Below are 57,671 nucleotides of genomic sequence, written 5' to 3' on the forward strand. Positions count from 1 at the left end.
GGGCTATCGCGCGTCGCTGTCGGCGATGGTGTCGTCGCCCTGGGCGTTTGTCTATCTCGTGCTGATCTTCCTGCTGCTCGCGCTGCCGGGCGCCGCCGCGCGCGCCGAGCGGCCGTTCCATCCGCTGCCGCAGTGGCTGCGCCAGGCGCTGCGGGTGTTCGCGCTGATCGGTTTCCTGTTTGCCGTCTGGTCGATCGGCGCGTTCGCGTGGGCGGCCGGCTGGCGTCGTGCGCTGCACGCGGTGACGGCGACCAATGGCTGGCTGATCGCCGCGCCGGCGCTGTATGCGGCGATCGTGTGGATGTGCCGGCCGCGGCCGCTGTGGCGGACCAACGTGGCCGCGCGCCGTTTCGCGGTCGGCCGCTACGCGATCTCGCTCGATACGCTCACCCGTACCGCGATCGTCTGGATGGAGAGCCGCAAGGTCGGCCAGTACGATGCGCGCGAACTCTCCGTGCGCTGGCCCGGCCGGGTTGCGGCGGCAGCGGGCGAGCAGGGTGTGCAGCTGGCCGCCGTGCCGCCGCGTCGCGGCAGCCTGTTCCGGCGGCCGAAGGTCGAGCTGCTGTGGGATTCGCCGGCGGCCGTCGGCCATAACCGGCAGATCGTGATGCGCGCGCCGCTCGTGACCGAGGGCGACCGCGTCGCGGTGCTCGCGCTTGACGCGGCGCTCAAGCAGATCGTCTGACAACGCCTGCGCGGCGCGCGGGCAGGTTTTTCCCGCCCGGCGCCCGCCGATGCGCGGGCGAACCGGCGCATTGCCTTCGAGCCGGGCGAACCCGCCGCCCGGTTCGTCCCGCGCTCAGCGCACGAGGCAGGGGCGCTTGTTGTTGAACGTCCAACCCGGAATCAGATACTGCATCGCCGCCGCATCGTCGCGCGCGCCGAGCCCGTGCTGCTTGTACAGCTCGTGCGCGACCGCGACCGCATCCATGTCGATGTCGAGGCCGAGGCCCGGCCGCTTCGGCACTTCCACGAGCCCGTTCTCGATCTTCAGCGGTTCGCGCGTGAGCCGTTCGCCGTCCTGCCAGATCCAGTGCGTGTCGATCGCGGTGACTTGCCCGGGCGCCGCGGCCGCGACGTGCGTGAACATCGCGAGCGACACGTCGAAGTGGTTGTTCGAATGCGAACCCCACGTGAGGCCCCAGTCGCGGCACATCTGCGCGACGCGCACCGAGCCCTGCATCGTCCAGAAGTGCGGGTCGGCGAGCGGGATGTCGACGGCGTGCAGCTGCACCGCGTGGCCCATCTGGCGCCAGTCGGTCGCGATCATGTTGGTGGCCGTCGGCAGCCCGGTCGAGCGGCGGAATTCGGCCATCACCTCGCGGCCCGAGTAGCCGTTCTCCGCGCCGCACGGATCTTCCGCATAGGCGAGCACGTGGTGCAGGTCGCGGCACAGCCGCACGGCCTCGTCGAGCGACCACGCGCCGTTCGGATCGAGCGTCACGCGCGCTTCGGGGAAACGCTCGGCCAGCGCCGTCACGGCTTCGACCTCGCGCGCGCCTTCGAACACGCCGCCCTTCAGCTTGAAGTCGTTGAATCCGTAGCGCGCGTGCGCGGCTTCGGCGAGGCGCACGACCGCCTCGGGCGTCAGCGCGGCCTCGTCGCGCACGCGGGTCCAGTCGTCGGTCGCGCCGCGGCCGTCGCGATAGGGCAGCGCGGTCTTGCTGCGATCGCCGACGTAGAACAGGTAGCCGAGCATCTCGACGCGCTCGCGCTGCTGTCCTTCGCCGAGCAGCGCGGCCACGGGTACGCCGAGATGCTGGCCGAGCAGGTCGAGCAGCGCGGCCTCGAGCGCGGTGACCGCGTGGATCGTGGTGCGCAGGTCGAAGGTCTGCAGGCCGCGGCCGCTCACGTCGCGATCGGCAAAGGTGCGCCGTACGTCGTTGAGCACCGCGTGGTAGTTGCCGACCGGCTGGCCGACGACGAGCGCGCGCGCATCTTCGAGCGTGCGGCGGATGCTTTCGCCGCCCGGCACTTCGCCGACGCCGGTCCGGCCCGCGCTGTCCTTCAGGATCACGAGGTTGCGGGTGAAGAACGGACCGTGCGCGCCGCTCAGGTTGAGCAGCATGCTGTCGTGGCCGGCGACCGGAATGGCTTGCAGCTCGACGATGCGCGGCGTGTCATGGGAAGGCGAGGCAGTGACGGCGTTCATGGCGGCGATGGCGAAAGAGTGGGCGATGCCGTGCGGCAAAATCTTTGCCGTGCGCGGCGGGAGGTGCGATCATTCGACAACCGACGTGCGCGGCGCGCAAGCCCCGCATGTCGACAGCAACCCGAACGGGCGGGAGCGACCAGTTCGATGCCGATATCGCGCGGAAGCGCGAAGGTCGGTCGATCGCGAACCACGGGACCGAGTAGCGCCGATGTGGCAGCCTCGGTCAACAGGAGATCCGTGCCGCGATCATCAGTCGTCGGATGACTTGTGACGCAGTATAATGAATCATCGGCGTTCGCTCAAACCCCGCGTAAACCCTCGGCTCACATTACGATCATTCAAAAAGGAACCGGCCTCATGTCCGTGCCCACGCTTCCCGCTGCGCCGCGCCGTCGCGCACGCAGCCTTGCACAAGATGTCGTCGACGCGCTGACCGCGCAGATCGAAAACGGCACGCTGCGTCCCGGTGACAAGCTGCCGACCGAAACCGAAGTCATGGCGGCTCAGGGCGTCAGCCGCACGGTCGTGCGCGAAGCGATCTCGCGGATGCAGGCGAGCCACCTCATCGAGACGCGCCACGGCATCGGCAGCTTCGTGCTCGAACCGTCGCGCCGCCAGGCGCTCGGCATCGATCCCGCGACCATCATGACGCTGCGCGACGTGCTCGCGGTGCTCGAGCTGCGCATCAGCCTTGAAAGCGAATGCGCGAGCCTCGCCGCGCAGCGCGCGAACGACACCGACCTCGCCGCGCTGCGGCGTGCGCTCGATGCGATCGCGTCGGGGGCGGGCGGCGGACGCGACACGGCGCAGCTCGACTTCAACTTCCACCTGCAGATCGCGCAGTCCACCGGCAACCGCTACTTCGTCGACATCATGACGCAGCTCGGCGCGTCGATCATCCCGCGCACGCGCGTGAATTCGGCACGCTTCGCCGGCGACGACCTCGAGCGCTATGTCGGCCGGCTCAATCACGAGCACGAGGACATTTACGAGGCGATCGCGCGTCACGATCCGGAAGCCGCGCGCGCCGCGATGCGCACTCACCTGACCAACAGTCGCGAGCGGTTGCGCCGCGCGCACGAGGCGGCCGAGGCGGAACGCGACACGCAGGCGAGCTGACGGAGGCCGGCTGCACGGCCCGCGCGTCGCGACGGGCCGTCGCCTCAACATCAGACATCGTATGAGATCGACCCGAGCGCGCGCCGATCGTTTCGCGGGCGCAGCACCTTCGCCTGTTCCCGCGTCGTGTGAAGGCGGGCCGGGCGGCGTTCCCGCCGCCGCCCGTCGCGCCTAGGCGGCCTGGCTACCCAGGTCGCCCATCCGGTTCGATCAGCCTCCCTTCGTCACGATCGTCTTCCACGCGCCGTTCTTCACCTGATACAGCGTCGACATCCCGCTCTTCAGCGAACCGTCGTTCGCGAACGAGATCCGGCCGGTGATGCCCTCGAAGTCGATCTTCTTCAGCGCCGGACGGTAGACCTTCGGATCGGTCGAGTTGGCTGCCTGCATCGCCTTGATCGCGGCCCAGGTCGCGTCGTAGCCGAACTGCGCGTACGACAGCACGTCGACGCCGAAGCGCTTCTTGAACCGCTGCTCGAAATCCTTGCCCTGCGGCAGCTCGTCGAGCGGACGCCCGTATTCCCACGCCATCGCGCCTTCCGCGGCCGGGCCGGCGATCTTGATGAACTCGTTGTCCTTCACGCCGCCGCCGCCGACGAACTTCGCGTTCAGCCCGAGCTGGCGCATCTGCTTGACGAAGTTCGCGGCGAGCGAATCGAGACCGCCGAAGAAGATCAGGTCGGGGTTCTTGCCCTTCAGGCTCGTGATCTGCGCACGGAAATCGACCGCCTGGTTGCTGGTGAACTCGCGGCCGATGATGTTGCCGCCGGCCGCCTTCACGGCCTTCTCGAACTCGTCCGCCTCGCCCTGGCCGAACGCGGTGCGATCGTCGATGATCGCGATGCGCTTCGCCTTGGTCACGTCGACCGCATACTTGCCCGCGTTGCCGGCGTTCTGGCCGTCGGTCGCGATCACCATGAACATGTTCGCGAGCCCGCGCGACGTGAGCGTCGGGTTGGTCGCGGCCGGATCGATCACCGGGATGCCGGCCTTGTCGTAGACGACCGACGCCGGGATCGTCGTCCCGGAGTTGAAGTGGCCGACCACCACCGACACGTTCTGGTCGATCAGCGCCTGCGCGGCCTGCACGCCGATGCGCGGGTCGGCCTGGTCGTCCTGCACGACGAGGTTGAAGTGCGCGGGTTTGCCGGCGATCTGTATCTTCTGCGCGGCGGCGTCGTCGAGCGCGAGCTGCACGCCGTTCTGGAGATCCTTGCCGTAGCCGGCGTTCACGCCGGTGAGCGGCGCGGCGAAGCCGACCTTCACGTCGGTCGCGTCGGCGGCCCGGGCGGCTTGTTGCGAGAGGAGGGCAAAGGCGGATACGACCGACACCGACAGCAGGGAATGACGGAATTTCATGTTCGTTCCTCTTGTTCTACACCAGCGGGTGGATACCGCACGCAGCCGGCGGGCCGGACGCGTGCGACGGGTGGGCGGTTCGACCGCTTCTCGGAATCGGGCGGGGAGGTCGGCATGTTGATGATTCCCGGAAGAATCTCCCGTCAGGCTCGGCGAGGAGCCCCGATCGTCTCGATATATAGGTCGCCGATATGCACGGGTCTTGGCAATTTGCCGCGCATTCGATGCGGATTTGCGCACAGCTTCCGCGCGTGCGCGGGCGGCCGGTATCGGGAGTTTCCCGTCACGAGCGGACGGGAGGCAGGATGGGCGGCGCGGCCCCGGCGGGGCCGCGCCGCGTTCGACGTCGTCAGTCGGACAGGGCGTCCGATGCGGCTTCGGCGTCGTCGTGCGACGCGTTCGTGCGGATGGCCGGGTCGCTCGTGCTCGGGCGGCCGGTCTCGACGTGGCCAGCGAAGCGGCGCAGGAAGCCGAGCGGACGGCCGTCGCTGACGGTCAGGTCGTACCAGCCGTGACTGCCGCGCAGATCCCAGTAGTCGTCGACGTGCGCGCCCGGCGCGAGGTCGAACGTGCGCGCGCGGCCGTGGCCGTATGCGTTCGTCACCTTGAGCTGCACGGCCTTGTGGCCGCGGTTCATCAGGCGCAGCGTGATGTTGCCGTTCGCGACGTCGTAGCCGTAGATCACCTCGGGGTTCACGCTCGCGCTGCCGACGCCGGTCGCGAACGGGCCGCGGAAATGGCAGTAGAAGCCGTTCGGGCCGTACACGTCGAGGTCGTACAGGCCGAGCGATGCCGCGGCGCTCCACGTGTCGGCGACCCGCTTGCCGGCTTCGACCGTGTACGCCCACGGGCCGTCGACGCGGTTGCGCGACTGCACCTGGAATGCCGCGCCCGCGCGGCCGGTGTTCGCGAAGGTCAGCCGGAACAGGCCGTTCGTGGCTTCGACGCGGCCGTGCACGAACAGCTCGTACGGCAGCGCGCGCGCCGGACGCAGCCCGGCCTCCTGTTTCGGCAGCTTCTGCAGCACCGGCGGCACCGGGATGTAGTCGGGGTGGCGCACGCGGTCGGGCGGCGCATAGCCGCTCGTGTCGGGCAGCGTCGGCCATGCGGTGTCGGCGGTCGCGAATTCGAACGCCGACGTCAGGTCGCCGCACACCGCACGGCGCCACGGCGACACGTTGGCGGCCGTCACCGGATACTGCGCGCCGAAGCGCGCTTCGATGAATTGCAGCAGCGACGTGTGATCGAAGGTCTGCGAGCAGACCCAGCCGCCCTTGGTCCACGGCGACACGACCAGCATCGGCACGCGCGGCCCGAGCCCGTACGGGCCGGCCATGTGCGACGCGTCGCCGGCGAACACCTCGTTGGTCGTCGCGACCGTCGACAGCCCGTTGTCGCGCGACTGCGGCGCGAACGGCGGCGGCACGTGGTCGAAGAAGCCGTCGTTCTCGTCGTAGGTGATGAAGAGGGCGGTCTTGCTCCACACGTCCGGGTTCGACACGAGCACCTTCAGCACCTGCTCGATGTACCACGCGCCGTAGTTGGCCGGCCAGTTCGGGTGTTCCGAGTACGCTTCCGGCGCGCAGATCCACGACACCTGCGGCAGCGTGCCGTTCTTCACGTCCTGCTGCAGCACGTCGAACAGCGTACCGCCGGCGCTGATGTTGGTGCCGGTGCGCGCCTTGTCGTACAGCGGCGTGCCGGGCAGCGCGCTGCGGTACTGGTTGAAGTAGAGCAGCGCGTTGTCGCCGTAGTTGCCGATGTACGGGTTCTGCGTCCAGCCCCACGAGCCGTTCGCGTCGAGCCCGGTGCCGACGTCCTGGTAGATCTTCCACGACACGCCGGCCTGCTCGAGCACTTCCGGATAGGTCGTCCAGCCGTAGCCCTTTTCCTCGTTGCCGAGCACCGGGCCGCCGCCCGTGCCGTCGTTGCCGACGTAGCCCGTCCACATGTAGTAGCGGTTCGGGTCGGTCGAACTCGGGATCGCGCAGTGATACGCGTCGCAGATCGTGAATGCGTCGGCGAGCTGGTAGTGGAACGGGATGTCGTCGCGCTTCAGGTACGCCATCGTCGTGGTGCCCTTGTTCGGGACCCACTGGTCGTAGCGGCCCTTGTTCCACGCGGCGTGCATGTCCTGCCAGCCGTGCGGCAGGTCCTGCAGGAACTGCAGGCCGAGCTTGTCCGCGCCCGGGTGAAACGGCAGCAGCTCGGCCGGGCCGACCGGCTGATGGAACACCGACTTGCCGTTCGCGAGGCGCAGCGGGCGGGGATCGTCGAAGCCGCGCACGCCGCGCATCGTGCCGAAGTAGTGGTCGAACGAACGGTTCTCCTGCATCAGGATCACGATGTGTTCGATATCGCGGATGGTGCCGGTACGGCGGTTCGCCGGAATCGCAAGCGCATCGCGGATCACGGGCGGAAACAGGTTCAGCGCGGCGGCGCCGGCAGTGCCGGCGGCGACGCGCAGGAAGTCACGACGGTTCGATCGGGTCATGGTCGTTATCGTGGGTCAAGGAGGGGAGCCGATTGGCGGGACATGCGGGAAAAATTCGGCGCGTCCGGGCGCAGGATGCGGCTGCGCCCGTCGTGCCGTCGCGAGCATAGCGAGAAATCGGTGTCATTCATGTGAAGTCCGGAAACGTTTGCACGCACGGACCGCACAGAACCCGACCGGCATGGCGCCGGCGAGCGAACTGCGGGGGAGAGGCGAGGGCGGCAGCGCGCGCGGCACGCCGGAGAAGCGGGGGACACCGGGGATGCCGGGGGATTCGACGAGATTCGCAGGATTCGCGGCCGATGCGGGCGCATCACGCGTCGGTCACCCACGCGCCGAACCATTCGCTCGGGCGCGCGATTTCGTCCTGCGCGGCGACGAGTTCGAGCTCGTAGCGGCGCGCGTCGTAGGTCGCCTTCACGACCGCGTGCACGGCCGCGAGCGTGTGCTCGAACGCGGCGCGCACCGAGTCGCCGCGCAGCCGGCGCGCGACGAAAATGGCGCTGGTGAGATCGCCGACGCCGACCGGATGGCGCGGAAACGCATACAGCGGGCGCTGGCCGATCCACGCTTCGGTTTCGGTGACGGCGAGCATGTTGAAGCGGTCGGCCGGGCTGTTGCGATCGTGCAGGTGCTTGACGAGGACGATCTTCGGGCCGCGGCGGATCAGCGCGCGGCACGCGTCGACGGCTTCGGCGACGGTCTCGATGCGCCGCCCGGCGAGCTTCTGCAGCTCGGTGTGGTTCGGCGACATGCCGTCCGCGAGCGCCGGCATCTCCTGGACGATGAATTCCTCGACGCCGGGCTCGGGCCGTACGCCGCCCGTCTGGCCCATCGCCGGATCGCAGAAGTACCACGCGTTCGGGTTCATCGCCTTCACCGTGCGCACGATCTCGACCGTCGCGCGCGCCTGCGGCGGCGAGCCGACGAAGCCGGACAGCACCGCGTCGCAGCGCTTGAGCGCGCCGATCGCGGCGACGCCGTCGACGAGCTGCTCCATCTTCGCGGCGTCGATCGCGCTGCCGGCCCAGTGGCCGTACTGCATGTGATTCGACAGCTGGACGGTGTTGAGCGGCCAGACGTTGACGCCGAGGCGCTGCATCGGAAACACGGCCGCGCTGTTGCCGGCGTGTCCGTAGATCACGTGCGACTGAATGCTGAGGACGTTTTTCATGAGTGTTCGCCTGCAGGCGTTTCAGGGTCACGACACACGATACCCGAGTTCGTCGCGCGCGCGGAAGTCGCACGGCCATCGAGTGTTGCGCGCCGCCGTCAGCCCGACCGCGTAGAATCGCGGGGCGCGAAGCCGCCCGGTTGCGCGCGTGCAATTCCCCTTACCGTGATCGCCATGCTCTCGATTTGCAAGATGTTGTCCCTCGCGCGCGCCGCCGTGCTCGGCGCCGGCGTTGCCGCGGCATGCGCGACCTCGGCCGCGGCCGCCGCGCCGGCGCCGGCCGGCAACGACGGGCCCGCGTACGGCCCCCGCCTGGAAGGCTTCGCCTATCCGGAGCCGGTGCATCGCTACGCGTTCGTGTCGCAGCGCGAAACCCTCGAGATGATGTACATGGACGTGCAGCCGGCGCACCCGAACGGCCGCACGGTCGTGCTACTGCATGGGAAGAACTTCTGCGCGGCGACCTGGGAGGACACGATCGGCGTGCTGAGCCGCGCCGGCTATCGTGTGGTCGCGCCGGACCAGATCGGCTTCTGCAAGTCGTCGAAGCCCGAACGCTACCAGTACAGCTTCCAGCAGCTCGCGCGCAACACGCATGCGCTGCTCGAGTCGATCGGCGTGAAATCGGCGACGATCGTCGGCCATTCGACGGGCGGGATGCTCGCGATGCGCTATGCGCTGATGTATCCGAAGGCGACCGACCAGCTCGTGCTGGTGAACCCGATCGGCCTCGAGGACTGGAAGGCGCTCGGCGTGCCGCCGCTGCCGGTCGACTACTGGTATGCGCGCGAACAGAAGACGAATGCCGACGGCATCCGCCGCTACGAGCAGGCGACCTACTACGCAGGCAAGTGGTCGCCCGCCTACGAGCGCTGGGTGCAGATGCTCGCCGGCATGTATCGCGGCCCGGGCCGCGACGCGGTCGCGTGGAACTCGGCGCTGATCTACGACATGATCCTCACCCAGCCGGTGGTCTACGAACTCGGTGCGATCCGCGTGCCGACGCTGCTGCTGATCGGCGACAAGGACACGACCGCGATCGGCAAGGAGGTGGCGCCGCCCGACGTGCACGCGAAGCTCGGCCATTACCCGGAACTCGCGAAGCGTACGCAGGCGGCGATCCCCGGCGCGCAGCTCGTCGAATTCCCGTCGCTCGGCCACGCGCCGCAGATCCAGGATCCGGACGCGTTCCACAAGGCGCTGCTCGACGGGCTGGACGCGGTGCACCCGTAGTGACGTGACGGCGGGTGCCCGCGCCCGCCCGGTCAGCGGGTTTCGTTCGCCAGTTCGTCGCGGATCTGCGCCGCCAGCTCGAACGAGCGCACCCGCGCGGCGTGATCGTAGATCTGCGCGGTGATGATCACCTCGTCCGCACCCGTCTGTGCAATCCGGTCGCGGAGCTTATCGCGCACCGTGTCGCGCGAGCCGACGGCCGCGAACGACAGCGCGTGCGCGACGTTCGCGAGTTCGAATTCACTCGCCTCGAGCGCGTCGACGGGCGGCGGCAGCTTGCCCGGCGTGCCGCGGCGCAGGTTGATGAACTGCTGCTGCAGCGACGTGAAGAGGCGCCGCGCCTCGTCGTCGGTATCGGCCGCGAACACGTTGATGCCGACCATCGCATGCGGCTTCGGCCACGCGGCCGACGGCCGGTACTGCGCGCGATAGAGTTCGAGCGCGCGCATCAGGTAGTCCGGCGCGAAGTGCGACGCGAACGCGAATGGCAGCCCGAGCATCGCGGCGAGCTGCGCGCTGAACAGACTCGAACCCAGCAGCCACACGGGCACGTCCAGCCCCGCACCGGGCACCGCGCGCACGCGCTGGCCGGGCGCCGGTTCCGCGAAGTAGCGCTGCAGCTCGGCGACGTCGTCCGGAAACGAGTCGGCGCTGCCGATCAGGTCGCGGCGCAGCGCGCGCGACGTGGTCTGGTCGGTGCCCGGCGCACGGCCGAGCCCGAGATCGATGCGCCCCGGATACAGCGACGCGAGCGTGCCGAACTGTTCGGCGATCACGAGGGGCGCATGATTTGGCAGCATGATCCCGCCCGAGCCGACGCGGATCGTCTTCGTCGCGCCCGCGACATGACCGATCACGACGGCCGTCGCCGCGCTCGCGATACCGGGCATGTTGTGATGTTCGGCGAGCCAGTAGCGCCGGTAACCGAGGCGCTCCGCGTGCTGCGCGAGATCGACGGTGTTGCGGAAAGCCTGCGCGGCGTCCGCGCCGGCGGGAATGGGGGCGAGATCGAGTACGGAAAACGGAATCATCGGTGGCCTTCTAAAGGGAGGGGCGCGGTGATGCGCATGCGCAACAGATGTCGACGATTTTGCCAAAGGGTTCCGGAACGCGCTGGCGACGCACGGATACCCATGCGCCTTTCAGGGGTGCAAGGTTGCATAGGACGGGAGGTCGTCATCGTTGCATAAATCAATTCAATCCCCAAATAATGACCAAACTTTACGGGGATTGAGCATGTCTTCGCATCGACGTACAAATTTCCACGAAACGTCTGATTTTCAACACTGCAATACGCCTGCAAAGTGCTTACGCTAGCGTGAACGCAGTGGCACCAGAATGGTTTGCCGGCCGCACAGCTTTGCCGAAATCGCACAAGTCCGTTTCGCGTGCCGTCACGCGCGGGCCGGCTTGCACTGCTAAAATCCGGCGCCTGTCCATGTTGTGCCGATGTTCGCCATTCGAATCTTCCCCGCATCCCGTCCGGGCATTGCGCGGAAATGTGCTACGCGAAGCCGGTGCCGGTCGCATTCGGGGAATGGGCCGAGCCTCGCCATTACAGACGCTGCTGGAACAAGGAGTCGGGTCGTGCCCGCGTTCGTTGCTGTCGGAATACCCAATCGCGTTCAATCAGATTCAATCGATCGGCAGGGCGCCCGCGTCGCCGGGGAGGCTCGCGCATGACGCCGATCGTCACGCTGCTCGACTGGCTCCTGCTCGTGTTCACGCTGGCCGCAGCCGGCTACGCGCTCGCCGCGGCCTTCGCGCCGCGCCCGCGCACGCCGCGCACCGCGGCGCGCGACGGCTTCGCGCCCGTCAGCGTGCTCAAGCCGCTGTGCGGCGCGGAGCCGCACCTGTACGAGAACCTCGCGACGTTCTGCGAGCAGCGCCATCCGCGCCATGAAGTGCTGTTTGGCGTCGCGTCGGCGGCCGATCCGGCCGTCGCCGTCGTCGAGCGCTTGCGCGCCGACTATCCGGAGTGCGACATCACGCTCGTGATCGACGCGCGCGTGCACGGCAAGAACCTGAAGGTCAGCAACCTGATCAATCTGGCCGAACGCGCGAAGTACGGCCGCATCGTGATCGCGGACAGCGACATCGCGGTGAAGCCGGACTATCTGGAACGCGTGACGGCGCCGCTCGCCGACGCGTCCGTCGGGGTCGTCACGTGTCTGTATCATGCGCGCAGCGTCGGCGGGTTCTGGACGCGGATCGGCGCGCAGTTCGTCGATGCGTGGTTCGCGCCGTCCGTGCGGATCGCGCACCTCGGCCGCTCGAGCCGCTTCGGCTTCGGCGCGACGCTCGCGCTGACGCGCGACACGCTCGACCGGATCGGCGGCTTGCTCGCGCTGAAGGACGAGCTGGCCGACGATTTCTGGCTCGCCGAGCTGCCGCGCCGCCTCGGGCGACGCACCGTGCTGTCCGAGGTCGAGGTCGCGACCGACGTGATCGAGCCGTCGTTCGGGCCGCTCTGGCACCGCGAGACGCGCTGGCTGCGCACGATCCGTTCGCTGAACCCGGCCGGTTTCACGTTCCTGTTCATCACGTTTACCGCGCCGTGGCTCGCGATCGGCGCGGCGCTCGCGCTGCGTCTCGATGGCACCTTCGCCGGCACGCTGGCGGGCGGCGCGGCCGTCGTGGGCACGTTCGGGCGGCTGGTGCTGCATGCGCGCGGCGCGGACGGCTGGCGCGCGTTCTGGCGCGATCTGCCGCTCGTCGCGGTGCGCGACACGCTGCTCACGCTCGAATGGCTTGCGGCCGCGTTCGGCACGCACGTCGTGTGGCGCGGCGCGCGGATGACGGTCGTCGGCGGCGAGCGCGCGACGGCGGCGGTGGAAGGCGGGGACGGCCGTTAAGGCACGTTGCCCGAGGGAGCGGCCGTGCGCGCGTTCCCGATCGAATTCGGCCGGACGGCCGGGACGCGTCGCGCGGCCACGCCGCGCGACGCGACATGACAGAGCGGCGGGCGCCGGCACGGCGGCCCGCGGGTTATTGACTGAATCGTTGAAACGAATCGAACTATGCAGGCTACCGGAGCAATCATGAAAACGCTGTTCTTGCAGGCCCCTTCGTATGACGGCTTCGACGGCGGAGCCGGCTCGCGCTATCAGGCGAAGCGCGAAATCCGTTCCTTCTGGTACCCGACGTGGCTCGCGCAGCCGGCCGCGCTCGTGCCGGGCAGCCGCGTCGTCGACGCACCGGCCGACGGGCTGTCGGTCGACGAGACGTTGAAAATCGCCAACGACTACGACCTCGTGATCATCCACACGAGCACGCCGTCGTTCCCGACCGACGCGATGTTCGCGCAGGACCTGAAGAAGATGAAGCCGTCGATGCTGGTCGGCATGGTGGGCGCGAAGGTGATGGTCGATCCGCACAACTCGCTCACGGCGAGCGACGCAATCGACTTCGTGTGCCGCGAGGAATTCGACTTCACCTGCAAGGAAATCGCCGAAGGCCGGCCGTTCTCGCAGATCAAGGGCTTGAGCTGGCGCGCGAAGGACGGCTCGATCGAGCACAACGAAGCGCGTCCGATCCTCGAGAACATGGACGAGCTGCCGTTCGTCGCGCCCGTCTACAAGCGCGACCTGAAGATCGACAACTACTTCATCGGCTACCTCAACTATCCGTACGTATCGATCTACACGGGCCGCGGCTGCAAGTCGCGCTGCACGTTCTGCCTGTGGCCGCAGACGGTCAGCGGCCATCGCTACCGCACGCGCTCGGTCGAGAACGTGCTCGCGGAAGCAAAGTGGATCCGCGACAACATGCCGGAAGTGAAGGAACTGATGTTCGACGACGACACCTTCACCGACGACCTGCCGCGCGCCGAAGCCATCGCCATCGGTCTGGGCAAGCTCGGCATGACGTGGTCGTGCAACGCGAAGGCGAACGTGCCGTACAAGACGCTGAAGGTCATGAAGGAGAACGGCCTGCGCCTGCTGCTGGTCGGCTTCGAATCCGGCGACGACCAGATCCTCGTGAACATCAAGAAGGGCGTGCGCACCGATTTCGCGCGCCGCTTCAGCGCGGACTGCAAGAAGCTCGGCATCAAGATCCACGGCACCTTCATCCTCGGCCTGCCCGGCGAGACGCAGGAAACCATCAAGAAGACGATCGAGTACGCGAAGGAAATCAATCCGCACACGATCCAGGTGTCGCTCGCCGCGCCGTATCCGGGCACGACGCTGTACAAGCAGGCCGTCGAGAACGGCTGGATGGAAGAGAACAAGACCATCAACCTGGTGAGCAAGGAAGGCGTGCAGCTCGCGGCGATCGGCTATGCGCACCTGTCGCGCGACGAGATCTATCACCAGCTCGAGCAGTTCTATCGCCAGTTCTATTTCCGTCCGTCGAAGATCTGGGAGATCGTCCGCGAGATGCTGACGAGCTGGGACATGATGAAGCGCCGTCTGCGCGAAGGCGTCGAGTTCTTCCGCTTCCTGCGCGCGCACGAGGCCTGATTCGTGACGACGCAGCGGGCGGTGCGGGCGCTGATCTTCACCGCGGACGACTTCGGGCTGCATCCGCGCGTCAACGCGGCGGTCGAGCGCGCGCATCGCGACGGCGTGCTGAACGCCGCGAGCCTGATGGTCGGTGCGCCCGCGGCGCAGGATGCGATCGAACGCGCGCGGCGGCTGCCGTCGCTCGCGGTCGGCCTGCATCTCGTCCTCGCGGACGGGCCGGCCATGCTGCCCGCGCATGAGATTCCCGCACTCGTCGGCCCCGACGGGCGATTCGGCGACGCGATGGCCAAGGACGGCTGCAGATTCTTCTTCCTGCCGCACGTGCGTGCGCAACTGCGCCGCGAGATCCGCGCGCAGTTCGACGCGTTCGCGGCGAGCGGCCTGCCGCTCGATCACGTGAACGCGCACAAGCATTTCCACCTGCATCCGACCGTGCTGTCGCTGATCATCGAGATCGGCCGCGACTACGGACTGCGCGCGGTGCGGCTGCCGTATGAAACGAGCGCGCCCGCGCTGCTCAAGCCGTGGATCGCGCTCGTGCGAGCCCGGCTCGATCGCGCGGGGCTCGCGCACAACGACTACGTGGTCGGGATCGAGCATACGGGCGCGATGGACGAGGGCGTGCTGCTCGACACGCTCGCCGCGCTGCCGCCCGGTGTCGGCGAGATCTACTGTCATCCGGCCGAGGCCGGCGACGGCCCGATCACGCCGACGATGGCCGATTACCGCCCGGTCGACGAACTCGACGCGCTGCTGTCGCCGCGCGTCGCGTCCGCGCTGAAGGCGGCCGGTGTCGCGACCGGCGGGTTTGCGGACGTGTTCGGCCAGCTTGCGGGGCGCAGCGGCACGCGCGCGTCGCGCGTAGCGGGGGCACGCTCGTCATGACCCGGTGGATCAAATGGCTCGGCTGGCCGGTCGGCATCGGAATCCTGCTCGCGCTGGGGCTGCACGAAGGCATCGGCGACGTGTCGCGGATGCTCGAGCGCGCCGGCTTCGCGCTGCTATGGCTCGTGCCGTTCCACGCGCTGCCGCTGCTGCTCGACGCGTATGCGTGGCACCAGCTGCTCGACCGGCGCGCGTCGCTGCCGTTTTTGTGGTGGATCGCGACCGTGCGCGAAGCCGTGAACCGGCTGCTGCCCGTGGTCGGGATCGGCGGCGAGCTGGTCGGGATCCGGATCGCGCGCTGGCAGGTGCCCGACGCGAGCCGCGTGACTGCGTCGGTGATCGTCGAGGTGCTGGTGACGATCGTCGTCCAGTATGCGTTCGCGGCGCTCGGCCTCGTGCTGCTGCTCGCGACCACGCACGACATGGGCGGCGGCACGATCGGCCTTGCGCTGCTGCTGACGCTGCCGTTGCCGGTGCTCGGCGTCGTGCTGATGCGGCGCGGCGGCATCTTCCACGCGATCGAGCGGTTCGCGGGGCATCTGCTCGGCGATTCGCACCGGTTGCTGCAGGGCGTCGACGGCCGCCGGCTCGATGCCGACATCGACGCGCTGATGTCGCGCACGGCGCTGTTGTTCAGTGCGTTCTTCTGGCAGCTGGCCGGCTACGTGCTCGGCGCGCTCGAAATCTACTGGGCGCTCGCGCTGCTCGGGCATCCGGTCTCGATCGGCGGCGCGATCGCGATCGAGGCGATGACGCAGGCCGTGCGGCATGCGGCGTTCATGGTGCCGGGCGGCCTGGGCGTGCAGGAGGCGACCGTCGTGCTGCTCGCGCAGATGTTCGGCGTCGATCGCGAGACGGCGCTGTCGCTCGCGCTGGTCAAGCGCGGCCGCGAGGTGCTGTTCGGCTGTCTGGCGCTCGGTTCGTGGCAGCTTGCCGAACTCGTGCGCACGCGCCGCCACATCCGTGCGGTGCCGGCCGGGTCGGATGATGCACGGCCCGCGCGCCGCGCGGCCGACGCGCACACCGAAACGACGCATTGAACGCGAGACGGGCCGCGCGAGCCGTCTCGCGCTTTTGGCGTTGCGCGGGTATCCTTGGCGCGTGTTTTCTCGACGCGCAATTCTTCCGATGATTTTTCGTTTCCGGCTGCTCCCCGTCACGATGCTGGCCGCCGCGCTGGCGCTCACCGGCTGCGACGACAAGCAAGGCAATCTCGACGTGCAACGCATCAGGGACTTTTTCACCGCAATCAAGCCGGCGCCGCTGCTGCTCAAGGGGCTCAAGGTTGGCGTATCGACCGAGGCCGACGTGCGCGGCACGATGGGCAAGCCCGACACCGAGCGCACCTTCACTGACGGCTCGAAGCGTCTCGAATATCCGCGCGGCCCGATGGGCAATCAGACCTGGTTCGTCGATCTCGACGCGAGCGGCCACTACGCGGGCGCGACGCAGGTGCTGACCGCCGAGAACTTCGCGAAGGTGCGCCCCGGCATGGACGAGGACGAGGTGCGGCGCCTGCTCGGCAAGCCGGGCGACATCGCGCAATATCCGCTGAAGCCCGAGACGGTGTGGAGCTGGCGCTGGCTCGAGGATGGCGTGAACACCGACGCGTTCTTCAACGTCCATTTCGGCCCGGACGGGCTCGTCTATACGACTTCGCGCTCCGATATCCTGAAGGGGCGCTGAACCTGCGTCCCGGCGCTGGCGCTATATCGAAAAAGCGACCGGAAAATTGCAAAAAGCCCGCTTCCCTGCGTGTCATTCGACTGTCAGGAAGCGGGTTTTTTCCTTTTGAAACAGGGGCGTAGGCCGGCCCTGCAAATGATCGAGGGAATTGTTGCAATGCAACAGTCTCGCGCACGGTGATTTGAGGCAATCATTTTCGCTTGCGACTATCCGCGTCAGCCCGGCGCGACAGAGGTTTGCGTGCCGGTGTTCATTCAACACTGGAGACGCGCGTGTTCCTTTACGGCTTTGGTCCCGTCCTCTGGGCCGGCACCGTGCAGACCATCGAGCTGTCGGTGCTGTCGCTCGCTGCCGCGGTGGCGCTGGGACTGATCGGCGCGGTGGCGAAGCTGTCGCACAACCGGGTGCTGCGAGCGATCGCGACCGGTTATACGACACTGATCCGCTCGGTACCCGATCTCGTCCTGATGCTGCTGTTGTTCTACAGCATTCAGATCTGGCTGAACCAGTTCACCGACCTCGTCGGCTGGGAGCAGATCGATATCGATCCGTTCGTCGCCGGCGTGCTGACGCTCGGCTTCATCTACGGTGCGTACTTCACCGAGACGTTTCGCGGCGCGTTCCTGTCGGTGCCGCGCGGCCAGCTCGAGGCCGGCGCGGCGTACGGGATGAGCGGGATGCGCGTGTTCGTGCGGATCATGTTTCCGCAGATGATGCGCTTCGCGCTGCCGGGCATCGGCAACAACTGGCAGGTGCTCGTGAAGGCGACCGCGCTGGTGTCGATCATCGGCCTCGCGGATGTCGTGAAGGCCGCGCAGGACGCCGGCAAGAGCACGTTCAACATGTTCTTCTTCATCCTCATCGCGGCGCTGATCTACCTCGCGATCACGACCGTCTCCAACCTCGTGCTGATCCAGCTCGAGAAGCGTTATTCCATGGGCGTGCGCCACGCAGAACTATGATCGAGATCCTCCAGGAATTCGGCCGGGCGTTCCTTTACTGGGACGGCCAGCGCCTCTCCGGCCTTGCGGTGACGCTGTGGTTGCTCGTCGCGTCGATTTCGCTCGGCTTCGTATGCGCGGTGCCGCTTGCGGTCGCGCGCGTGTCGAAGAACAAGTGGCTGTCGATGCCGGTGCGGTTCTACACGTACGTGTTCCGCGGCACGCCGCTCTACGTGCAGCTGCTGCTGATGTACACGGGCATGTACAGCCTCGAGTTCGTGCGTTCGCACTCGCTGCTCGACGCGTTCTTCAGGAGCGGCTTCAACTGCGCGATTCTCGCGTTCGCGCTGAACACCTGCGCGTACACGACCGAGATCTTCGCGGGCGCGATTCGTGCGATTCCGCACGGCGAGGTCGAGGCGGCGCGTGCGTACGGGATGACGCCGTTCACGATGTACCGTCGGGTGATCCTGCCGTCGGCGCTGCGCCGCGCGCTGCCGCTGTACAGCAACGAGGTGATCCTGATGCTGCACGCGACCACCGTGGCGTTCACGGCGACCGTGCCCGACATCCTGAAGGTCGCGCGCGACGCCAATTCCGCGACCTACATGGCGTTCCAGTCGTTCGGGATCGCCGCGCTGATCTATCTTGCGGTATCGTTCGCACTCGTCGCGGCATTTCGCCGGGCGGAGCGCCACTGGCTCGCGTATCTCGCGGCCGGCCGTCATTGATTTCACTTCGAGGAGAGCCAGTTGGCCGAGATCACTCAAACGAGCGCGTCCGCTTCCACCAAGCTTGCCGCGGTCGACATTCACAAGCGCTACGGCGATAACGAGGTGCTCAAGGGCGTGTCGCTGAACGCGAAGGCCGGCGACGTCATCAGCATCATCGGCGCGAGCGGTTCGGGCAAGAGCACATTCCTGCGCTGCATCAATTTTCTCGAGCGGCCGAATGCGGGGCAGATCGTCGTCGACGGCGAGACCGTGCGCACGAAGCCCGACCGCGCGGGCGCGCTCGAGGTCGCCGATCACAAGCAGTTGCAGCGCATCCGCACGAAGCTCGCGATGGTGTTCCAGCACTTCAATCTGTGGGCGCACATGAACGTGCTCGAGAACGTGATGGAAGCGCCGGTGCACGTGCTCGGCATTTCGAAGCGGGAAGCCGAGGAGCGAGCGCGCGCGTACCTGGAGAAGGTCGGGCTGGCGCCGCGTGTCGAGAAGCAGTATCCGTCGCATCTGTCGGGTGGCCAGCAGCAGCGTGTCGCGATCGCGCGTGCGCTTGCGATGCATCCGGACGTGATGCTGTTCGACGAGCCGACGTCGGCGCTCGATCCGGAGCTCGTCGGTGAAGTGCTGAAGGTGATGCAGAAGCTGGCCGAGGAAGGCCGCACGATGATCGTCGTCACGCACGAGATGGGTTTTGCGCGCAACGTGTCGAACCACGTGATGTTCCTGCATCAGGGGCGGACCGAGGAAGAGGGCGATCCGAAGGAGGTGCTGGTGCGTCCGCAGAGCGAGCGTCTGAAGCAGTTCCTGTCGGGCAGCCTCAAGTAACGCGACGGGCGGGTTTTCATACGTGGTACCGGTGACTCGTCCCGCAGGCGCCACCCGCACGACGCAGGTGGCGATCGTTGCACTGCCGCCCGTGTCGATGTCGGGTGTGGGGCCGATCGTCGATGCGTTGAATCTCGCGAACGAGATCGACGGGCGCTTGCTGTATCGCTGGCAGGTGTGTTCGTGGGACGGGCGGCCCGTGCCGCTCGCCGGCGGCGCGCAGTGGCATGCCGATGCGGCGTTCAACGATGCGGTCGCGTGCGACTGGCTGATCGTCGTGTCGGAGCGGTTTCAGCAGTTCGCCGACTACCGGTTGTTTCTCGCGAGTCTCGCGCGCATTGGGCAGCGTACGCCGGTCGTCACGGGGATTCACCACGGCGTGTGGTGGCTCGCGATGGCCGGGCAGCTTTCCGGGTATCGCGTGAGCGTGAACTGGGAGACGTATCAGCAGTTCGCCGAGCAGTTCGAGCGGTCGATCGTCACGCAGCAGATCTTCGAGATCGATCGCGATCGGGCGACCTGTGCCGGTGGGCAGGCTACTGTCGATTTCATGCTGGCGATGATCGGCCGCGAACATGGGGCGGATCTCGCGGAGCGGATTGCCGATGCGCTCGGCGCCGGCACGCTGCGCAGCGGCGAGGAGCGGCAGCGGATTCCTTTCGTTACCGCGCCGGGCGAGCGGCATCCTCGGCTCAACGATGCGTTGCTTTTGATGGAGGCCAATGTCGAGGATCCGCTTACTACCGATGAGATCGCCGGGCTTGTCGGCGTTTCGCGGCGGCAACTCGAGCGGCTCTTTCGGCAGTATCTCGGGGCCATGCCCTCCAAGTATTACCTCAATCTTCGACTGCTCAAGGCGCGCACTCAACTGCAGCGGACCAGCAAGTCGGTGGTGCAAGTCAGTCTCGCCTGTGGGTTCTCTTCTGCGGCGCATTTTTCTAATGCCTATCGGGAGCGGTTTGGGGTTACGCCTCGGGAAGATCGGCGGGCATGGCTCGAGAAGCAGACTGGGGGCGGGAGTGAGCCTCGGGGGGGCGCTCTTGTCGAGCGGGGGAAGGATTGAGGTTCGGGTTTTTTGGTGGTGCGCGTAGGTTTTCGTGAAGCACCTGCAATCGTGTCGGTCCATTAGCGTCGCCCCTGCGCGGGGCGGCGGTTACTTTTCTTTGTCTTGCCAAAGAAAAGTAACCAAAAGAAAGGCGCTCAGATAACGCATGACTTCCCGGTGCCATAGCCAGCAGAGTGGCCCTCGCCTAAGTGTCGGCGCCAGTTGGGAACCCGGAGTGGTTCGAGCAAGCGGTCTGACACCTCTCACCACCCCGCAGAGTGGTATACCGCCCGCTAGCTCCGTCCTCGCTTCGCTCGGCCGATAGGTCCACTTCCTCCTTCTCAGCGCAATCGGGATTGGTTCACGCAATCGTCGCGCAGACCACATGCATGCAATTAATGAAATCCCCGTTGCTCCAGGGCGGACATGGATTGATTGGGGGACCTGATTAGTGGGGCGGGTGCGGAATGCGCAGGCGTGTAAATTGCGGTGAAATACCTTGCAGCCGAGCGAAGCGAGGATGGAGCTAGCGGGCGGTATACCGCTCCGCGGGGTGATGGTGGGTGTCAGAACTATTGCTCGAACCACTCCGGGTTCTTTACTGGCGCGGACACTTAGGCGAGTGCCACTCTGGTGGCCATGGCACCGGGAAGTCATGCGTTATCTGAGCGCCTTTCTTTTGGTTACTTTTCTTTGGCAAGACAAAGAAAAGTAACCGCCGCCCCGCGCAGGGGCGACGCTAATAGACCGACACGATTGCAGGTGCTTCACGAAAACGCGGGCGGACCACCAAACACAGATGCACCGAACGAAGGCACCCCCACCGTAGAAGAGTCAAAATAAAGCGAGCTATCCGCTTCCGATAGAACCCGTCGCAAATCCGCAAGACGCTTGCGTCACCCTTACCTAAACTTGATCCTGTTGAACCCTCTTACGAAACCGAAAGGAACGACCATGACGACCTCGACCGTGACCCGCCAGACATTCGACGAAGTGATGGTGCCGGTATTCTCCCCTGCGCCGTTCGTGCCGGACCGTGCAGAGGGCTCCCGCGTGTGGGACACGGCCGGCCGCGAATACGTGGATTTCGCGTGCGGCATTGCAGTGACGTCGCTGGGTCACGGCCACCCGGAACTGCTGAAGGTCCTCGACGAACAAGGCCGCAAGCTCTGGCACATCGGCAACGGCTACACGAACGAACCGGTGCTGCGCCTCGCGAAACGCCTCGAATCGCTGACCTTCGCCGACCGCGCATTCTTCGCGAACTCGGGCGCGGAAGCGAACGAAGCCGCACTGAAGCTCGCGCGTCGCGTCGCCTTCGACCGCCACGGCGCCGACAAGTACGAAATCGTGTCGTTCGTCCAGTCGTTCCACGGCCGCACGTTTTTCACGGTCAGCGTCGGCGGCCAGCCGAAATACTCGGAAGGCTTCGGCCCGGTGCCGGCCGGCATCAAGCACCTGCCGTTCAACGACATCGAAGCCGCCAAGGCCGCGATCGGCCCGCAAACCTGCGCGGTGATCGTCGAGCCGGTGCAGGGCGAAGGCGGCGTGATCCCGGCCGATCCGGCCTTCCTGAAGGCACTGCGCGAAGCGTGCGACGCGCACGACGCAGTGCTGATCTTCGACGAAGTGCAAACGGGCGTCGGCCGCACGGGCCAGTTCTACGCATACATGGACACGGGCGTCACGCCGGACATCCTCACGACCGCGAAAGCGCTCGGCAACGGCTTCCCGATCGGCGCGATGCTGACGACGAACGAACTGGCCGCGCACTTCAAGGTCGGCGTGCACGGCACGACGTACGGCGGCAACCCGCTCGCATCGGCAATCGCGGACAAGGTCGTCGAACTGATCGGCGACCCGGCCTTGCTCGAAGGCGTGCGCGAACGCAGCGTGCGACTGAAGGGCGCGCTCGAACGCATCAACGCACGCTTCGGCATCTTCAAGGACATCCGCGGCAAGGGCCTGCTGGTCGGCGCGGAACTGACCGCCGCCTTCGACGGCCGCGCGAAGGACTTCGTCACCGCCGCCGCCGAGAACGGCCTGATCATGCTGATCGCAGGCCCGAACGTGCTGCGTTTCGTGCCGTCGCTCGTGATTCCGTTCGACCTGCTCGACGAAGGCATGAAGCGCTTCGAGAAGGCAGTCGAACAGGTGCTCGCGCCCCAGGAAGCCACCGCGCGCTGATCGGCGCACCCATCGCAGACAGGAACGACGATGCTATTTGTTCGCCCCGGCAAACTCACGGATCTGGATGCGCTCGCGCACATGGCGCGCACCGCGCAGCCGGTCCTGCACTCGCTGCCGCATGACCGCGCGGCGCTCGAAGCGCGCGTGGCGCTCTCCGAGGATTCGTTTCGCGCGGACGTCGACTTCGCCGGCGAAGAGTTCTACCTCTTCGTGCTGGAAGACTCGTCGACGGGCAAGCTGCTCGGCACGGCGAGCATCGTGGCCGCGGCCGGCTACTCGGAACCGTTCTACGCGTTCCGCAACGACGCCCTGATCCACGCGTCGCGCGAGCTGCACGTGAACCGCAAGATCCACGCGCTCACGATGTCGCACGAGCTGACCGGCAAGAGCCGGCTGGCGGGCTTCTACGTCGATCCGTCGCTGCGCGGCGACGCGGCCGCGCACCTGATCTCGCGTGCGCGGATGATGTACATCGCCGCGAACCGCCGCCGCTTCACGCCGGAAGTATTCACGCTGCTGCTCGGCGTGAGCGACAACACCGGAGCATCGCCGTTCTGGGAAGCAGTGGGCCGCAAGTTCTTCGGGCGCGACTTCACCGACGTCGACATCGCGTCGGGCGGCCGCAGCCGCACGTTCATCGCGGAAGTGATGCCGGCCTATCCACTCTACGTGCCGCTGCTGCCGGAAGCCGCGCAGCGCGTGCTCGGCGAGCCGAACGAAACGGCGCTGCTCGCGTACGACATCCATCTCGAGGAAGGCTTCGAGCCGGACCGCTTCGTCGACATTTTCGACGCGGGCCCCGTGCTGACCGCGCAGGTCGACCGCACCGCATGCGTGAAGCACGCGGCGGAGCGCACCGTGCGCGAAGCCGCGCGGCAGCAGGGCGACGCCGCGTACATGGTGTCGACGGGCAGCGGCGAATCGTTCCGCTGCGTGCTGGCCGACCTGCCGGACGACGATGCGCACCGCGACGTGGCGCCGCTGTCGGGCGACGTGCGCGCGGCGCTCGATGTGAAGGATGGCGATGTCGTGCGCTGCGTGCCGCTGCACCGCCGCGACGATGAAGAAACGAAGGGAGGCGCAGCATGATCGTCGTTCGGGTCGTACAAACGGGCGACGTCGACGCGCTCGTGTCGCTCGCGCAGGAAACCGGGCCGGGCCTGACCACGTTCAAGCCCGATCGCGACGCGCTCGCCGCGCGCATCGAACGCTCGCGCCGCACGCTCGAGGGCAACGCCGCGCCGGGCGAAGCCGGCTACTTCTTCGTGATGGAAGAGTCGAAGACGGGCGACATCGCGGGCGTGTGCGGGATCGAGACGCAGGTCGGCCTCGAACAGCCGTTCTACAACTATCGCGTGAGCACGGTCGTGCACGCGAGCCAGGAGCTCGGCGTGTGGACGCGGATGTCCGCGCTCAACATCTCGCACGACCTGACGGGCTACGCGGAAGTGTGCTCGCTGTTCCTGAGCCCGCGCTATCGCACGGGCGGTGTCGGCGGCCTGCTGTCGCGCTCGCGCTTCATGTTCATCGCGCAGTTCCGCGACCGTTTCCCGGAACGCATCTGCGCGGAACTGCGCGGCCACTTCGACGAAGACGGCACGTCGCCGTTCTGGCGCGCGGTCGGTTCGCACTTCTACCAGATCGATTTCAACGCGGCGGACTACCTGAGCTCGCACGGCCGCAAGTCGTTCCTCGCGGAACTGATGCCGCGCTATCCGGTGTACGTCGACCTGCTGCCGCAGGACGCGCAGGACGCGGTCGGCCTCACGCACCGCGACACGCTGCCGGCGCGCAAGATGCTCGAGGCGGAAGGGCTGCGCTACCAGAACCACGTCGACATCTTCGACGCGGGCCCCGTGCTCGAATGCCACATCAACGACCTGCGCACGGTGCGCGAGAGCGTGGTCGTGCCGGTCACGATCGGCGAGCCGGGCACCGGTGACGCGCAGGGCGACCGTTCGCCGAAGTCGCTCGTGTCGAACACGTCGCTGAACGATTTCCGCGTCGGCGTCGCGCCTGGCGTGGTCGCGAACGGAGCGTTCGTGCTGTCGGCCGACGATGCCGCCGCGCTCGACGTGAAGGCCGGCGATCCGGTGCGCGTGCTGCCGCTCAAAGTCAAACAGGGATAAACGAATCATGACGGAACTCTTCATCGACGGCGCCTGGATCGCAGGCTCGGGCCCCGCCTTCGCTTCGCGCAACCCGGGCACCGACGCGATCGCGTGGCAGGGCGACAGCGCGTCGGCAGCCGACGTCGACCGCGCGGTCGCGAGCGCGCGCCACGCGTTCGCCGGCTGGTCGGCGCTCGACTTCGAAGCACGCTGCGCGATCGTCAAGCGTTTCGCGGCGTTGCTCACCGAGCGCAAGGAAGCGATCGCGACGGCGATCGGCCGCGAGACGGGCAAGCCGCTGTGGGAAGCGCGCACCGAAGTCGCGGCGATGGCCGCGAAGGTCGGCATCTCGATCCAGGCGTACCAGGAACGCACCGGCGAGAAGCGCCAGGACATGGCCGACGGCGTCGCGGTGCTGCGCCATCGTCCGCACGGGGTCGTCGCGGTGTTCGGCCCGTACAACTTCCCCGGCCACTTGCCGAACGGCCACATCGTGCCGGCGCTGATCGCGGGCAACACGGTCGTGTTCAAGCCGTCGGAGCTCGCGCCGGGAGTCGCGCGCGCGACGGTCGAGGTGTGGCAGGAAGCCGGCCTGCCGGCCGGCGTGCTGAACCTCGTGCAGGGCGAGAAGGACACCGGCATCGCGCTCGCGAATCACCGGCAGATCGACGGCCTGTTCTTCACCGGCAGCTCGGATACCGGCACGCTGCTGCACAAGCAGTTCGGCGGCCGTCCGGAGATCGTGCTCGCGCTCGAGATGGGCGGCAACAACCCGCTCGTGATCGGCGAAGTCGAGGACCTCGACGCGGCCGTGCACCACACGATCCAGTCGGCGTTTCTGTCGGCCGGCCAGCGCTGCACGTGCGCACGCCGCATCTTCGTGCCGCAGGGCGCGTTCGGCGAGCGCTTCCTCGCCCGCTTCGCCGACGTCACGTCGAAGATCACGGCCGACGTGTTCGACGCCGATCCCCAGCCGTTCATGGGCGCGGTGATCTCGGCGCGCGCGGCCGCGAAGCTCGTCGATGCGCAGTCGCGCCTGGTCGAGCAGGGCGCGAAGCCGATCATCGAGATGACGCAGCGCGATCCGCGCCTGGGTTTCGTGAACGCATCGATCATCGACGTGACCGGCGTGGCTAACCTGCCCGACGAAGAGCACTTCGGCCCGCTCGCGCAGATCGTCCGCTACGCGACGTTCGACGAAGCGATCGAGCGCGCGAACGACACGGCGTTCGGCCTGTCCGCCGGCCTGCTGGCCGACGACGCGCACGCCTGGGAGCACTTCCGCCGCACGATCCGGGCGGGGATCGTCAACTGGAACCGCCCGACCAACGGCGCATCGTCCGCCGCGCCGTTCGGCGGCACCGGTCGCTCGGGCAACCATCGTCCGAGCGCGTACTACGCCGCCGACTATTGCGCGTATCCGATGGCGTCGGTGGAAAGCACGCAACTGACCTTGCCCGCGAGCCTGTCGCCGGGCCTGCACTTCTGATCGAGGGAACGACGATGAACGCACAAGAAGCCAATTTCGACGGACTCGTCGGCCCGACCCACAACTACGCCGGGCTGTCGTTCGGCAACGTGGCGTCGCTCAACAACGAGAAGTCGGCCGCGAACCCGAAGGCGGCCGCGAAGCAGGGGCTGCGCAAGATGAAGCAGCTCGCGGATCTCGGCTTCGCGCAAGGCGTGCTGCCGCCGCAGGAGCGGCCGTCGCTGCGCCTGCTGCGCGAGCTGGGCTTCTCCGGCAAGGACGCGGACGTGATCGCGAAGGCCGCGAAGCAGGCGCCCGAACTGCTCGCCGCGGCGAGCTCGGCATCGGCGATGTGGACCGCGAACGCGGCGACCGTCAGCCCGTCGGCCGACACCGGCGACGGCCGTGTGCACTTCACGCCGGCCAACCTGTGCAGCAAGCTGCATCGCGCGATCGAGCACGAAGCGACGCGCCGGACGCTCTCGACGCTGTTCGCCGATCCCGCGCACTTCGCGGTGCACGAGGCGCTCACAGGCACAACGGCGCTCGGCGACGAGGGGGCCGCGAACCATACGCGCTTTTGCGCCGAATACGGCAAGCCGGGCGTCGAGTTCTTCGTGTACGGCCGTGCGGAATACCGCCGCGGCCCGGAGCCGAAGCGCTTTCCGGCGCGCCAGACCTTCGAGGCGAGCCGCGCGGTCGCGCAACGCCACGGCCTCGACGAAACGGCGACGGTCTATGCGCAGCAGGATCCGGACGTGATCGATGCGGGCGTGTTCCACAACGACGTGATCTCGGTCGGCAACCGCGACACGCTGTTCACGCACGAGCGCGCGTTCGTCAACAAGCAGGCGATCTACGACACGCTGACCGCCACGCTCGACGCGCGCGGCGCGCGGCTGAACGTGATCGAGGTGCCCGAGGCGGCCGTGAGCGTGAACGACGCGGTCACGTCGTACCTGTTCAACAGCCAGCTGCTGTCGCGCGCCGACGGCTCGCAGGTGCTCGTCGTGCCGCAGGAGTGTCGCGAGAACGCGAACGTCGCGGCCTATCTCGACGAGCTCGCGGCCGGCAACGGCCCGATCCGCGACGTTCTGGTGTTCGACCTGCGCGAAAGCATGAAGAACGGCGGCGGTCCTGCCTGCCTGCGCCTGCGCGTCGTGCTGAACGACGCCGAGCGTGCGGCCGTCACGTCGAACGTGTGGATGAACGACACGCTGTTCGCGTCGCTCGACGCGTGGATCGAAAAGCACTACCGCGACCGTCTCGCGCCGGAAGATCTCGCCGATCCGACGCTGCTCGACGAATCGCGCACGGCGCTCGACGAGCTCACGCAGATCCTGCGTGTGGGGTCGCTGTATGACTTCCAGCGCTGAGTCCCGCATGCCGGCCGCCGCGCTGCTCGACGACTTCCTCGCGTTTACGCTCGCTGGCGGCCCGCCGGCCGTGAAGGACGGCACATGCGCGGACGGCGCGGTGCGCTGGCAATGGCTCGGCGACGGGCTGCTCGCGTTCGAGCCGGCCGCACGCGATGCGGCGGGCGACGCAGACGCGTCGGCGCGCGCGAGCGTGCTCGTGTCGGCCGGCGTGCATGGTGACGAGACCGCGCCGATCGAGCTGCTGTCGATGCTCGTGCATGATCTCGCGGCGGGCACGCTGCCGCTCGCGTGCCGGCTGCTCGTCGTGCTCGGCAACGTGCCGGCGATGCGCGCGGGCGAGCGCTATCTCGACGACGACCTGAACCGCCTGTTCAGCGGCCGTCACACGCACGTGCCGACGAGCCGCGAAGCGCCGCGCGCGGCGCAGCTCGAAGCGGCGGCCGCCGCGTTCTTCGCGGCCGCGCCGGCGGGCGGTGCACGCTGGCACGTCGACATGCACACGGCGATTCGCGCATCGGTGTTCGAGCAGTTCGCGCTGCTGCCGCACACGGGCACGCCGCCGACCCGCGCGATGGTCGAATGGCTCGGCGAAGCGCGCATCGCGGCCGTGCTGCTGCATACCGCGAAGGGCAACACGTATTCGCACTTCACGGCCGAGCAGTGCGGCGCGCTCGCGTGCACGCTGGAACTCGGCAAGGTGCGGCCGTTCGGCCAGAACGATCTGTCGCGCTTCGCGCCGGCCGACCGCGCGGTGCGCAAGCTCGTGTCGGGCGCGCCGCGTGATGTCGATGCGCGAGGAGGCCATGCGCCGTTGCCGCGTGTGTTCACCGTGATCGACCAGATCACGAAGCAGAGCGACGCGCTCGAGCTGTTCGTCGCGGCCGACGTCGCGAACTTCACCGCGTTCGCGCGCGGCACCGTGCTCGCGCAGGACGGCGACTACCGCTATACGGTGAAGCACGACGAGGAGCGCATCGTGTTCCCGAATCCGTCGGTGAAGCCGGGCTTGCGCGCGGGCCTGCTCGTCGTCGACACGACGCGCGACACGCTCGCCGCGCTCGTCTGAGCGATGCGCGGTGGCGCGCGACTGCGGAGATCGGCAGCCCGCGCATCGTCGCGTCGCGTTCGCATTTTGGGGTTGACGTACGTCCGTCCGCCGCGCACGCGGCGGCCAGGCATCGGCCCTTGCGTATTTGCGACATCGTCTTGCAAGTTCGACGAACGGCCGGGCCGACGCCGGCGCACGCAACGCAGCATCGCGCGCTGGCGGCCGCTTTGCCGTATCGGGCCGTGCGGATTGGTACAATCGCCGCCTTGCGGCTGTTGCGCCGCATCAAGGCGCGGCATCGGGATTGTCGTGGTCATCCGGCCCGGCAATGATGCAAGCGCCCGTAGTTCCGGAACATTCGAGTATCGAGGAGAACACCTGATGAAGTTGGATTGGCGTAAAGTGGCCGCGCACGCGGTAGTGGCGGCAACGGCCGTGGCGGCAGGCAGCGCGATGGCGGCGGATCTGAAGGAGATCCGGTTCGGCGTGGAGGCCTCGTACGCGCCGTTCGAATACAAGACGCCCGACGGCAAGCTGACCGGCTTCGACATCGACATCGGCAACGCGGTGTGCGCGAAGCTGAACGTGAAGTGCGTGTGGGTCGAGAACGACTTCGACGGCCTGATCCCCGCGCTGCAGGCGCGCAAGTTCGATGCGATCAACTCGGACATGACGATCACCGACCAGCGCAAGCACGCGATCGCGTTCACCGATCCGATCTACACGATCCCGAACCAGCTGATCGCGAAGCAGGGCAGCGGCCTCCAGCCGACCCCGCAAGCGCTGAAGGGCAAGCGGGTCGGCGTGCTGCAGGGCACGATCCAGGAAGCGTACGCGAAGAAGAAGTGGGCGCCGGCCGGTGTCGAGGTCGTGCCGTACCAGACGCAGGACCTGGCCTACGCCGACCTGAAGTCGGGCCGTCTCGACGCGACGTTCCAGGATTCGGAAGCGGGCTCGAAGGGCTTCCTGTCGAAGCCGCAAGGCCAGGGCTTCGGCTTCGCCGGCGGCACGGTGGCCGATGCCGAGATCCTCGGCTCGGGCGTCGGCTTCGGCCTGCGCAAGAACGACGCGGCGCTGAAGACCGCGCTCGATCAGGCGCTGAAGGGGCTGAAGGCCGACGGCACGATCGACAACCTCGCGAAGAAGTACTTCAGCGTGCCGGTCACGCTCAAGTAAGCGTTTCGATCCGTCGCACGACGCAGCCGGCCGCTTTCGCGGCCGGTTTGCTTTTGGGGCGCCGCTTCTCGCGCACAAGGCGGCGTGCCGCGTGCGTCACGCGGGGAAGAACCGCCCCAGTTCGCGCGCGAGCTCGTTGAGCACGCTCATCTCCTGCTGCGTGATCTTGCGCGCGGGCTGCGCGCCGGCCCAGTCGCCGTACAGCAGGCCGACGGTCGTCGTGCCGACGCGCACCGGCAGCAGCACGAACGCGCGCGTGTCGGGAAGCGCATCGAGGTACCACGCGGGCAGGCGCTTCATCATCTTCGGCTCCTGCGCCTGCTCGATGAAGATGCCGACCGAGTTCGTGATCGCGAGATGGAACACGTCCGGCTCGAAGCGCTCGTCGAAGCACAGCCGGTCGAGCGCCGCATCGACGTCCGGCCCGAAGCCGAGGCGCGCGGCGAACATGCCGTCGTCGCGGCGCACGAACATCACGGTGCGCGTGAACGCGAGCCCCGCGAGCAGGCTTTCCGACGCAAGCGCGAGCACCGGCATCAGCACGTGCTCGGACGGCAGCGCGCGCAGGTCCGCGAGGCCGGCCTCGAGGCATGCCTCGGGTTCGGGCTGCGCCCGTGCGATCGCGTCGGCGTTCGCACGCAGCTCGACGATCTCGCGCATCACGGTGTCGCTCGCTTCCTCGCGTGCGAGCCGGTCGGCGATCTCCACCAGCGCGTCGGCATCGATCTCCAGCTCCTGCCCATAGCGCTGCGCGAGCACCGCGATGTGCGCGTCGCGCTGCGGGCCCGCGGGCATCGCGAGCGCACCGGCGAAATCGGTCGAGCAGCGGCTCACCGAACGCAGCCAGCGCACGCGGTCGGCGCCTTCGTCGGCACAGGCCGCGGGGCGCCGGCGGTCGTCGCGCTCGTCTTCGTCGTCTTCTTCGCGTTCGTCGCGGTGGGCGGCGTGCGCGGCGCGGCCGTCACCGTCGGCCATCCCGGCGCGGATCACGTCGGGCAAGCGCCAGCTCGCGGCGGCCTCCAGGCCGATTTCGTCGAAGCCGACGCCGAGCACGTCGATGCACGCGGCCGCGTCGTCGCCGTTCAGCTCGGCGGCGCGGCGGCGGATCCGGTCCCATTCGCTGTCGAGATAGCAGACCACGAGCAGCTTGCCGACCTGGCGCATCAGCGTGCAGACGACCGCTTCCTCGCCGCCGCGCAGTTCCGCATGCTCGGTCAGCTTGCGGGCGACGCAGCCGGACAGCAGCGCGCGGTTCAGCTCGAGCTTCGCGTCGATGCGGCGCGGCGTGCTGTGGTGGAAATGATCGACGAGCTTCAGCCCGACGACGAGATGGCCGACCGTGTCCATGCCGAGCACCATCAGGGCTCGCGTGACGGTCGTGATGTTGCCGCCGAACGCCATGTACATCGCGGAATTGGCGAGCCGCAGGACTTTCTGCGTGAGCGCGAAATCCGACAGTACGACGCGTACGAGCGCGGTGAAGTCGAGGTCGTCGTTCTTCATCGCGGCCATCGTCGCGCGCAGCGATTCCGACAGCAGCGGGAAGTCGCCCCGTTCGTTCATCCGGGCCCATAGCTTGTCGAGCAGCGCCGTGCGGGGCAGGTGTGCGGTGATTGACATTCGAATCTGTCCGGTTCGCTGCGCGCGTCAGGCGGCGTGCAGGCGCAACTGCTGCGCCTCGAAGCGCCGCGCGAGCTCCTCGGACGGCAGCGCCTGGCACACGAGCCAGCCCTGGATGTGGTTGCAGCCCATTTCGGTCAGCAGTTCGCGCTGCGCCTCGGTCTCGACGCCTTCCGCGACGAGCTCGAGATCGAGCGTCTGCGCGAGGCCGACCACCGCAGACACGATCGCGCGATCGTTGCGCGACGTCAGCAGGTTCTCGACGAAGCTGCGGTCGATCTTCAGCTTCGCGAGCGGGAAGCGCTGCAGGTACGCGAGGCTCGAATAGCCGGTGCCGAAATCGTCGATCGCGAAGCGGATGCCGAGCTCGGTCAGCTCCTCGAGCAGCATCTTCGCCTGCGCGGGATCGTGCATCAGCAGGCTTTCGGTGATTTCGAGCACGATGCGGCGCGGGTCGATGCCCGTCAGCGCGATCGCCTCGCGCACGCTCTGCGTGAAGCGCGGGTCGCGGAACTGCTGCGGCGACACGTTGACCGCCACGTACTGCAGCGCGAGCCCCTGGCGGTCCCACGCGACGAGCTGCATGCACGCGGCCTTGAGCACCCAGTTGCCGAGATAGTTGATCAGGCCGATCGATTCGGCGAGCGGAATGAAGGTGGCCGGCGGCACGAGGCCGTGCACCGGATGCCGCCAGCGGATCAGCGCCTCGACGCCGTCCACCGCGCCCGACTGGCTGCGCGTGATCGGCTGGAAGTGGAGCGAGAACTCGCCGTTGCGCACGCCGTCGTACAGGTCGGCCTCGAGCTTGAGCCGCTCCGCGTCGGCCGGGTCGTCGACCGGCTCGTGAAACGCGAGCGCATTGCCGCCCGACGCCTTCGCCTGCGCGAGCGCATGGTCGGCGCGGCGCAGCAGCGGGCTGTGGTGTTGCGCGCGATGGGGCGCCGCGCGCTCGTCCGGGTACAGCGCGATGCCGATGCTCGCGGACAAGTGCACGGTCTGTCCCTGAAAGACGTAAGGTTCGCGCACCGCGGCCTGCAGCCGGCGCGCGAGCGCATCAGCGGCATCGCTCGCGCGCGCGCGGTTCGGCGCGGTCAACACCACCGCGAACTTGTCGCTCGCGACCCGTGCGAGCTGCTCGCCGGGCGCGACGAGCGCCCGCAGCCGCTGCGCGGTGTCGCGCAGCAGCGTGTCGCCGGCGTCGTAGCCGAGCGCGCGGTTGATGCGCTGGTAATCGTCGAGGTCGAGCAGCAGCAGCGCCGCGCACGTGCCGCTCTCGTCGGCCGCCTGCTGCGCGCGCATCAGCGCGGGCACGAGCGCGGACAGGTTGTCGAGCCCCGTCATCGGATCGTGGTGCATCTCGTACGTCAGACGCGCTTCGAGCGCCCGCCAGGCCGTCACGTCGAACGCCGCGATCGCGAAGCCGTCGACGCCGTGGTGACGGCTCTTGAACGCGCGGATCTCGACGTCGAGCGGGTAGGTGAGCGACTTGACGATGCAGATCGTCGCTTTCTCGACCTGGCCGGAACGCGCGGCACGTGCGAGCAGGCCTTCGAGCGTCGCGGTATCCTGTTCGGCGATCAGGTCGCGCAGCGTCAGCGTGTGCAGGTAGTCGCGGTGATAACCGATGAAACGCAGGCTCGCGTCGGATACGTACAGAAAGCGCAGCTCGCGGTCGACATGGGCGAGGAAATCCACCGTGCCGACCGTCTGTTCCAGCCAGTTGCGCACGGTGTCGTCGCGGCGCGGCGCGCCGGCGCGCGCAGGCATCAGCGCGCCGCCCGACCAGGCGAAGCGGCGCAGCGTATGCAAGGCATTGCGCCAGGAGCCCTTGCGTGGCGTCTGTTTCCTGTTGGCTTCCATGTTTCTCGCTGACGTGAAGGGCTGGAACCGGTTGTCCGGAAGGAATAACGGCAAGTTGCGCGGAATCTTTAACCGGCCGGCCGGCAGCGGCTTGCGCTGCCGCCGGACCGGGTCGTGCATGCGGCGTTCGATGGTCGAACGCAGCATGGCCCACATCGAGGCTGACTGTATAAGAAATGAGGACACAGATGAAGCGAAAACTATTGGTGGGCGCCGCGGCGGCGCTGCTGGTGGCCGGTCATGCGCTGGTCGCGCAGGCGCAATTGAAGCCGGGCGCAACGGCGCCCGACTTCACGACGCAGGCGTCGCTGGGCGGCAAGACTTACACGTACTCGCTCGCCGATGCGCTGAAGCACGGGCCGGTCGTGCTGTATTTCTACCCGGCCGCGTTCACGAAGGGTTGCACCATCGAGGCGCATGCGTTCGCGGATGCGGTCGATCGTTACAAAGCTTACGGCGCGACGGTGATCGGCGTGTCGGCCGACAACATCGACACGCTGACCAAGTTCTCGGTGAGCGAGTGCCGCAGCAAATTCCCGGTCGCGGCCGATCCGGACGCGAAGATCATCCGCGAATATGACGCGAAGCTGCCCGCGCTCGATCGCGCGAACCGTGTGTCCTACGTGATTTCGCCGGAAGGGAAGGTGCTGTACGAGTACACGAGCCTGTCACCCGACAAGCACGTGGAGAATACGCTCGGCGCGGTCAAGGCGTGGGCCGACGCGCATCCGAAGCAATAAGCCGCAGGCGGGGAGCCCGCGGCAAGGCGGCCCGCCGCGGGGGCCGCAAGCACGATGAGAAACGCGCTGCCGGATGGCGGCGCGGGCGTGCAGGGTGTGCCGGACCTACGTTACGCGCGCAATGCCTGTTCGATCGGCACGCCGCCGCCGACGAAGCCGATGACCTTGCGCGAAATGCCCAGCTTGATCGCCTCGATCGCGGCCCATGCGACATCCTGGCGCGACACCGGCGGCGCCGCGTTCAGCGGCTCCTCGGTCAGTGCGATCTTGCCGACGCCCGGGCTGTCCGAGAGCGGGCCGGGGCGCAGGATCACGTAGTCGATGCCCGACGCGATCACGCGCTCGTCGCCTTCGCGTTTCATCTGCGAGTAGTGCCGCAGCGCGTCGCCGCTGCGCTCCGGCCAGTACGCGGTCAGCGAACTGATCACGACCAGCTTCTGCACGTTGTAGGCGAGCGCATGCTCGGCCGCGCGCGCGACCGCGTCGCGGTCGATCTGCTCCTCTTCGGCGGCGCCTTCCGATTCGGCCGAACCGGCCGCGTAGATCACGTGCGTGATGCCCTGGAATGCGTGCGAGAAATCGCCCGTCAGATCGGCCTCGACGACCTTCGCGCCCGGCAGCGCATAGCCGTGCCGGCGCACCAGCGCTGTCACCTCGAATTCCGGCTGCTTGAGCAGCAGATCCGCGCAGGCCTGGCCCGTGCGGCCGGTCGCACCAATCAGCAGTACCTTCGTCGTCATGAAACCGCTCCTTGCACGATGCGTCATCCTCCCAGATAGGGACGGACGACCGATACTCAAGTGTATGTCGATTTGGGCCGGCGGCGTGCAGGTAATGAGGGACGCACCGCTCGAGGCTTGCCGGCGCGACTCCGGAAGGCCTCCACCGGCACGTCATCGTGCGCATCGATTGCGGAATCGACCCGCTGACCGGCTATCATGTGCGCGATGCATTTTTCGCCGCGACGCAATGCAACGCGGCGACCAACCGGTTGGAGTACACATGGCATTACCCCTGGACAACGTCAGCATGGCCGTGTTCTGCGACTTCGAGAACGTCGCGCTCGGCGTGCGCGACGCGAAGTACGAGAAATTCGACATCCAGCCCGTGCTGGAGCGGCTGCTGCTGAAGGGCAGCATCGTCGTGAAGAAGGCATATTGCGACTGGGAGCGCTACAAGGGCTTCAAGGCGTCGATGCACGAGGCGAGCTTCGAGCTGATCGAGATTCCGCACGTGCGCCAGTCGGGCAAGAACTCGGCCGACATCCGGCTCGTCGTGGACGCGCTCGATCTCTGCTATACGAAGTCGCACGTCGACACGTTCGTCATCATCAGCGGCGACTCGGATTTTTCGCCGCTGGTGTCGAAGCTGCGCGAGAACGCGAAGAAGGTGATCGGGGTCGGCGTGAAGAAGTCGACGTCGGACCTGCTGGTAGCGAACTGCGACGAATTCATTTTCTACGACGACCTGGTGCGCGAGCAGCAGCGCGCGCAGGCGAAGCGCGAACAGCAGCACGCCGGTAACGGCGGCGCGAAGCGGCCGGACGAACCGTCGCGCAAGCCGGAGCTGGAAGCGCGCCGCAGCGAGGCGATCGCGCTCGCGGTCGAGACGTTCGATGCGTTGGCATCGGAGCGCGACGACGTCGGCAAGATCTGGGCGTCGGTGCTCAAGAGCGCGATCAAGCGCCGCAAGCCGGACTTCAACGAGTCGTATTACGGCTTCCGCGCGTTCGGCAACCTGCTCGACGAGGCGCAGGCGCGCGGGCTGCTCGAAGTGGGCCGCGACGACAAGTCGGGCGCGTTCGTGTCGCGGCCGCGCCAGTCGTCCGCGGTGGAGCAGGCGGCGGCACGCGATACGGGCGGCACGCACCATGGTCACGGCGCGCATCATGGTCACGGCGCACGCCACGCGGAAGCGGCACCGGCCGAGCGCCAGCCGCGGCGTCGCGGGCAGCGGGCGGGAGCAGCCGTGCAGGAAAGCGTGCAGGCCGACGCGCAGGAGGCGGCCGTCGTCGATGTCACGGACGAAGTGGCGCTCGTGCCGGCAGCGACGGCCGAGGCGACTGTAGTGACTGAAGCGACTGAAGTGGCCGACACGCACGGCGACGCGAAGGACGGCCGCAAGCGCGCGCGCAAGAGCGCGGCGAAGAAGACCGGCGCCAAGAAGGGCGGCGACGCGAAGGGCGCCGGCCGGCAGGCGGCGGCGAAGCCGGACGAGGCCGCGCACGGCGGTGCGAAGCATGGTGGCGACAAGCACGCGCAAGGCATGCCTGCCGAAGCGACGCATCGCGACATGGAGCATCGTGAGGAGCGGCACGTCGCGGCGCCGACGGCTGGCGAGTACGGCGCTCCGGCGGCTGCCGCGCAGCCCGCACCCGAAGCGGCACCGGCTGCCGAATCGACCGGTGAGGCGGCTGGCGAAGCTGCGGCTGCAAAGCCGAAAAAGCCGGCCCGCAAGACGGCTCCCCGCGCGCGTCGTCCGCGCAAGACGGCCACCGCTGCCGAGTAACGCTGGCCGCGTTGGCCGCGCGGGGCGGCGTCCGACCGCGGGCGCCGCTTGTCTCACCTCGCCGGCCGGTGCAACGCCGGCCGACGCGTCCCGTTATCCGTTCAGCACGTACGGCTGCGTCATCACTTCGAGGAAGTGACCGTCCGGATCGTCGAAATACACGCCGCGTCCGCCGTGATGGCGGTAGATCTCACCGGTCTGCCGCTTCGCCGGATCGGCCCAGTGCGGCAGACCGCGCTCGCGAATGCGCGCGTACACGCGATCGAAGCCGGCCTCGTCGGTCAGGAATGCGTAGTGCTGGGACGCGATCTCTCCCTCCTTTTCATAAAAATCGAGCGACACGCCGTTCTCGAGCGGCACGACCAGCATCGGGCCGAACGGCGTCGGAGCCGGCAACTCCAGAAGTTCGGTGAGGAAGCGGCTCGACGCGTGCTTGTCGCGACACCAGACGATCGTATGGTTGAGCTGGACGTTCATGGCGGGCTCCCGGGAACGGGCGCGAGGGTGGGCATGGACACACGATAGTCGATCGCCGTCGGCGCGCAAGCCTCGACCCCGGGGCGAACGCGGCAGCCTCTGCGTCGGCGGCCCCGGCGGACGCACGTGAATCGTCGGCTGAAACGATCTGGACGATCGGCTACTTTTTCGGGAGCCAAGGTCATTGGCGCGGCTTTTTGCGCCGCCAAGCATCGCCGCGCCGCTCCACGCTCCACGCCGCGTCGCCCCGCATCCCGCCGCGTGCCGCTACACGTTACTCCCCGGCCACCGCCGGCCCGCCCGAATTGCCGCGGCGGTTGCGGCGCTTCTCGCCCCACACGCGCAGCCGGTCCATGTACAGATAGACGACCGGCGTCGTATAGAGCGTCAGCACCTGCGACATGATCAGGCCGCCGGCGATCGCGATCCCGAGCGGCGCGCGCAGCTCGGCGCCGTCGCCATGGCCGAACGCGAGCGGCAGCGCGCCGAGGAGCGCCGCCATCGTTGTCATCATGATCGGCCGGAAGCGCAGCAGGCACGCCTCGTGGATCGCATCGAACGACGACTTGTTGCCGTGGCGCGTCTGGTCGATCGCGAAGTCGACCATCATGATCGCGTTCTTCTTCACGATGCCGATCAGCAGGATCACGCCGATCAGCGCGATGATGCTGAATTCCGTCTTGAACAGCAGCAGCGCGAGCAGTGCGCCGACGCCGGCCGACGGCAGCGTCGACAGGATCGTGATCGGATGGATGTAGCTCTCGTACAGGATCCCGAGCACGATGTAGACGGCCAGCAGCGCCGCGAGGATCAGGATCGGCTGGTTGTTCAGCGATTGCTGGAACGCCTGCGCGGTGCCCTGGAAGCTGCCGACGATCGTCGGCGGCACGCCGATCTGCGCCATCGTCTGGTAGATCGCCTGGGTCGCCTGCGACAGCGACACGCCCGGCGGCAGGTTGAACGAGATCGTCGTCGCGACGAAGAGGCCCTGGTGGTTGACCGACAGCGGTGTCGTGCTCGGGCCGAAGGTCGCGATCGCGGACAGCGGGATCATCGTCGACTTCGACGTCGACACCGCCGCGCCCGACGACGCGCTCGACTTGCCGCTCGACGCGATCGAGTTCAACGCCTGGTTGCGCGCGGAATCGGACGCGATCGCCGCGGCGCTGGTGGCGGCCGTGCCGGCGCTCGACGTGCCGGCCGAGGTCGCGACGAAGGTGCCGGCCGCCGCGTTGGTCGACTGCGAGCCGTTCGCGCTGCCGCCCGACGTGCTGATCCACACTTCGTTCAGCATTTGCGGGCTCTGCCAGTATTTCGGCGCGACTTCCATTACCACGTGGTACTGGTTCAGCGGGTTGTAGATCGTCGAGACCTGGCGCTGGCCGAACGCGTCGTACAGCGTGTTGTCGATCTGCGCGGGCTTGATGCCGAGCCGCGCGGCGGTCGCGCGGTCGATCGTCACCATCGCCTCCAGCCCGCCTTGCTGCTGGTCCGAGTTGACGTCGGTCAGCTCGGCGCGCTTCTGCAGCGCCTCGGTCAGCAGCGGCCCCCACTTGTACAGGTCGGCGCTCGAATCGCCGAGCAGCGTGAACTGGTATTGCGCGTTGCTCTGCCGGCCGCCGACGCGGATGTCCTGAGCCGCCTGCAGGAACGTGCTCGCGCCGGCGACATCCGCCAGCGGCTTGCGCAGCTGCTGGATCACCTGGTCGGCCGACAGCTTGCGCTCGGTGCGGTCCTTCAGCGTGACGAACATGAAGCCCGAATTGGTCTGCGTGCCGCCGGTAAAGCCCGCGGCGCTCTGCACGTTCGGGTTGCTCTGCACGATCCGCATCATCTCGGTGAACTTCTGTTTCATGGCCTGGAACGACGTGGACTGGTCGGCCCGAATGCCGCCGATCATCAGCCCGGTGTCCTGCTGCGGAAAGAAGCCCTTCGGCACGATGATGTACAGATAGACATTCAGCCCGATCGTCGCGAACAGGATCAGCAGGACCAGCAGCGGGCGGCGCAGCGCCCACGACAGCGAGTGCTCGTAGCCACGCTGCATCCGCGTGAAGAAGCGCTCCAGGAACCGGCCGAGGCGGCCTTCCTCGTGCGCGTCGTGCGGCTCGCGCAGCAGCCGCGCGCACATCATCGGCGTGACCGTCAGCGAGACCGCGAGCGATACCGCGATCGCGAGCGACAGCGTCAGCGCGAATTCGCGGAACAGGCGCCCGACAATGCCGCCCATCAGCAGGATCGGCAGGAACACCGCGACGAGCGAGATGCTCATCGACAGGACCGTGAAGCCGACCTCGCGCGCGCCGTCGAACGCGGCCTGCAGCCGCGGCTTGCCGTTCTCGATGTGACGCGTGATGTTCTCGAGCACGACGATCGCATCGTCGACGACGAAACCGGTTGCGACGATCAGCGCCATCAGCGACAGATTGTCGATCGAGAAGCCGAGCAGGTACATCGCGCCGAACGTGCCGATGATCGAGATCGGCACCGCGACGCTCGGAATCAGCGTCGCGCGCCAGTTGCGCAGGAACAGGAACACGACCATCACGACGAGGCTGATCGCGATCAGCAGCGTGTGCTCGGTGTCCTTCAGCGACGCCCGGATCGTCGTCGAACGGTCGAGCACCGGCGTCACCGTGATGTCGGCCGGCAGCGACGCGGTGAGCTGCGGCAGCGCGGTGCGCACGCGGTCGATCGTCTCGATGATGTTCGCGCCGGGCGAGCGGTAGAGGATCACGAGCACCGCGCGCTTGCCGTTCGACAGGCCGAGGTTGCGCAGGTCCTCGACCGAGTCGACGACCTCCGACAGGTCGGACAGCCGCACGGCCGCGCCGTTGCGGTACGCGACGACCAGGTCGCTGTACTGCGACGCATGCGACGCCTGGTCGTTCGTATAGAGCTGGTAGTGCTTCGGGCCGAATTCGATCGCGCCCTTCGGGCTGTTCGCGTTCGCGGACGCGAGCGCGGCCCGCACGTCCTCGAGGCCGATCCCGTAGTGGAACAGCGCATGCGGTTCGAGCTCGACGCGCACGGCCGGGTTCGCGGAGCCGCTCACCGACACCTGGCCGATCCCGTCGATCTGCGACAGCGACTGCTGCAGCACCGTCGACGCGGCGTCGTACAGCTTCGCCGGCGACGACGTTTCCGACGTGAGCGACACGATCATGATCGGCGAGTCGGCCGGGTTGACCTTGCGGTACGTCGGGTTGCTTTTGAGCGAGGCGGGCAGGTCGGCGCGCGCCGCGTTGATCGCGGCCTGCACGTCGCGCGCGGCGCCGTCGATGTCGCGGTTCAGACCGAACTGCAGGATGATCCGCGCGTTGCCGACCGTGCTGGTCGACGTCATTTCGCTGACGTCGGCGATCGAGCCCAAGTGCCGCTCGAGCGGGCTCGTCACGCTGGTCGCGACGGTCTCGGGGCTCGCGCCGGGCAGCGACGCCTGCACCGAGATGGTCGGGAAGTCGACCTGCGGCAGCGGCGACACCGGCAGCTTGATGAACGCGAACAGGCCGGCGAGCGCGACGCCGAGCGCGAGCAGCGTCGTCGCGACGGGGCGGGTGATGAAGGGGCGCGACAGGTTCATCGCTTAGGCACCCGTGTGCTTGCCGGAATCGGCGCCGGGGCCGTACCGCTCGAACCAGCCGCGCGCGCGGCGTGCGAGGCTGTCGAAGCCGAGATAGATCACCGGCGTCGTGAACAGCGTCAGCACCTGCGACACGATCAGGCCGCCGGCGATCGCGATCCCGAGCGGCTGGCGCAGCTCGGAGCCCGCGCCCGCGCCGACGATCAGCGGCACCGCGCCGAGCAGCGCGGCGAGCGTCGTCATCAGGATCGGCCGGAAGCGCAGCAGGCACGCCTGGTAGATCGCCTCGCGCGGCGGCTTGCCTTCGACCCGTTCGGCCTCGAGCGCGAAGTCGATCATCATGATCGCGTTCTTCTTCACGATGCCGATCAGCAGCACGATCCCGATGATCCCGATGATGTCGAGGTCGTGCCCGGTGATCATCAGCGCGAGCAGCGCGCCGACGCCGGCTGACGGCAGCGTCGACAGGATCGTGATCGGGTGGATGTAGCTCTCGTACAGCACGCCGAGCACGATGTACATCGTGACGACCGCCGCGAGGATCAGGAACAGCTGGTTCGACAGCGACGCCTGGAACGCGAGCGCCGCGCCCTGGAAGCGCGTCTGGAACGAGCCGGGCAGGCCGATGTCCTTCTCGGCGGCGCCGATCGCCTTCACGGCCTCGCCGAGCGACGCGCCCGGCGCGAGGTTGAACGAGATCGTCGTCGACGGAAACTGCGACAGGTGCGCGATCAGCAGCGGCGACGGCCGTTCGTGGAACGACGCGATCGACGACAGCGGCACCTGGCCGCCGCCGGCGGACGGCAGGTAGATGTCGTTCAGCGATTCGGCGTAATGCTGCTCCTTCGGCTCCGACTCGAGAATCACGCGGTACTGGTTCGACTGCGTGAAGATCGTCGACACGATGCGCTGGCCGAACGCGTCGTACAGCGCGTTGTCGACGGTCGCCGGCGTGATGCCGAAGCGCGCGGCGCTGGCGCGGTCGATCTCGATGTACACCGACTGGCCGTTGCTCTGCAGGTCGGTCGCGACGTCGGCGAGCGACGGCTCCTTCTGCAGCCGCGTGACGAGCTTCGGCACCCAGGTCGCGAACTCGTCGGGGTTCGGGCTCGTCAGCATGAACTGGTACTGCGTCGGGCTCACGGTGGAGTCGATCGTCAGATCCTGCACCGACTGCATGAACAGCGTGATGCCGGTCACGTTCGCGACGCGCTGCTGCAGGTCGCGGATGATCTGCGCGGACGACTCGGAGCGGTGGTCGCGCGCCTTCAGGTTGATCAGCATCCGGCCGCTGTTCAGCGTGATGTTGCTGCCGTCGACGCCGATGAACGACGTGAGGCTCTCGACGTTCGGATCCTTCAGGATCTCGGCCGCGAGCGCCTGCTGGCGTTCGGCCATCGCGCCGTACGAGATCGACTGCGGCGCCTGCGTGATCGCCTGGATCACGCCGGTATCCTGCGCGGGGAAGAAGCCCTTCGGTATGTACACGTAGAGCAGGGCGGTCAGCGCGAGCGTCAGCAGCGCGACGACGAGCGTCGAGCCCTGGCGGTTCAGCACCCATTCGAGCGCGACCCCGTAGCGCGCGATCACCCGGTCGATCACGCGGTGCACGCGTGCCTCGAAGCGGTGGCTTTCCGGCGGCGGCGAATGGCGCAGGAGCTTTGCGCACATCATCGGCACGAGCGTGAGCGACACGATCGCCGAGATCACGATCGTCACCGCGAGCGTGATCGCGAATTCGTGGAACAGGCGGCCGACCACGTCGCCCATGAACAGCAGCGGGATCAGCACCGCGATCAGCGACACCGTCAGCGAGATGATCGTGAAGCCGATCTGCCTCGATCCCTTCAGCGCGGCCTCGAGGCCCGTGTGGCCTTCCTCGACGTAGCGGGCGATGTTCTCGATCATCACGATCGCGTCGTCGACGACGAAGCCGGTCGCGATGGTGAGCGCCATCAGCGACAGGTTGTTCAGCGAGAAGCCTGCCAGGTACATCACCGCGAGCGTGCCGATCAGCGACAGCGGCACCGACAGGCTCGGGATGATCGTCGCGTAGACGTTCGCGAGAAACAGGTACATCACCAGCACGACCAGCGCGACCGCGAGCAGCAGCTCGAACTGCACGTCGCGCACGGCGGCGCGGATCATCGTAGTGCGGTCGGTGACGATCTGCACGTCGAGCGCCGCGGGCAGCGTCTCCTGCAGCTTCGGCAACTGCGCCTTGATCGCGTCGACGGTCGCGATCACGTTCGCGCCCGGCTGGCGCTGCACGTTCAGGATGATCGCGGGCTCCGCGTTCACCCACGCGCCGAGCTTGGTGTTCTCCGAGCCGGCGACCACCTTCGCGACGTCGGTCAGCATCACCGGGCGGCCGCTCTTGTATGCGACGACCGCGGAGTTGTACTGGTCGGCGCTGGTGAGCTGGTCGTTGGCGTTGATCGTGTACGCGCGCGTCGGGCCGTCGAAGTTCCCCTTCGGCGTGTTCACGTTCAGGTTCGAGATCGTCGTGCGCAGGTCGTCGAGGTTCATCCCGTACTGCGCGAGCGCGGTCGGGTTTGCCTGGATCCGCACGGCCGGCCGGTTGCCGCCCGACAGGCTGACGAGGCCGACGCCGGCGATCTGCGAGATCTTCATCGCGAGGCGCGTATCGGTCAGGTCCTGCACCTGCGTGAGCGGCAAGGTCTTCGACGTGATGGCGAGCGTCAGCACCGGCGCGTCGGCCGGATTGACCTTCGCGTAGATCGGCGGGGCCGGGAGGTCGGACGGCAGCAGGTTGCCGGCCGCGTTGATCGCGGCCTGGACTTCCTGCTCGGCGATGTCGAGCGGCAGGTCGAGCGAGAACTGCAGCGTGATCACCGACGCGCCGGCCGAGCTTTGCGACGACATCTGGTTCAGCGACGGCATCTGCCCGAATTGCCGCTCGAGCGGCGCCGTGACCGACGACGTCATCACCTCCGGGCTCGCGCCCGGGTAGAAGGTCTGAACCTGGATCGTCGGGTAGTCGACTTCGGGCAGCGCCGCGAGCGGCAGGAAGCGCAGCGCGACGAGACCGGCCAGCATGATCGCCGCCATCAGGAGGGCGGTGCCGACCGGCCGGAGAATGAAGAGGCGGGATGGATTCATCGAGCGGCCCGCGCGTTACTGGACCGCGGGGGCCGCGGCCTGCGACGCGCCGTGCTTGTGTCCGCCGCGGTGGCCGGCCGTACCCGATGCACCCGATGCACCCGATGCACCCGATGCACCCGATGCACCCGATGCACCCGATGCACCCGACGCCGCGCCGGCGCCGTGCGCGCCCGACGCGCCTTTGGGTTTGTCGGCCGGGATCGTGATCTTCGCGCCTTCGCGCAGCCGGTCGGAGCCGTCGGTGACCACGCGCTCGCCGAGCGCGACGCCGCTGACGATGCTGGTGCGTTCGCCGTCGACCGGGCCGATCGTGACCTTGCGCACCGTCACCGTGTTGTCGGGTTTCACGATGTACACGAACTGGCCGATCGAGCCCGTCAGCACCGCGGCCGTCGGCACGATCGTCGCATTGCGCAACACGTCGACGAGCAGGCGCGTGTTCACGAACTGATTCGGGAACAGCAGGCCTTCCTTGTTATCGAACGTCGCGCGCAGCTTGACCGTGCCGGTGCTCGTGTCGATCTGGTTGTCGAGCGTTTCGAGCGAGCCCGTCTCGAGCGGCACCGTGTTGTTGCGGTTGTACGCGGTGACCGACAGCTTCTTGCCCGCGTTCACCTGCTTGAGGATCTGTGACAGGTTGTCTTCCGACGTCGTGAAGATCACGCTCATCGGCTGCATCTGCGTGATCACGACGATGCCGTTCGTGTCGCCCGCCGTCACGTAGTTGCCGGGGTCGACCTGGCGCAGGCCGACGCGGCCCGACACCGGTGCCGTGATGCGTGCGTACGTGAGGTTCAGCTTCGCGGAATCGATCGCCGCCTGGTCGGTCTTCACCGTTCCTTCGTATTGCTTGACGAGCGACGCCTGCGTGTCGACCGTCTGCGATGCGATCGAGTCCTGCGACAGCAGTGTCTGGTAGCGCTTCAGGTCGAGGCGGGCCGTCGCGAGCAATGCCGCGTCGCGGGCGTGCGTGCCTTCGGCGTTTTCGAGCGCGACCTGGTACGGACGCGGGTCGATCTGCGCGAGCAGGTCGCCCTTCTTGACGAGCTGGCCTTCCTGGAACGCGACGGACTGCAGATAGCCCGACAGCTGCGTCTTGACCGTCACGTTCGCGAGCGGCGTCACGGTGCCGAGCGCGGACAGCACGATCGGCATCTCGCCTTGCGTCGCGGTCGCGACCGACACGGGCTGCGGAATGTTCGCCATCGCGGCCGGGCCGCCGCGGCCGCGATGACCGCCGCCGGCGCTCGCACCGGAGGCCGCGCTGCCTGCGGCCTGCGTGCCGGCCGGCGTGCGGCTCCACGGGTGCCACCACAGCAGGCCGCCGATGACGACTGCGAGCGTCCCGATCACCAGCGTGCGGCGCGGGCGACGGGCGGCAGGGGAGGCGGGATCCTTCGAAGGGGGCGTGGGCTTTTGTTGGTTGTCCATCGTGTTCTGTCAGGAAGACGGCGCGGCGTGCCGGAAAACGGGGGTGGAGCGGCGCGTGGGCATGCGATGCCGCGAGGGCCGGCTCGGTACGGCCCTGGCGGTCCGCGCGGGAAAGAGCGGTGCGCACCGCGAATGCGGCACGACGATGGGCATGATGCTACGTCCCGTCCCCGTTACAGTCCAGCGGTCTATCTTTCAACGGGTTACGGTCGTTACATAACGCGACGGGACGGTGACGGATCGATTACACGGCGCTGCGCCGGGCCGGCGCGCCGCCGATTTCGCGGGTGATTTTCGCGATGCATTCGTGCAGCGCCGGCACCACGTGTTCCTGCAGCCATTCGGCCGAACACTGGCTCGATGCGCCGCCGCAGTTCACCGAGTAGCGCTGGCCCGACGGGCCGACGAAGCCGGCCGCGACCGCGTTCAGCCCTTCGCGCCATTCGCCGATCGCGATCGCGTGGCCCGCGCGCATCGCGTCCTCGAGACCGGGGTTCAGGCGCGCCGACACGTGCGGCCAGTCGTCGCCGGCCGTCGCGCGCAGCGCGTCGAGCAGCGTGCGACGCTCGTCGTCCTCCAGCGCCGCAAGATACGCGCGGCCGACCGCGGTGCGCGCGATGTCCATCCGCGAGCCGATCTCGAGGCGCGTGACGAGCACGGCCGAGCGCGGCCGGATCACGTCGATCGCGACCATGTCGAGCCGGTCGCGCACCGCCAGGTGCACCGACAGCGACGTGCGTTCGGCGAGTTCGATCATGAACGGCCGAGAGCGCGCGCGGATATCGAAGTTGCGCAGGAACCCGTGGCTCAGCTCCAGCACCGACGCGGTCAGCACGAAGCGCTCGCTGTCGGGCAGCTGGAACAGGAAGCCGGCGCTGACGAGCGTCGCCGTGATGCGCGACACGGTCGGTTTCGGGATGCCCGTCAATTCGGTCAGCTCGCGGTTGCTGACGGGGGCGTCGGCGGCCGCGATGCGGCGCAGCACGGCGAGGCCGCGCGCGAGCGCGGTGATCTCGTCCGGCGCCGATTCACGGTCCCGGGGTGCGGGAGGCGTTACAGATGTCGACACGGGGAATTCTCTCTATTTCCGAAACTCGATTTCAATTTTGTTGGTATCGTAAGATGATTGTCAAAAGATGCATGTTCCGTGGGTGAATCGTTCATCGTATGGGATTTTACGGGTTCACCCTTGGTTTATTAGGAAAGTCCTCAAATGACCATTGCCGGAAAGTGCAGGAGCCGGTGCAAATACCGCTTGACTTGTCGGGCGGAAACGGAAAGAATGTCTCACGTTTTCGAAACATTGTTTCAGGAGTTTAACCGGCAACGGTGTTTCGCGCAGTCTCTCAGGTTCTAGCACGGCCCTCGGAATGGCTAGAACTTTTTTAGCGCCACGGTCTCCGTGGCGCTTTTTTTTGCCCGTTATCGGCGCGCAACGAAGTTTGCAGCAGCTAGCAAGAGCGGTTTCAAAAACGTCAAAGTATGCCGCATTGCCGAAGGTTGTTGTTCGGCGCCCGATCTGGAGCGCTATTTCCTCATCCACGTGATGTGCGGCGGTTTGACTGCCTGGGGCTATCTGAAACGAATGATGGCGCGAGGTGGGGCGCGCGTGCTGATGCGCGGCGCGCCGTGTGCAACGCATTACCAGAGTGGTCACGTCGATCCCATGATGCGCGTACCCAGTGAAATACCGAGCGCCGATAGCGAAGCGTTGATCTTCTGCTGATCGCGTTCCCAACGCGACAGTGCGGCATCGAACGCCGTGCCTCGCGCGAAAGCCTGCATCGCTTCGGCGAGTCCAACCGCATTGTCCGCCGCCTTTGCCACGCCGGCCGCGGTATGGGGGCGGACAAGGCAAGCCGCGTCGCCAAGCAGTACCGCGCGGCCGAACACCATTCGCTCGACGACAAGATCCCGAATTGCCTGTGCGAATGGCGCGTGCGTTGCATCGACGAGCGCGGCGAGCGTCGGCCCGAGCAGGTTGCGGGCCGCGTCGACGAGTTCCGACCGATGGTCGTCGCGCATTGCACCGGGCGGCAGCGATCCGTCTCGCTGTGTGCCGTCCCGGGAACGAAACAGTTCAGGTAGCTTGTCGTACGAGAGACGCCGGTACCACACCCAGTTCACGCGCCGTTTGCCGGGCTCGACGGTGCCGTCGCGACCTGGCACCAGGTAGGTCAGGAACAGATGTGCGTCACCCTGCTGAAACGTAAAGCGGTTGCGCAGCACGCGAAGTACCTGATCGGGCAGGTCATGTTCGTCGACGAGCCCGCGCCACGCAACGTAACCCGCATAGGTGGGTTGCGTATCGGGTAGCAGTTGCGCGCGCACGCCGGAGCGCCCGCCATCCGCGCCGACGAGCAGATCCGCGTGTTCTATCCGGCCGCTCGCGAAATGCGCGGTGACGCGCGCGCCATCGGAATCGAGTCGCTCGAACGTCTCGCCTGCATGGACGACGCCCGCTGGCAGCGCGCGCTTCAGCGCCGTATAGATCACATTCCACGCAGTCTGGGTTTGCGGCATGCGCATTTGCTGCACGATCCGGTCACCCTCGTCGAGATAGATCCGCTCGCTCGAATCCACGCCGGTATCGCCCGGCATCGGTACTCCGCCGAATGCGAACGCGCGGACGATCGGCGGCTGCAGGACGATGCCTCCGCCGCGGCTATCGAGCTCGCTCGGCGACTGTTCGAACACGCTGACGCGCCATCCAGCCGCACGCAGCGCAGTTGCCGTGAAGAGTCCGCCTACCGATCCGCCGATCACGAGTGCCCGCGGCCTCGATACGTCATTCATGAAGTGCTCCTGTCAACCAGTGAATCGCGCGACCGCGCGTCCAATTTCCTGCTGCTTCGATGCCGGTGCGCCGCGGATTCAACCTTCCCAGCTCTTCAGGAAATCGAGCAGCAGCGCGTTGACGCGTTCCGGCTGTTCTTCCTGCGGAAGGTGGCCGCATTGCGCGATGGGCTCGGCCCGAAGATGTGTCGCCATGCTTTCCCAGACGGATTTCATGTCGAACATCTTGCCGACCGCGTAAAAATCCTCACCCCAGATCGCCATGGTCGGGCATGCGATCTTCACATCGGCGTCGGCGAGATCCTGTTGGACGTCTTCCGCGTTCGCGCGGTAGTCGGCGAGTGCGCCACGGACGGCGCCGGGACGGCGATAGGCCCGGACATACGTGTCGAACGCCTCGCCGGAAATGGCGTGCGGGTTGTAGCACCAGTCGGAGAAGAAGTGGCCGAGCCACTCGGCCTCCTTGCCGGCGATCAGTGCTTCGGGCAGGTCCGCTACCTGATGAAACAGGAAGAACCAGTACGCGCGTGCCGTCTGGGCGGTCATGTTCTGCGCGACGATGCGGGTCGGCACGTTGTCCATCACGACAAGGCGCTCGAGGCGCTCGGGGAAGTCCTTCGCGAAGCGTGTCGCGACGCGTGCGCCGCGATCGTGCCCGACCAGCGCGATTCGGCCGATGCCAAGCGTGTCGAGCAAGGCGACGAGATCGCGGGCCATGTTGCGTTTGTCGTAGCCGGCGGCCGGCTTGTCGGTTTCGCCGTAGCCGCGCAGGTCGGGCACGATGACGCGGTAGCGTTGCGCCAGGACGGGAATCTGGAAGCGCCATGCGAAGCTGGTTTCCGGGAAACCGTGCAGCAGGACCACGACAGGTCCGCTGCCCGCGTCGATGAAATGTTGTCGAATTCCGTTCGCAGTGACGGTGTGGTGAACGATCGAAGGCGTGGTGGTGGACATGTGTCGGTTCCCATTTCGGTTCGGACGACGCGCCATCGGAGCGACGTGCGCGCGAGTGCTGTCCGAGCATAGGCGAAGCGACATGGCCAGTCGCATGAATTGTTCTGAATGACGATTAAGTTGTTCCTCGGAGGAGGGCGACCTCCAATGCCCGATGTGAGCAGTGCGGCGGGTGGCGTCGGTGCGGCGTGCGCGCAAAAAAAGCGCGACGCCCGCAATGGGCATCGCGCATGAACCGGCGTGGAGCGCCGACGAATGAAACGTGATGAAGAGAAAGGGGGCGGGTCAGTACCCCCGGCCGCTCAGGCCTTCGCGAGCTTGATGCTGGTCGGCTCGGCCGTCAGGTAGCCGACGCAGGCGCCGAAGCGGTCCTTGTAGTTCGCGCGTACGAGCGGGTCGAGCGTCGACTTGACCTTGTCGTGCAGCGGCGTCTCCCAGTCGCCCACGTGCTGGAAGTTGCTCATGACGTAGGTCCAGCCGTTGATCTCGTCGACCGCGTGCAGGCCCGTCGATTCGGCGCCGGCCGGGCACGACAGCACGCGTGCGAGCGACTTCGTGTCGACGTTGTACGCCCACAGGAAGTTGTTGACGTGCATGCCCGAGTCTTCGCCGATGAAGAGCGTGCGCAGCTTTTCGGAGAACTTCAGGTTGTCGGGGTTCGCGATCTTGTCCGGGTTCGCGAGGTTGCCGAGCGCGTCGGCCGCGGCGAGGTCCTCGCCGACGAGCGCAGCCGGCGCAGCCATGTCGATCGGCACCCATTCGCTGTCGATCGCGCCGCCCGACGTGTCGCGCTGGCCGGCCTTCAGGTTCAGCGCATAGACGGCGCCCGCGGCGATCTTCTTGTCCACCGCGACATCGCGCGACACCGCGTTGCCCTTGACCATCGACGTCTCGATCCGCGACATCGCCGTGTAGACGATCTTGTCCTTCGCGTTCACCGTCGTGCCTTCGAGCTTCGTGAACGCCATGCTGCCGCCGATCAGCGCCGCATAGCGGTGCGTCTCGAGGAATGCGGCCGCCTTTTCCATCCCCGGCTTCACGCGCATCCAGTTGAACTTGCCGCCGAAATGGATCTTCGTGTAGCTCGCGTCGTTCGGGTCGGTCGTCGTCAGGTCCATGATGTCCGATGCCTTCAGCGTGTTCGCGAGCGTCTCGATCTCGCTGCTCGTCGCGTGGCCGATCCGGATCCACGTCAGCGTCGCGCTGCCGGCGCCGGCGGACGACGTCTGCGTCCACTTCGCGACGTACAGCGTGCCGGCCGACAGGTCGGCCGCCTTGTCGGCGACGAACATGAACAGGCCGCCGTTGGTGGCGTCGTCACCCATCATCACGGTGCGCTGGTCCGGCATCACCTGGATCAGCTCGTGCGAGATGCGGCCGAGGCAGTAGTGCTTCTTCACCGTGCCGGTGCCGTCCGGGTTCACCGTGATCTCGGGCAGGTGGCCGTAGTGATAGGGGTTCGCCTTCGTCTCGTCGCCGAACGTGTTCTTGCTGAATGCCTTGAACTGCGCGTCGGTCGCGGCCTTCGTCGCGTCCGGCTCGTATTCCTCGCTCGACAGGTGCGTGCCCCACGGCGACAGGCTCGCGCCGCAGGTGATCCACAGGCCGTGCGCGCTCGACGTGTCGACGTTGTGGTACTTGACGACCTTCAGCGCGCCGCTGGACGGATCCTGATCGAGCGTGATCACCGCGATCGGCGACGGCAGCTGGCCGTACTGCGATGCGCTTGCCTGGTCGCGCGTCGTGTATTCGAACTGCACGACCGCGAACACCGTGTTGCCCTTCACGCCGGCGACGTTCGCGTTCTTCAGCGTCAGCAGCGAGCTGCCGTCCGGGCAGTCCGAATAGAACTGGCGCTCCTTGCCGGCCACCGAGCGGTCGATGATCGGCTGGTTGTTGATGTCGTAGTAGCCGCCCGCGAGCGTCGTGCCGCCCTTGCCGTCCGGCACCATGTCGCCCGTCACGAAGAACGGCCGGTACGCCAGCTTGAAGTTGCGCGACGAGCCGTCCGAGAACGACACCGACAGCGTCGAGCCGACCGTCGTCGTGGCCATCGCGGCCGCGTTGTCGAGCGAGGGCGCGGCCATCGCCGAGAACGCCGCCGACGTGTATGCGGCGGCGGCCGGCGTCGCCGTCGGATTGTCGTCGCCGCCGCAACCGGTCAGCAGGGCCGGCAGCGCGAGGCCGGAGAGGGGCAGCATCGGCGCGCCTGCGAGGATCTTCAGGGCCTGACGACGGGAAGCATTGGGCAACGCGGGCATGTGGAGTCCAGTTTCAGATGTTGGAAGAATGGCCGTCGCGAAGCAGGCACGCAGCAAGCAAGGCGAAGGCAAGTTGAAAACTGGACCGAAGTGTAGGGATGCTAGATGAAAGTTTTTTGAATCGAAAACGTAATGACGCACCGGGCGTCCGTCAGGTGGGCTGGCGGACGCCGGTTTCGTGCTTGATGGTGTTCAATCGCGCTCGGGCGTCGCCGAGATGCGGTGGATCGACAGGTCGGCGCCGTCGAATTCGGCTTCGCGATCGAGGCGCAGCCCGACCGTCGCCTTCAGCGCGCCATACACGAGCGTGCCGCCCGCGGTGGCGATCGCGATGCCGCCGAGCGTGCCGATGAGCTGCGACACGAACGACACGCCGCCGAGGCCGCCGAACACGGGCTGCCCGAACACCCCGGCCGCGACGCCGCCGAGCGCGCCGCACAATCCGTGCAGCGGCCACACGCCGAGCACGTCGTCGATGCGCCATTTGTTCTGCACGCAGGTGAACATCGCGACGAATACCGCGCCGGCCGCGGCACCCGTGACGAGCGCGCCGATCGGGTGCATCACGTCGGAGCCCGCGCACACCGCGACGAGGCCCGCGAGCGGGCCGTTGTACGTGAAGCCCGGATCGTTGCGGCCGGCCATCCACGCGGCGAGCGTGCCGCCGACCATTGCCATCAGCGAGTTCACGGCGACGAGGCCGCTGATCTTGTCGAGCGTCTGCGCGCTCATCACGTTGAAGCCGAACCAGCCGACCGCGAGCACCCACGCGCCGAGCGCGAGGAACGGAATGTTCGACGGCGGATGCGCGGCGATCCGGCCGTCCTTCGCATAGCGGCCGTGGCGTGCGCCGAGCAGCAGCACGGCCGGCAGCGCGACCCAGCCGCCGAATGCGTGCACGACGACCGAGCCCGCGAAATCGTGGAACGGCGCGCCGAACGCATGCGTAAGCCAGTCCTGCACGCCGAAGCGGTCGTTCCATGCGATCCCTTCGAAGAACGGATAGATGAAGCCGACGATGATCAGCGTCGCGACGAGCTGCGGATTGAATTTCGCGCGCTCCGCGATGCCGCCGGACACGATCGCGGGGATGGCCGCCGCGAACGTCAGCAGGAAGAAGAAGCGCACGAGCGCGTAGCCGTTGTGCTGCGACAGCGTGCCGATGTCGTCGAAGAACTCGACGCCGTACGCGATCGTGTAGCCGATGAAGAAGTACGCGAGCGTCGACACCGAGAAGTCGACCAGTATCTTCACGAGCGCGTTGACCTGGTTCTTCTTGCGGACCGTGCCGAGCTCGAGGAATGCAAAGCCCGCGTGCATCGCGAGCACCATGACGGCGCCGATCAACAGGAACAGTGTATCGACGCCGGATTTCAGACCATCCATGCCGTGGCTTCCTTGCGCAAAAAATGCGCGAGGAATGCAAGTATCGAGCCAACTTGGTGAATCGCTGCGTGTAAATGGTGCGAAAGGCCGCGCGGTGCGGCATTCCGGTGAAGCATGCACAGTCGCGGGGCGGGCTGGATGCGGCGAGAGGAGCGCACCTTGTGCACGAACGTGGTGCGAAGCGTGCGCAACTGGTGCGTGCGACGCTCGGCGCGGTGCCGCGTGGTGCGCCGCGATGCACCGGTCTGGCGCGTCAGCGGCGCGCGAACAGCGTGCGCGGCCGCCGCAGCCGCAGCGCGCACGCGCACCAGTAGGCGGCGACGGCCGCGAGCCCAAGTGCCGCGAACGCGAGCGCGGCGACGCCCGCGTGCGACTGGCCGTCGCCGTCGGGGCCGAGGATGCCTTGCGCGACGATCAGCGCGGCCGTCCAGAAGCCGATCACCGCTTGAACGAGCAGGCGCGCGCACGCGACCCGGCGCGGACGCCCGACGGCACGCAGGCGCGTCGCGGACGGCGAGCGAAGACACAGGAACAGGGTGGTGGCGAGCACGGCGGCCAGCGCGATGAACCAGTCGATGAGGAAAGCCATGGAGAAGCGGGAAGCGGACGGAGCGGATGGAAGGCTGCCCACTTTAGTGTCGGCGCGCGTGCGATTGAATCAGACGAGTCCGAAATTGAAAGGGATTTTTAAGCGGGAGTGGTCAGTGGCCCTGTTCCACAAGCGGTATCATCGGCATCGGTCCAACCATTCAGGCCGTGCAGTGCACGGCCGGAGATTGCTGATGAAGATGAAGACTTCGCGGGCGCGTCGCGCGCCCGGGTTCATGCTGGCGGCCGCGGCCGCGGCCGTCGGTACGGTGCTGTTGCTCGCAGGCTGCGAGAAGTCCGGCACGCCGGCCCAGCAAGCCGATACGGCCGCGAGCGCGGCCACCGACGCCGCCAACAGCGCGGCCAAGGCGCTCGACCAGATGGCGAGCACCGTCAACCAGCAGCTCAATGCCGCGAAGGCCGGCATCGCCAGCGCGGCCTCGGCCGTGCCGCCGCTGTCCGCGAGCGGTCTCGCGTCGGCCGCGCAGGCACAGCTCGATGCGGCCGCTTCCGCGGTCGTCGCGCATGCGGCGTCCGAAGCGGGCGCGAAAATGGCGGAAGCCGGCAAGAAGCTGCAGCAGTGGAGCCAGCAGAATGCGTCCGGCGCGAAGCCTGCCAGCGGCGAGTAAGCCGGCACTTGCGCAATCCGAGAAATGTAATTATAGTGGTTACACATTGTCGCCGGCTGCCGTTCGGGCCGGCGTCGCCAGGTGAGTGAGGAATGAATACCAGCAGCCGGTTCGCGTTTGCCGTTCACGTGCTTGCCTTGCTGTCGATGCAGGAAGGCGCGCCGCTGTCGTCCGACATCATCGCGGGCAGCGTGAACACGAATCCGGCGCTGATTCGCCGTCTGCTGTCGATGCTGGCGGCCGCCGGGCTGACCACGTCGCAGCTCGGCGCGGGCGGCGGCGCGCTGCTGGCGCGCGAGCCGGGCGAGATCACGCTGCTCGACGTGTATCGCGCGGTCGACGATGCGCAGTTGTTCGCACTGCATCGCGAGGCGCCGAATCCCGCGTGTCTCGTCGGGCGGCACATCCAGGGCGTGCTGATCGACTACATCGGCGACGCGCAGCGCGCGATGGAAGCATCGCTTGCCACGCGCACGCTCGCGGATGTCACGGCCGACGTGCTCGAATCGGAGCACCGCAGCCGGCCCGCGGGAAGCGCCGGCGGGTGAGCTTGGGCGAGGGATGACGCAGGGTAGGAGGCCGGACGGCGCGCACGCGCGGCGGCCGGCACGACGGAGTTTCGCTCCGTTTTTTTTCGGTCTTATATGTAATCGCTTTAGTTACTTTTTCTTTCTGGAGAATCGACATGACGCAACGTACCCTGAACATCGCACTGTTTGGCGCCACCGGGATGATCGGTTCGCGCATCGCAGCGGAAGCCGCGCGCCGCGGCCATCGCGTGACCGCGCTGTCGCGCCACCCGGGCGCGTCCGCCGACGGCATCGTCGCGAAGGCGGCCGACCTGTTCGATGCGGCCAGCATCGCGGCCGCGCTGCCCGGTCACGACGTCGTCGCGAGCGCGTACGGTCCGAAGCAGGACGACGCCGCGAAGGTCGTCGCGGCGGCAAAGGCACTCGTGGCCGGCACGCGTCAGGCAGGCCTGAAGCGGCTCGTGGTGGTGGGCGGCGCCGGTTCGCTCGAAGTCGCGCCGGGCAAGCAGCTGGTCGACACCGAAGGCTTCCCGGACGCGTACAAGGCGGTCGCGCTCGCGCACCGCGATGCGCTCGACTATCTGCAAACGGTCGGTGATCTCGACTGGACGTTCTTCGCGCCGGCCGCGCTGATCGCGCCGGGCGAGCGCACGGGCACGTTCCGCACGGGCGTCGGCAAGCTGATCGTCGACGCGCAGGGCAACAGCAAGATATCGGCGGAAGACTACGCGGTCGCGTTCGTCGATGCGCTCGAGCAAGACAGCTTCGTGCGCGAGATCTCGACGGTCGCGTATTGAGCGACATCGCGACGTCACGGCGAGGCGGCGCGTGCGTGGCGCGTTTTCCGTGAACGTCCGTGAGCATCCGTAAGCGCCCGGCAGCCAGCGCGGTCGCAACGACTTCAGGCGATTCCACCTCGACGGGCGGAATCGCCTGTTTCGTTTGGGGTGCCGCTCACTGACAGGCAACCGCGCGCGGGATTCCGCGCATCGCGGCGTATCCCCAGCTGATTGGTATTTATCCCGGTCGACGCCGCGCAGCGGTTTCCATATCGTTCCCCGTCATGCACGATGTATAGAAAAAATTTCTATCTACGAAGGACTGGGGAAATGGATGCCATCGATCGCAAGCTGCTGGAGCTGTTGCAGGCAGATGCCACATTGCCGATCGCGGAACTCGCGCAGCGCGTGAACCTGTCGCAGACGCCCTGCTGGAAGCGCGTGCAGCGGCTCAAGGAAACCGGCGCGATCCGCGCGCAGGTCGCGCTGTGCGATCCACGCAAGCTCGGGGTCGGCACGACCGTGTTCGTCGCGATTCGGACGAACCAGCACACCGAGGAGTGGGCGCAGCGTTTCACGCAGGCCGTGCGCGACATGCCGGAAGTCGTCGAGGTGTACCGGATGAGCGGCGAGACCGACTATCTGCTGCGGGTCGTGGTGGCCGGCATCGACGATTACGATCGCGTCTACAAGCAGCTGATCCGCGCGGTGCCGCTGTTCGACGTGAGCTCGTCGTTCGCGATGGAGCAGATCAAGTATTCGACCGCGCTGCCGGTGCGCGATCTGTCCGAGCCGGCGTAGCGCGGTACGGCGGCTCGCACACAGCGCGCCGTCGTCGTCATCGCGCTCAGCGGCCGCGCGCCAGCGCCCGGGCGCGTTCGTCCGCCAGCGCGTCGCTGCGCACGAATTCCGCGACGAACGGGCTGGCCGGATGATGGTGCAGCGCGTACGGCGTGTCCCATTGCGCGAGCCGGCCATCCTTCATCACGCCGATCCGGTCGGCGATCGCGAACGCTTCCGCCTGGTTGTGCGTGACGAGGATCGCGGTGTGACCCGTGCGCTTCAGGATGTCGCGCAGCTCGAACGCGAGGCGCTCGCGCGTATCGACATCGAGATTCGAGAACGGCTCGTCGAGCAGCAGCAGCTCCGGCGACGGCGCGAGCGCGCGGGCGAGGGCGACGCGCTGCTGCTGGCCGCCCGACAGTTCGTGCGGATACGCGCTGCCCGCATCGGCGAGACCGACGAGTTCGAGCATGTCCGCGACGCGGGTGCGCTGCTCGGCCTTCGACATGCGCCGCAGGCCGAACGCGACGTTGTCGGCCGTGCTCAGGTGCGGGAACAGCGCATAGTCCTGGAACATCATCCCGATGCGTCGCCGCTCGGGCGGCACGTCGAGCGACGGCGCCGCGACGGGCGTGCCGTCCAGCACGATGCGCCCCATGCGCACCGGCTCGAAGCCCGCGATCGCGCGCAGCACCGTGGTCTTGCCGCAGCCCGAGGCGCCGAGCAGGCAACCGATGTCGCCGCGCGGCAGTGCGAGGCTCAGCCCGTCGACCACCGTGCGGCGGCCGTGCGGCGTGTCGTAGGCGACGCAGAGGTCGTCGAGTTCGAGCAGGTTCACGATGTCAGGCTCCGATCTTGTGACGGGTGCGCGCGAGCAGGATCACGGGCACGAGCCCGGCCAGCACGATCGCGAGCGCGGCGACCGCGCCTTCCTCATAGGTGCCGCGCGCGGCTTCCGCATACAGCCAGGTCGCGAGCGTGTCGAAATTCAGTGGGCGCAGCAGCAGCGTCGCCGGCAGCTCCTTCATCGCGTCGACGAAGACGAGCAGCGCGCTCGTCGTAAGCGCGGGTCGCAGCAGCGGCAGGTGCACGCGGCGCAGCGTGCCGCCGGCCGTTTCGCCGAGCGAGCGCGCGGCCTGTTCGAGCGACGGCGGAATGCGCGCGAGGCCCGCTTCGATGCTGCCGGTCGAGATCGCGAGAAAGCGCACGGTGTACGCGATCACGAGCGCGGCCGCCGAACCCATCAGCAGCAGCCCGTCGCGGCCGAGCGCCGCGCCGAGCAGCCGGTCGGCCGCCGCGAACGGGATCAGCAGGCCGATCGCGAGCACGGTGCCCGGCACCGCGTAGCCGAGGCAGGCGATGCGGGCACACGCGCGGGCCGGGCCCGCATGGGCGCTGTCGCGCCGCGCGCGTGCCGCCCAGGCGACGACGAGCCCGCAGGCAAGGGTGGTGACGGTCGCGGCGGCGGCGATCGTCAGCGTGTTCGCGAGCCCGGTCAGCAATTGCGCCGACACGCCGCCGACGAGATGCAGCCGCTTGCCGGTCTCGACCGCGAGGTACGCGGCCGGCGCGCCGAAGCCGATGAGCACCGGCAGCCAGCCGGCCACGGCGGCGCTCCACGCGGCCGCGCCGGTCAGCTTGCGCGGCGCGAGCGGACGCATGCGCCGGCCGTGCGCGTAGCGCTGGCGGCGACGCCCATAGCGCTCGAGCACGATCATGCCGACGACGATCGCGAGCATCGCGAGCGCGATCTGCGCGGCGCCGGCGAGATCGGAGCGCGTGATCCACGTCGTGTAGACCGAGACGGTCAGCGTCTGCACGCCGAGGAATTCCGACGCGCCGATGTCGTTCAGCGTTTCGAGCAGCGCGAGGCTCACGCCGACGGCGATCGCGGGCCGCGCGAGCGGCACGACGACGCGCCAGAATGTCGCGATACGTCCCGCGCCGAGCGTGCGCGCGGCTTCGAGCAGGCTCGCGGACTGCGTGACGAACATCGCGCGGGTGCTCAGGTATACGTACGGATACAGCACGAAGCCGAGCACGAAGATTGCACCGGGCAGCGAGCGCAGGTCGGGCAGGCGGAACTGGCGCGGGCTGTCGAAGCCGAGCAGCCAGCGGATCGCGCCCTGCACGGGGCC

45 protein-coding genes (2 of these 45 running past the window's edge) are annotated in these 57,671 nt (G+C 67.6%); 25 read left to right on the plus strand and 20 right to left on the minus strand.

Annotation, left to right across the window (positions count from 1 at the left end):
- Positions 1 to 685, plus strand: the 3' portion of a protein-coding gene (locus FFI87_RS05595) for a hypothetical protein (protein WP_138848036.1). It extends 116 nt beyond the left edge of the window; 685 of the gene's 801 nt are visible here — the last part of the coding sequence; its start codon lies off the left edge, out of view; its stop codon occupies positions 683 to 685.
- 114 nt (positions 686 to 799) lie between these two features.
- Here the strand turns inward: FFI87_RS05595 and gudD are convergent, their stop codons facing one another.
- Positions 800 to 2,152: a glucarate dehydratase gene (gudD, locus tag FFI87_RS05600; protein ID WP_012363433.1), complete on the minus strand. Its 1,353-nt coding sequence runs from the start codon at positions 2,150 to 2,152 to the stop codon at positions 800 to 802.
- A gap of 360 nt (positions 2,153 to 2,512) precedes the next feature.
- On the opposite strand from gudD, the gene FFI87_RS05610 reads away from it, so the two are divergent.
- On the plus strand, positions 2,513 to 3,274 hold the full coding sequence (locus tag FFI87_RS05610) for a FadR/GntR family transcriptional regulator (protein ID WP_006751845.1): 762 nt from the start codon (positions 2,513 to 2,515) through the stop codon (positions 3,272 to 3,274).
- A gap of 210 nt (positions 3,275 to 3,484) precedes the next feature.
- Here the strand turns inward: FFI87_RS05610 and FFI87_RS05615 are convergent, their stop codons facing one another.
- The 3 genes from FFI87_RS05615 to pdxY form a co-directional block, all read right to left on the minus strand.
- On the minus strand, positions 3,485 to 4,633 hold the full coding sequence (locus FFI87_RS05615; RefSeq protein WP_138848035.1) for a branched-chain amino acid ABC transporter substrate-binding protein: 1,149 nt from the start codon (positions 4,631 to 4,633) through the stop codon (positions 3,485 to 3,487).
- A 349-nt stretch (positions 4,634 to 4,982) separates the two neighbouring features.
- Positions 4,983 to 7,127, minus strand: coding sequence for a phosphocholine-specific phospholipase C (locus FFI87_RS05620; RefSeq protein ID WP_138848034.1), 2,145 nt, complete (start codon positions 7,125 to 7,127; stop codon positions 4,983 to 4,985).
- A 313-nt stretch (positions 7,128 to 7,440) separates the two neighbouring features.
- Positions 7,441 to 8,301 (minus strand): pyridoxal kinase PdxY, encoded by an 861-nt coding sequence (gene pdxY, locus FFI87_RS05625; RefSeq protein WP_006755531.1) that lies wholly within the window; start codon positions 8,299 to 8,301, stop codon positions 7,441 to 7,443.
- A gap of 174 nt (positions 8,302 to 8,475) precedes the next feature.
- Between pdxY and FFI87_RS05630 the strand changes: the two genes are divergently transcribed.
- On the plus strand, positions 8,476 to 9,534 hold the full coding sequence (locus FFI87_RS05630) for an alpha/beta fold hydrolase (protein ID WP_138848033.1): 1,059 nt from the start codon (positions 8,476 to 8,478) through the stop codon (positions 9,532 to 9,534).
- Positions 9,535 to 9,566: 32 nt separating this feature from the next.
- Here the strand turns inward: FFI87_RS05630 and FFI87_RS05635 are convergent, their stop codons facing one another.
- On the minus strand, positions 9,567 to 10,565 hold the full coding sequence (locus FFI87_RS05635; RefSeq protein ID WP_012363437.1) for an LLM class flavin-dependent oxidoreductase: 999 nt from the start codon (positions 10,563 to 10,565) through the stop codon (positions 9,567 to 9,569).
- Between the two features lie 648 nt (positions 10,566 to 11,213).
- Between FFI87_RS05635 and hpnI the strand changes: the two genes are divergently transcribed.
- From hpnI to FFI87_RS05730, 16 genes are all read left to right on the plus strand, one after another.
- Positions 11,214 to 12,389 carry a bacteriohopanetetrol glucosamine biosynthesis glycosyltransferase HpnI gene (gene hpnI, locus FFI87_RS05640; protein ID WP_138848032.1) on the plus strand — a complete coding sequence of 392 codons (1,176 nt, stop codon included), beginning with the start codon at positions 11,214 to 11,216 and terminating at the stop codon, positions 12,387 to 12,389.
- 186 nt (positions 12,390 to 12,575) lie between these two features.
- Positions 12,576 to 13,997 carry a hopanoid biosynthesis associated radical SAM protein HpnJ gene (gene hpnJ / locus FFI87_RS05645; RefSeq protein WP_012363439.1) on the plus strand — a complete coding sequence of 474 codons (1,422 nt, stop codon included), beginning with the start codon at positions 12,576 to 12,578 and terminating at the stop codon, positions 13,995 to 13,997.
- Between the two features lie 3 nt (positions 13,998 to 14,000).
- Positions 14,001 to 14,885 carry a hopanoid biosynthesis-associated protein HpnK gene (gene hpnK, locus FFI87_RS05650; protein ID WP_138848031.1) on the plus strand — a complete coding sequence of 295 codons (885 nt, stop codon included), beginning with the start codon at positions 14,001 to 14,003 and terminating at the stop codon, positions 14,883 to 14,885.
- Complete coding sequence (locus FFI87_RS05655) at positions 14,882 to 15,925, plus strand: lysylphosphatidylglycerol synthase domain-containing protein (RefSeq protein ID WP_138848030.1); 1,044 nt, start codon at positions 14,882 to 14,884, stop codon at positions 15,923 to 15,925. The genes hpnK and FFI87_RS05655 overlap by 4 nt, the downstream gene beginning before the upstream one ends.
- Before the next feature lie 88 nt (positions 15,926 to 16,013).
- Positions 16,014 to 16,571 (plus strand): hypothetical protein, encoded by a 558-nt coding sequence (locus FFI87_RS05660; protein WP_138848029.1) that lies wholly within the window; start codon positions 16,014 to 16,016, stop codon positions 16,569 to 16,571.
- A gap of 272 nt (positions 16,572 to 16,843) precedes the next feature.
- Entirely contained in the window at positions 16,844 to 17,533 is a 690-nt protein-coding gene (locus FFI87_RS05665) for an ABC transporter permease (RefSeq protein ID WP_006755250.1), read from the plus strand.
- Positions 17,530 to 18,243: an ABC transporter permease gene (locus FFI87_RS05670; protein WP_011656392.1), complete on the plus strand. Its 714-nt coding sequence runs from the start codon at positions 17,530 to 17,532 to the stop codon at positions 18,241 to 18,243. The genes FFI87_RS05665 and FFI87_RS05670 overlap by 4 nt, the downstream gene beginning before the upstream one ends.
- A 21-nt stretch (positions 18,244 to 18,264) precedes the next feature.
- On the plus strand, positions 18,265 to 19,065 hold the full coding sequence (locus tag FFI87_RS05675) for an ABC transporter ATP-binding protein (protein ID WP_011656393.1): 801 nt from the start codon (positions 18,265 to 18,267) through the stop codon (positions 19,063 to 19,065).
- A 22-nt stretch (positions 19,066 to 19,087) separates the two neighbouring features.
- A complete protein-coding gene (locus FFI87_RS05680) occupies positions 19,088 to 20,128 on the plus strand; it encodes a GlxA family transcriptional regulator (RefSeq protein WP_041489778.1) in 1,041 nt (346 codons plus the stop codon).
- A gap of 936 nt (positions 20,129 to 21,064) precedes the next feature.
- Complete coding sequence (locus tag FFI87_RS05695; protein ID WP_012363444.1) at positions 21,065 to 22,297, plus strand: aspartate aminotransferase family protein; 1,233 nt, start codon at positions 21,065 to 21,067, stop codon at positions 22,295 to 22,297.
- Between the two features lie 30 nt (positions 22,298 to 22,327).
- Positions 22,328 to 23,389 (plus strand): arginine/ornithine succinyltransferase subunit alpha, encoded by a 1,062-nt coding sequence (gene aruF / locus FFI87_RS05700; RefSeq protein ID WP_138848028.1) that lies wholly within the window; start codon positions 22,328 to 22,330, stop codon positions 23,387 to 23,389.
- Positions 23,386 to 24,429: an arginine N-succinyltransferase gene (gene astA / locus FFI87_RS05705; protein ID WP_012363446.1), complete on the plus strand. Its 1,044-nt coding sequence runs from the start codon at positions 23,386 to 23,388 to the stop codon at positions 24,427 to 24,429. The genes aruF and astA overlap by 4 nt, the downstream gene beginning before the upstream one ends.
- Before the next feature lie 7 nt (positions 24,430 to 24,436).
- Entirely contained in the window at positions 24,437 to 25,900 is a 1,464-nt protein-coding gene (gene astD / locus FFI87_RS05710; protein ID WP_138848027.1) for a succinylglutamate-semialdehyde dehydrogenase, read from the plus strand.
- Between the two features lie 14 nt (positions 25,901 to 25,914).
- Positions 25,915 to 27,255, plus strand: coding sequence for an N-succinylarginine dihydrolase (astB, locus tag FFI87_RS05715; RefSeq protein WP_138848026.1), 1,341 nt, complete (start codon positions 25,915 to 25,917; stop codon positions 27,253 to 27,255).
- Between the two features lie 7 nt (positions 27,256 to 27,262).
- Positions 27,263 to 28,324: a succinylglutamate desuccinylase gene (astE, locus tag FFI87_RS05720; protein WP_186381719.1), complete on the plus strand. Its 1,062-nt coding sequence runs from the start codon at positions 27,263 to 27,265 to the stop codon at positions 28,322 to 28,324.
- Positions 28,325 to 28,687: 363 nt separating this feature from the next.
- A complete protein-coding gene (locus tag FFI87_RS05730; protein WP_012363450.1) occupies positions 28,688 to 29,482 on the plus strand; it encodes an ABC transporter substrate-binding protein in 795 nt (264 codons plus the stop codon).
- Between the two features lie 96 nt (positions 29,483 to 29,578).
- Here the strand turns inward: FFI87_RS05730 and FFI87_RS05735 are convergent, their stop codons facing one another.
- Both FFI87_RS05735 and cdpA read right to left on the minus strand, forming a co-directional pair.
- Positions 29,579 to 31,102 (minus strand): HDOD domain-containing protein, encoded by a 1,524-nt coding sequence (locus FFI87_RS05735; RefSeq protein WP_138848024.1) that lies wholly within the window; start codon positions 31,100 to 31,102, stop codon positions 29,579 to 29,581.
- 27 nt (positions 31,103 to 31,129) lie between these two features.
- Positions 31,130 to 32,869 (minus strand): cyclic di-GMP phosphodiesterase CdpA, encoded by a 1,740-nt coding sequence (gene cdpA, locus FFI87_RS05740; RefSeq protein WP_193759174.1) that lies wholly within the window; start codon positions 32,867 to 32,869, stop codon positions 31,130 to 31,132.
- 281 nt (positions 32,870 to 33,150) lie between these two features.
- Here cdpA and FFI87_RS05745 point away from each other — a divergent pair, with 281 nt between their 5' ends.
- Complete coding sequence (locus tag FFI87_RS05745) at positions 33,151 to 33,702, plus strand: peroxiredoxin (RefSeq protein ID WP_006758308.1); 552 nt, start codon at positions 33,151 to 33,153, stop codon at positions 33,700 to 33,702.
- Positions 33,703 to 33,812: 110 nt separating this feature from the next.
- Here FFI87_RS05745 and FFI87_RS05750 read toward each other — a convergent pair whose 3' ends face one another.
- Positions 33,813 to 34,442: an SDR family oxidoreductase gene (locus FFI87_RS05750; RefSeq protein ID WP_138848023.1), complete on the minus strand. Its 630-nt coding sequence runs from the start codon at positions 34,440 to 34,442 to the stop codon at positions 33,813 to 33,815.
- 262 nt (positions 34,443 to 34,704) lie between these two features.
- Here FFI87_RS05750 and FFI87_RS05755 point away from each other — a divergent pair, with 262 nt between their 5' ends.
- Positions 34,705 to 36,210, plus strand: coding sequence for an NYN domain-containing protein (locus FFI87_RS05755; RefSeq protein ID WP_138848022.1), 1,506 nt, complete (start codon positions 34,705 to 34,707; stop codon positions 36,208 to 36,210).
- 93 nt (positions 36,211 to 36,303) lie between these two features.
- Here the strand turns inward: FFI87_RS05755 and FFI87_RS35320 are convergent, their stop codons facing one another.
- From FFI87_RS35320 to FFI87_RS05805, 10 genes are all read right to left on the minus strand, one after another.
- Entirely contained in the window at positions 36,304 to 36,687 is a 384-nt protein-coding gene (locus FFI87_RS35320; RefSeq protein ID WP_012363454.1) for a VOC family protein, read from the minus strand.
- Positions 36,688 to 36,961: 274 nt separating this feature from the next.
- Positions 36,962 to 40,270 (minus strand): efflux RND transporter permease subunit, encoded by a 3,309-nt coding sequence (locus FFI87_RS05765; protein ID WP_138848021.1) that lies wholly within the window; start codon positions 40,268 to 40,270, stop codon positions 36,962 to 36,964.
- A 3-nt stretch (positions 40,271 to 40,273) separates the two neighbouring features.
- Positions 40,274 to 43,393 (minus strand): MdtB/MuxB family multidrug efflux RND transporter permease subunit, encoded by a 3,120-nt coding sequence (locus FFI87_RS05770; protein WP_138848020.1) that lies wholly within the window; start codon positions 43,391 to 43,393, stop codon positions 40,274 to 40,276.
- 15 nt (positions 43,394 to 43,408) lie between these two features.
- Positions 43,409 to 44,827, minus strand: coding sequence for an MdtA/MuxA family multidrug efflux RND transporter periplasmic adaptor subunit (locus tag FFI87_RS05775; protein ID WP_138848019.1), 1,419 nt, complete (start codon positions 44,825 to 44,827; stop codon positions 43,409 to 43,411).
- 244 nt (positions 44,828 to 45,071) lie between these two features.
- Entirely contained in the window at positions 45,072 to 45,896 is an 825-nt protein-coding gene (locus FFI87_RS05780) for an IclR family transcriptional regulator (RefSeq protein WP_138848018.1), read from the minus strand.
- 584 nt (positions 45,897 to 46,480) lie between these two features.
- Entirely contained in the window at positions 46,481 to 47,623 is a 1,143-nt protein-coding gene (locus tag FFI87_RS05785; protein WP_012363463.1) for an FAD binding domain-containing protein, read from the minus strand.
- Positions 47,624 to 47,701: 78 nt separating this feature from the next.
- Positions 47,702 to 48,577: an alpha/beta fold hydrolase gene (locus tag FFI87_RS05790; RefSeq protein WP_138848499.1), complete on the minus strand. Its 876-nt coding sequence runs from the start codon at positions 48,575 to 48,577 to the stop codon at positions 47,702 to 47,704.
- A 302-nt stretch (positions 48,578 to 48,879) separates the two neighbouring features.
- Entirely contained in the window at positions 48,880 to 50,838 is a 1,959-nt protein-coding gene (locus tag FFI87_RS05795) for a PhoX family protein (protein ID WP_138848017.1), read from the minus strand.
- Positions 50,839 to 51,030: 192 nt separating this feature from the next.
- Positions 51,031 to 52,224 carry an ammonium transporter gene (locus FFI87_RS05800; RefSeq protein ID WP_138848016.1) on the minus strand — a complete coding sequence of 398 codons (1,194 nt, stop codon included), beginning with the start codon at positions 52,222 to 52,224 and terminating at the stop codon, positions 51,031 to 51,033.
- Between the two features lie 253 nt (positions 52,225 to 52,477).
- A complete protein-coding gene (locus tag FFI87_RS05805; protein WP_138848015.1) occupies positions 52,478 to 52,813 on the minus strand; it encodes a hypothetical protein in 336 nt (111 codons plus the stop codon).
- Between the two features lie 193 nt (positions 52,814 to 53,006).
- Between FFI87_RS05805 and FFI87_RS05810 the strand changes: the two genes are divergently transcribed.
- The 4 genes from FFI87_RS05810 to FFI87_RS05825 all read left to right on the plus strand — a co-directional run bounded on the left by FFI87_RS05810 (position 53,007) and on the right by FFI87_RS05825 (position 55,551).
- On the plus strand, positions 53,007 to 53,441 hold the full coding sequence (locus FFI87_RS05810; RefSeq protein ID WP_138848014.1) for a hypothetical protein: 435 nt from the start codon (positions 53,007 to 53,009) through the stop codon (positions 53,439 to 53,441).
- A 92-nt stretch (positions 53,442 to 53,533) separates the two neighbouring features.
- Positions 53,534 to 53,989, plus strand: coding sequence for an Rrf2 family transcriptional regulator (locus FFI87_RS05815; RefSeq protein ID WP_006754319.1), 456 nt, complete (start codon positions 53,534 to 53,536; stop codon positions 53,987 to 53,989).
- 137 nt (positions 53,990 to 54,126) lie between these two features.
- Entirely contained in the window at positions 54,127 to 54,768 is a 642-nt protein-coding gene (locus tag FFI87_RS05820) for an NAD(P)-dependent oxidoreductase (protein ID WP_012363469.1), read from the plus strand.
- Between the two features lie 312 nt (positions 54,769 to 55,080).
- Positions 55,081 to 55,551: an Lrp/AsnC family transcriptional regulator gene (locus FFI87_RS05825; RefSeq protein WP_006754321.1), complete on the plus strand. Its 471-nt coding sequence runs from the start codon at positions 55,081 to 55,083 to the stop codon at positions 55,549 to 55,551.
- A 46-nt stretch (positions 55,552 to 55,597) separates the two neighbouring features.
- Here FFI87_RS05825 and FFI87_RS05830 read toward each other — a convergent pair whose 3' ends face one another.
- Both FFI87_RS05830 and FFI87_RS05835 read right to left on the minus strand, forming a co-directional pair.
- Positions 55,598 to 56,371: an ABC transporter ATP-binding protein gene (locus FFI87_RS05830; protein ID WP_138848013.1), complete on the minus strand. Its 774-nt coding sequence runs from the start codon at positions 56,369 to 56,371 to the stop codon at positions 55,598 to 55,600.
- A 4-nt stretch (positions 56,372 to 56,375) separates the two neighbouring features.
- Positions 56,376 to 57,671, minus strand: the 3' portion of a protein-coding gene (locus FFI87_RS05835; protein ID WP_138848012.1) for an ABC transporter permease. Its footprint extends 381 nt past the window's final position; 1,296 of the gene's 1,677 nt are visible here — the last part of the coding sequence; its start codon lies beyond the right edge, outside the window — the gene reads right to left on this strand; the stop codon is at positions 56,376 to 56,378.

The organism is Burkholderia sp. KBS0801 (genome assembly GCF_005937855.2).
Classification (GTDB): domain Bacteria; phylum Pseudomonadota; class Gammaproteobacteria; order Burkholderiales; family Burkholderiaceae; genus Burkholderia; species Burkholderia ambifaria.

Excerpts from the sequence above, each read along its gene's own strand:
- gudD (WP_012363433.1), bottom strand. The coding sequence starts at position 2,152 with ATGAACGCCGTCACTGCCTCGCCTTCCCATGACACGCCGCGCATCGTC.
- FFI87_RS05610 (WP_006751845.1), top strand. The coding sequence starts at position 2,513 with ATGTCCGTGCCCACGCTTCCCGCTGCGCCGCGCCGTCGCGCACGCAGC.
- FFI87_RS05615 (WP_138848035.1), bottom strand. The coding sequence starts at position 4,633 with ATGAAATTCCGTCATTCCCTGCTGTCGGTGTCGGTCGTATCCGCCTTT.
- FFI87_RS05620 (WP_138848034.1), bottom strand. The coding sequence starts at position 7,127 with ATGACCCGATCGAACCGTCGTGACTTCCTGCGCGTCGCCGCCGGCACT.
- pdxY (WP_006755531.1), bottom strand. The coding sequence starts at position 8,301 with ATGAAAAACGTCCTCAGCATTCAGTCGCACGTGATCTACGGACACGCC.
- FFI87_RS05630 (WP_138848033.1), top strand. The coding sequence starts at position 8,476 with ATGCTCTCGATTTGCAAGATGTTGTCCCTCGCGCGCGCCGCCGTGCTC.
- FFI87_RS05635 (WP_012363437.1), bottom strand. The coding sequence starts at position 10,565 with ATGATTCCGTTTTCCGTACTCGATCTCGCCCCCATTCCCGCCGGCGCG.
- hpnI (WP_138848032.1), top strand. The coding sequence starts at position 11,214 with ATGACGCCGATCGTCACGCTGCTCGACTGGCTCCTGCTCGTGTTCACG.
- hpnJ (WP_012363439.1), top strand. The coding sequence starts at position 12,576 with ATGAAAACGCTGTTCTTGCAGGCCCCTTCGTATGACGGCTTCGACGGC.
- FFI87_RS05655 (WP_138848030.1), top strand. The coding sequence starts at position 14,882 with ATGACCCGGTGGATCAAATGGCTCGGCTGGCCGGTCGGCATCGGAATC.
- FFI87_RS05660 (WP_138848029.1), top strand. The coding sequence starts at position 16,014 with ATGATTTTTCGTTTCCGGCTGCTCCCCGTCACGATGCTGGCCGCCGCG.
- FFI87_RS05670 (WP_011656392.1), top strand. The coding sequence starts at position 17,530 with ATGATCGAGATCCTCCAGGAATTCGGCCGGGCGTTCCTTTACTGGGAC.
- FFI87_RS05695 (WP_012363444.1), top strand. The coding sequence starts at position 21,065 with ATGACGACCTCGACCGTGACCCGCCAGACATTCGACGAAGTGATGGTG.
- aruF (WP_138848028.1), top strand. The coding sequence starts at position 22,328 with ATGCTATTTGTTCGCCCCGGCAAACTCACGGATCTGGATGCGCTCGCG.
- astA (WP_012363446.1), top strand. The coding sequence starts at position 23,386 with ATGATCGTCGTTCGGGTCGTACAAACGGGCGACGTCGACGCGCTCGTG.
- astD (WP_138848027.1), top strand. The coding sequence starts at position 24,437 with ATGACGGAACTCTTCATCGACGGCGCCTGGATCGCAGGCTCGGGCCCC.
- astB (WP_138848026.1), top strand. The coding sequence starts at position 25,915 with ATGAACGCACAAGAAGCCAATTTCGACGGACTCGTCGGCCCGACCCAC.
- astE (WP_186381719.1), top strand. The coding sequence starts at position 27,263 with ATGCCGGCCGCCGCGCTGCTCGACGACTTCCTCGCGTTTACGCTCGCT.
- FFI87_RS05730 (WP_012363450.1), top strand. The coding sequence starts at position 28,688 with ATGAAGTTGGATTGGCGTAAAGTGGCCGCGCACGCGGTAGTGGCGGCA.
- FFI87_RS05735 (WP_138848024.1), bottom strand. The coding sequence starts at position 31,102 with ATGTCAATCACCGCACACCTGCCCCGCACGGCGCTGCTCGACAAGCTA.
- cdpA (WP_193759174.1), bottom strand. The coding sequence starts at position 32,869 with ATGCCTGCGCGCGCCGGCGCGCCGCGCCGCGACGACACCGTGCGCAAC.
- FFI87_RS05745 (WP_006758308.1), top strand. The coding sequence starts at position 33,151 with ATGAAGCGAAAACTATTGGTGGGCGCCGCGGCGGCGCTGCTGGTGGCC.
- FFI87_RS05750 (WP_138848023.1), bottom strand. The coding sequence starts at position 34,442 with ATGACGACGAAGGTACTGCTGATTGGTGCGACCGGCCGCACGGGCCAG.
- FFI87_RS05755 (WP_138848022.1), top strand. The coding sequence starts at position 34,705 with ATGGCATTACCCCTGGACAACGTCAGCATGGCCGTGTTCTGCGACTTC.
- FFI87_RS35320 (WP_012363454.1), bottom strand. The coding sequence starts at position 36,687 with ATGAACGTCCAGCTCAACCATACGATCGTCTGGTGTCGCGACAAGCAC.
- FFI87_RS05765 (WP_138848021.1), bottom strand. The coding sequence starts at position 40,270 with ATGAACCTGTCGCGCCCCTTCATCACCCGCCCCGTCGCGACGACGCTG.
- FFI87_RS05770 (WP_138848020.1), bottom strand. The coding sequence starts at position 43,393 with ATGAATCCATCCCGCCTCTTCATTCTCCGGCCGGTCGGCACCGCCCTC.
- FFI87_RS05775 (WP_138848019.1), bottom strand. The coding sequence starts at position 44,827 with ATGGACAACCAACAAAAGCCCACGCCCCCTTCGAAGGATCCCGCCTCC.
- FFI87_RS05785 (WP_012363463.1), bottom strand. The coding sequence starts at position 47,623 with ATGAATGACGTATCGAGGCCGCGGGCACTCGTGATCGGCGGATCGGTA.
- FFI87_RS05790 (WP_138848499.1), bottom strand. The coding sequence starts at position 48,577 with ATGTCCACCACCACGCCTTCGATCGTTCACCACACCGTCACTGCGAAC.
- FFI87_RS05795 (WP_138848017.1), bottom strand. The coding sequence starts at position 50,838 with ATGCCCGCGTTGCCCAATGCTTCCCGTCGTCAGGCCCTGAAGATCCTC.
- FFI87_RS05800 (WP_138848016.1), bottom strand. The coding sequence starts at position 52,224 with ATGGATGGTCTGAAATCCGGCGTCGATACACTGTTCCTGTTGATCGGC.
- FFI87_RS05805 (WP_138848015.1), bottom strand. The coding sequence starts at position 52,813 with ATGGCTTTCCTCATCGACTGGTTCATCGCGCTGGCCGCCGTGCTCGCC.
- FFI87_RS05810 (WP_138848014.1), top strand. The coding sequence starts at position 53,007 with ATGAAGATGAAGACTTCGCGGGCGCGTCGCGCGCCCGGGTTCATGCTG.
- FFI87_RS05815 (WP_006754319.1), top strand. The coding sequence starts at position 53,534 with ATGAATACCAGCAGCCGGTTCGCGTTTGCCGTTCACGTGCTTGCCTTG.
- FFI87_RS05820 (WP_012363469.1), top strand. The coding sequence starts at position 54,127 with ATGACGCAACGTACCCTGAACATCGCACTGTTTGGCGCCACCGGGATG.
- FFI87_RS05825 (WP_006754321.1), top strand. The coding sequence starts at position 55,081 with ATGGATGCCATCGATCGCAAGCTGCTGGAGCTGTTGCAGGCAGATGCC.